Source organism: Companilactobacillus sp. FL22-1, from assembly GCF_043951805.1.
Classification (GTDB): Bacteria; Bacillota; Bacilli; order Lactobacillales; family Lactobacillaceae; genus Companilactobacillus.
In genome coordinates, this window is record NZ_JBINJY010000011.1 from 1 (window position 1) to 57,671 (window position 57,671).

A 57,671-nucleotide genomic window follows, 5' to 3' on the forward strand; every position below is an offset into this window, starting at 1 on the left:
TCATCTCAACAGACAACTTAATTATCATAACAAGTTTAACATATAATGTCAAGAGCTTATTGAAAATAATTATTGCAAACTTTCAATCGTTTTTTCAATTGAATGCTTGCCGTTGTTGACTCGTCGTGACAACAGATAATATCTTACCGTTAATGGCAAACCAATGCAAGTACTTTTTCATACTTTTTTTGAAAACAATTAATTTTCTTTGATTTTCTCGATATCTAAGACCTTATCGATCCAATCGCTACTATAGAAATCCTCTTCATGGGTAACTAGAATCATTGAACCATCGTAGTTTCTCAGACCCTTTCTCAAAGCCGCCTTTGATTCATCATCCAGATGATTAGTTGGCTCATCCATAAAGAGAAAGTTGGTGTTATCAAACATCAAGTCCGCAATCTTCACCTTAGTTTGTTCACCACCAGACAAAGACCGCATTTCTGACATGATCTGCTGATTAGTCAATCCTGTTCGAGCTAATACTCGTCTAACTTCTTTACCATCCCGATCGGGGTGCTCATCACTAATATACTTAAATGGAGACTCCAGATTATTCTTCCACACTAAGTCTTGCTTGAAATAGCCTACTTTGACCGTCTCTGAAAAGTCAAAATTACCTTCAATTGGTGGAATAATACCTAATAAAGTCTTGATCAAGGTTGACTTACCGATACCGTTGAATCCCTTAATGACCATTTTTTCACCACTAACAATCGAGAAATTCAAGGCCTTATCAAACAAAGCTTGGCCATCATAACCGACTTTTAAGTCATTTACTTCCAAAAGCATCCTCGAACTTGGCACTTCATTGTATGGAAAGCCAAAGCTCGCGGCAGTCTTATTCCCTGGAGGTGTCAAGACATCCATATGAGCTAACTGCTTTTCTCTACTCTTAGCACTCTTAGACCGAGAACCGGCTTTGAACTTTCTAATATAAGCCTTTGTCTTTGAGATCTGTTCTTGTTGCTTGACGTAAGCCTTCATATAAGTTTCCTGATTAGCGGCTTTTTGCTTGAGAGCTTGTTTCAGTGATCCTGTATATTTGGTGATCTTACCGAACTCAAAGTCAGCTACACAGTTGATGATACGGTCTAAGAAACCATAATCGTGAGAAATAACGATAAAGGCTCCGGCAAAGTTATTCAAATAATCAGCTAACCAGTCAATATGATTCGTATCCAAATAATTGGTGGGCTCATCTAAGAGGATCATATCTGGTTGTTCCAACAAAATCTTGGCTAAGATGATCTTTGAACGCTGCCCACCACTAAGTTTAGAAACATCGTGATCATAACCGATCGCATCTAGTCCTAAACCAGTAGCTACTTGTTGAATCTTCGTGTCCAATTCGTAGAAATCGTTGGCGTCTAAGATCTCCTGAAGTTTCCCCGCCTTTTCTAAGTCTTCGTCAGTCGGATCATTCATATAGATATCGTTGAGCTTGTCACTTGTTTCATATAACTTTGAAAAAGCGGTCTTCAAATATTCATAGATGGTTAAACCTGGGGCTAATTTTGCTTGTTGATCCAAGTAACCAATCGTCAGATGTTTCTTCCAAGAGATTTTACCCTCATCAGGTTCAATTTGTCCCGTCAAGATTTTGATAAAAGTCGACTTCCCGACTCCATTTTGACCGATGATCCCTAGGTGATCTTCCTTATTAACTTGTAAATTGGCTGAATCATACAATTTTTTATCTACAAATTGTTGCGTTAAGTCATGTACTTCTAAAACACTCATATTTATCTCCTTAAAAAAAGGCTGAAACTATTGTCTCAGCCTTTAGTTGAACTATTATTCTTATTCAGACGTTTCGTTACTGGTAAAAATTGTATAGTTTTGATTTTGGTTCTGACTGTCAAATGAGAAGCCACGTTCTTCATTCAATGTATTTAACTTAGTTTCTTCATTATTCAATTGTTCTTCTGGTAATCCTAGTTGCTTTCTTAACTTATTAGATGCCCGACGTAATTCTTTGGTAGGAATCACTTCATAAGAAGAACCATCGATCATGGAACCATATCCTTGAACATGATCTGAACCGATACTCTTAGCGGCACCACGATAATTCAAGAACATTGATTGCATATCGTTGAAACTCAAATTAGTTGTCATCGAACTCGAAATACTATCCAATACCTTTTGATAACGTGTAAATGTCTTGGCACTAGCAGCACTCTTAATAATGGCTGTAATAACCTGACGTTGTCGCAATTGTCGACCGTAATCACCTTGAGGGTCTTCATAACGCATTCTTGAATAATCAAGAGCTTGCTTACCATTTAAATGCATTTTACCCTTCTTGAAATGTGATTCCTTTTGACCAGTATCTCCGTATGAGAAACTAAATGGTACATCAACATCGACACCACCAACCGCATTAACGATTTGAGTCAATGAATTAAAGTCAACTTTAACATAATAATCGATCGGTATGTTCAAGAACTTCTCAGTGGTTGCCACAGCAGCTTCCTCATTACCGATATCATAAGCTGAGTTGATCTTTTGAATCTTCTTCGTATTATTAGTACTGCTCTTCCAAATTTGTGCCATCGAATCTCTAGGCACGGACATCATCGTTGTCTTATTCGTCTTAGGATTAACCGTTACAACGATCATTGTGTCGGAATTTCCATGATAATCTTTTTCATTATCACGAACACCATTATCGGTTGTATCAACACCCAGTAACAAAATTGAAACTGGCTTTTTATTGTTGATCTTCGTAGAGACACTTTTTCCGTCCAAAGCCTTATAAGTTTTGCCCAATGAATTTTGCGTTTGAGCATAAAGTCTAAAGCCATAGGCGCCCGTTACAAAAATCATAACTAGAAATACTAATCCTAAGATTTTTAAAAATGGGCGTTTGACATTGCCGCCATTATCAGAAGCTAAGGCACTATTACGTGTCCTCTTGCGTCCTTCACGCGACATATTATTTTTATTATTATCCATAAATAAACTCCGATTTATTTGCTATCTACAATTCAACCAAACTCTCTCTACATTATAGTAGATAGAATGCAATTATACAGCTTAATCTGTCTGATGAAAAATTTTTCGTCGATCAGCCGTATTATTAAAGTATAATTTTTTGTTGCCGTCTGTCAATTTGATTAAAAAACATTTATTAAAATATAAAGTTAGATATATTGAAAAATCTATCTCATTATTTGGAAGTTTTTGCTGACATTTTCCTGTATAATCATCTCCCGTAGGAGGATTTTATAATGTCAGATGCAAATAATGCAAAGACGTTTAGATGGTGGAACATTGCTCTCTTGGGCTTTACCACTGTTTGGGGTCTTAATAATGTTATCAATAACTTTGCCAACCAAGGTCTAGCAGTTGTAACATCTTGGATTTTGATCATGGTTCTATACTTCGTACCATACACTTTAATGGTCGGACAACTAGGATCAGCCTTTCAAGAAGCTGGCGGGGGAGTTAGTTCCTGGGTCAAAGCTTTATCTAACAACAAGTTGGCTTACTTTGCTGCTTGGACTTACTGGGTCGTGCATGTTCCTTATTTAGCTCAAAAGCCACAAATCATCATGGTCAGTTTGAGTTGGCTATTCAAGGGTAACGGATCTTTCATCAAGACTAGTTCACCATTAGTAGTTCAAGGTGCTAGTTTGATCATATTCTTAGCCTTTGTCTGGTTAGCCACTAAAGGAACTACAACCTTGAATAATCTTGGTAGTATTGCCGGGATCGCGATGTTCACGATGTCGATATTATTCATTATCTTAGGTATCAGTGCTCCTTTTATCACTCATGTCCAAATCGCTACACCAAACATGACTGATATTCATACATATATACCAAAATTTGATTTTCAATACTTTACAACAATTTCAATGTTAGTCTTCGCCGTTGGTGGTTCAGAAAAGATCTCGCCATACGTTAATAAAACTAAGAATGCTTCCAAGGAATTCCCACTAGGTATGATCATCTTAGCCGTCATGGTGGCCGTTTCTGCCGTGCTTGGTTCCTTTGCAATCGGTATGATCGTCAACTCGAACCATATTCCTGCCGACTTGATGGCCAATGGTGCTTACCAAGCTTTCCAATTCTTAGGTAACAGTTTCCATGTTGGTAATCTCTTCGTCTGGGCGTTCGCTATTACCAATACGATTGCCTCTGCTGCTGCATTAGCTATTTCGATCGATGCCCCATTGAGAATGCTTTTAGGTGATGCTGATAAGAAGTTCATCCCTAAGAGTCTCTTGAAGAAAAACAAACGTGGTGTAGCTATCAATGGTTACAAGATGACAGCTATCCTCGTTTCAATTTTGATCATTGTACCAGCTTTAGGTATCAATGGTATGAATGATTTGTACAATTGGCTATTGAATCTTAACTCAATCGTTATGCCAATGCGTTACCTCTGGGTCTTCTTAGCTTATATGATGCTTTCAAGACAATTAGATAAGTACAAGTCAGACTACATGTTCGTTAAGAACAAATATGTCGGCTTCGGTTTTGGTCTCTGGGCCTTTTTCCTAACTGCTTTTGCATGTATTCTAGGTATGGTGCCAAAGATGAACATGGCTCAAGATCCATCATCATGGTGGTTCCAATTAGCGCTTAATATCATTACCCCAATTGCTTTGATCTTACTTGGTTTGATCTTACCAGCAATTGCTAAACGTAATCAAAATGATACTGACGAAATTAGTCAATAATCTTTAAAAAAAGCCTCTGATTTTATAATCAGAAGCTTTTTTTGTCGTTATTAACATTTTTAATTGCTGCTGCTTGAACTAGTTGTGGAACTTGAAGTCGTGGAGTTACCATTGCTGTCGATCTTGACGTCTGGAACACTACCACCATAACTTCTAATTTCATTCATAATATCAACTAGCTTCTGCTTTTGATCTTCCTTATCAGAATCATCATTCTTGTAAGCATCTTTAACCTTTTCTAGCTGTGACTCGTACTGAGGCATCAATTTATCAACCATTGCCTGACGTTTTTGCGAACGTTGAGCTTCGATAGCTTCTTTTTCGGCTTCGTACTTGGCAATTTCCTTGTTATCCTTAGCTGCTTGGAACATTGCTTGACTCATATTTAAGGCTTTCTGAAGATCTAAGATCTGCTTATTGAAACTATTCTTAGCACTTTGACGTTTAACGTTAGCATTGAGATAACGAATCTTTTGTAATTCACTTAATTTCTTATTGTATTCGGATTCTTTCGTGATTGGAGACTCGTTATACTTGTCAATTGCCTTTCTAACTTTACCTTCACGCTTGAATTCTTCTTTCTTAGTTAAGTGATAGATGATCCGATAATCGAGATTATACAAGCGATTAGTATTCTTTTGTTCTTGGTCAGTATTGTACTTAGAAAAATCATTATCAATAATATCTTGAATGCTTGGTTTATCATTGCTCTTATTGACATATAAGTTACTGCCACTAACCTTGATCGTATTGGGCTTACTAAAGTTTTGGTCTTTTTGTTTCGTGTAATCGACTAGATATTGTCCTTCTGCCTTAAAGGCTTGCATTGTTAAATCATTTTCGCCTTGGGTCAAAGTTGAAGGGATGTCGTGACCAGTCCAATTGGCAATCGTAAAGTTAGGCGTCATACCAACAAAATATGAATCCTTCGTATCATCAGTCGTACCAGTTTTACCGGCCGTATATTTATAGTTATCTAAAGCCGCCGCCTTACCTAGACCATCAGTAATCACTGATTGCATGGTATTCAACATCATATAACTAGCATTCTTCGTGTAAACTTTAGTCCCCATATGAGTGTTTTGATAAATATAACGGTCGTTTTCGCTATCATAAATACTCGACAAATTACTTGGGTGAATAAACTTTCCGCCTCGAGCAAAAGAACTATAAGCCGAGGCCATTTCCGTAGTCGTTGTTCCGTAAGTAAAGGAACCAATAGCTAGACGTGGATCAGTCTTTTGAGCTGGTGAAAGTCGGGCAAATTCCATCTTAACTAAATCATCATAGTAAGTGTGTTTAGTATCTGACGCTGCTAACTTGTAAGCAATCGTATTGATTGAGTTCTCCAAAGCGTGTCGTAAAGTATTGCTGCCAGTATAACCACTGTACCAGTTATGAACCGTTGGGGTTCCGACTGCTGAATCAGTTACAGTACTTTGAGGTAGATATCCTCTTTCAAAAGCTGGTGCATAGGCAATTAAAGGCTTAGCCGTCGATCCAGGTTGACGGTATCCAGAAATTGCACGATTAACTTGGTCGCCTGTAGTAGTCCGTCCACCAACTATCGCTATAACGTCACCAGTCTTATTATCGATCACGGTACTGGAAACCTGCGGCGTTAACTTACCATGAGCGTCTCGTCCTGTATATGACTTATAAGTATTGTTGACCAATTCCTCAATTTTATTTTGGACGGTTTCATCGATGGTCGTATGAATCCGATAACCGCCATCCATCAACTGACCTCTTGCCCGTTCGAAGGCTTGTTGATATTGAGTGTTATAAGCGTTACGGTCTGCTTCATCCTTAAAGTCATAACGCATAGTGAAGCCAGCAGACTTCATCAATTCTTCAGTCGCATTATAAACTGCATAACTGAGTGCATAGTTATTGGAAACGTCATTATCATACTTCTTTTGATTGATTTTCAAGCCTAAAGGTTTAGTTCGGGCCGTCTGATAAACCTTTTTAGAAATCAAACCTTGCTGATAGAAAATATATAAAATCATGTTTCGGCGTTTTACAGCCCGTTGCGGGTTCGCTACCGGATCATAGTAAACTGGGTTGTTCGGTATCCCAACTAGCACAGCCAATTTATCAATTGATAAATCACTCTGCTTCTGGGAAAAATAATAATCTGAAGCCGCACTGAAACCATAAGAACCATGGCCCATGTAAACATCATTGATATAGAACTCCAGGATTTGATTCTTAGTAAACTTTTTCTCGAGTTGCTGAGCAATAACCATTTCCTTTAACTTACGAGTTAAATTCTGCGATTGATCTTGCAAAATAACATTCTTAACCAGCTGTTGGGTCAAAGTAGAACCACCCTCGGTTCGATGATGCAATAATGTGGAAACTGTCGAGCGCATAACTCCGTATAGATCGACTCCATGATGAGTATAAAAGCGTTGATCTTCAACAGCCACAAGGCCTTTCCGAATTTTAGGGTTAATTTCATTTATCGGTGTATAATTGGAACTCGATTGAGACAGCTTCTTCAACACTTTACCGTTACGGTCATATATAACGGTAGAATTCTTAGGATAAAAATCTGATTTCTTCAAACCTTGGCTATAAGAGTAGCCGTCAGCTATCGTATTCCGAATATCATAACCGTACTTCCACCAAAAACCACCGATACTTAATACAATCAAAACTACGATCGTTAATAATATCCACGGCCATTTTTTTCTTTTTTTAATTGCTCTGTGTTCCATATTTTTCTTACGCATAATTAGCCCCTAATTGACATAGAATGTTATTCCAGAAGATACTTGTGACATCAAATTAGACAAGTCTGATGAACTAATTTGCATACCATTGTTATAACTTGTTCCACCTGCATAAATGAAACCAATCGTTGAACTATCGCCAAAGTAGATCGAGGTACTCAAGTTCGCGTTGTTCTTGAACCAAAAGACTGGTGTAGCGGAATTGAAATCAGCTGTACTGTTCTCTGGATCAGAGACATTCATCGAATCTAAACTACTGTCACTGGCATTAGATACATACTCACCGAAATTGCTGTTGCTGCTATCCGTAATAATTGCATCTGAACCGCCAGCATTGACCAATTTTTTAACAGTATATTTGCCAGAACTGACTTGCGAACTTGTGACATTAAAAGTACCGTCTTCAGCCACGTATTTGCCGCTCACCCGTGTCATCAAGGCTAGAGTATTCTTGCTGGAGTTGTAGTACAAAACATATTTTCCAGTGATTCCTGCCTGTGTTAAGACATCAGAGGCTCCAGTTGTTGAATTTAAGCTGGAAACGATATCGACATTAGCGGGAGTATACTTTTCTGTTAATGGGGCATTTCGTAAGGCAGCTAACTCTTGCTTAATCGCCGTAACTTTCGAACTGTCGCCCTTGTGACTGGAGAAATAATCATCCATCTTCGTGACAGCCTCACTCCAACGATTCTTAATGGTTTTATTCTTGATCAGCTTGTAGTAAGTATTGACCATGGAAATTTTCTTAAAGCTTAAGCTACTGTTCTTTTCGTTAAAAGCTTGCCACGTTTTATCTAAATATTTATCCGCGTCTTGCGTCTGCTCGAACCAAATTTGAATCATATCCAAATCATTACGTAATTTTTGATAGACATCTTGATTCTTCTCTTTTAAAAGTGTTTTATCTAAGTCATTGATTTTTTGACTAGTAACGTCATCTCGATAATTGCTCTTGCCATCGTATAGCTTGCCAACAGCCTTAGAACGGTCCTTACGTGCTTGAATATAACCTTCCAATTCTTGATACTTTTGAACATTACTCTTAGTAATTACGTAACCATTGCTGACATCGATCAATTTGCCGATAAAGTCCAATGATTTGTAATTCAAGTCTGTCTTCAAAACTTCTAACTCTTTATCTTGATACTGACTAGATATTTTTGAAGTTACTACAGCATTGACCACGCCACGAGACAACATGATAAAAAAGATGACGGCAGTTATGATTGCAACTACGCCAGCACCATGCATCAAGTAGCGTTCTGATTTCGTCTTACTTTTTAAATCTTTCTTATCTTTCATGATTTTCCCCAAATATCTAGTTCATCTTGTTATTATAATAGTAAATTATCCTGCAAATAAAGGGTGGAAATTTTGAAAAAATTAAACAAAAAATATACTAAATGGATCATTATTCTGCTCTTATTGATAATGATCGTCTCCGCATATGCCCTTAATCTAGGTAAAATCAAAGATAAGACCGTTGATGGTATTGCCTCTATCACGATACCCTTTTCTTTGATCGTCAATCCAAATAATATCGATGAAGATATCGCACCTAAAGCTGTCAATATTGACGACGGCGATATGACCAAAGCTAAACAACAGGCTGTCAATCTCGTTTCGACTATCAATGATGACTATGATAATACGAAAGAGTTGTCATTTTTATCCAATGATCAAGAGAAAAGTTTACTTAAACAGGTCAATGCTAAGCCACACCGCTATATCGCCAAGATGACCTTACTGAATTTCGGTAAAGATATTACGGGAAAATATATCACGATCAGCTGCAACCGTTATGACGACACCAAAAATATCGTCAGTTATCGTTACCGGCTCTACTATAAAGACGATGCAATCACCTCAGCCAAATATCTCAACACCAAGTCGAATAAGTATCCACCTCAATTTGTCTTAGAAAATGTGGAACTAGGAAATACCGGTAATGATCAAGCGAAGGCCTTTTTACAACGTCTAAAAACAGCTATCATCAATTCTAACTTAACAGCTACCAGTGCTAATGAACCTGGCAATTTCAACCAAATTTCACTTAACTTGGGACTGAATCCTAATAGGAGCAACAATGGTTTGTACGAATTGGCTAAAAATTCTAATGCTCGAATCAGTAATTCCAGTATCGTGGGCTATCAAATCTCTGATGTACCACGCTATACCAGAGTCTATATTAAACAGTTGAATAAAAATAATACTTACTACTACACCATGACTTTTGATCGCAACCGTAGCCGCTTTATCAATTTTCAAAATGGCATCATTTCTAACGAAAAAAGCAATTAAAAAAGCACTATAATTTGGTTCCGGAAGGAAAATGGTTTTCTAGTTAAAATCTGCAGCTGAAAGTGTAAAAAAAGAATCATGTCAAAAAATATAGGGAAATTTTTTACATCTTTTATTTTGTTGCCACTTGCTCTTTTATTAGTTCCATCGTTAATTATTTGGGAACCAAAAAATTATCAAAAAATAACGTGCGATGTAATTGTTTTGATTCTATTTATTATTTTAAATAAGAGTTGGTTGCACGTTAATGTTAATTTCTTTTCATATAAAAGACCGGTGAGTCAATTTCTTAATGCTATTCCGGCAATTGTTTTAATTTTGTTAACAAAGAATCCTTTTACGCTTCATATTAAAGGTCCAATTCTTATAGGTTTCATGACTATCTTAATGATTGCAATTTGTGAGGAGTATATATATAGAGGAATTCTAATACCGTTGAGTTTGAAACTAACAAGGAACAAGCTATTTTTATCAGTTTTAATTAGTAGCATTGGTTTTGCTTTTGCTCATATAGTAAATTTTGAACATGGAGCATTCCTTTTGATTTTAACTCAAATCATTTTGGCCTTCGCAACTGGGATTCTCTATGGAACCTTATATTTAAAAACAAAAAATCTATCACTTGTAGTTATACTTCATTTAATTAGTGATTTGCCTATGTTGGCTTCCGGCAGGTCTTCCACAGAATTTACCAACTCTCAGATGACTATACTTTTAATGTTGGTAGTAATAATAAGTTTAATTGCTTGCCTTGTTTCAGTAATACAACTTCATAAATTCAGTAAATCAATGGCATAGTAATGCGTTTATATTTTCAATTATCCAATTTTTAGGGGGGTACAGTATAATGAGCAAAATCGATATAATAGCAGCTATTTTATTTTTGGTTATCGGCATCTGGCAAATATGTATAACAATTCTTTACTTTAAAAATTTAAAGAAAAACGCAAATAAGGACACATCTCCATTTGCTCCTCTGGCAATGTGGTCTTCAATTGTAGTAGGAGTGACTCTAACAGTCTTGGGACTTACTGCCTTTCTTTAAGCTCCTTTAATTTAGAAATAGTAATATAAAGGGGTTCTATACTTTCTGGTATTGATGAATAATCAATACCAGTTTTTTTGTCTCTAGAAAATAAAAAAGAACATCACTGTCCTCACGTTAAGATTTAAGCAACGAAACTTAATCAAACATGGAGAAAACAATAATGTCCCAAAACAATTCTATACTATGTACACTTAATCAATAACACGAGTAATGTTTCAGTTAAAGACGCTACGATTAAAGAGCTTGACCATTTTCTTAAGCGGATAAGACTCATTTGTGCAAAAAAAAGCATCCCACAAGAGGATGCTTTTTTATGCTTCCCAAACGTCATCGACTTCGATTGTTTGTTCTCTATCGGGGCCTACTGAAACAGTTGCATAAGAAACTCCTAATTGATCCTTGATGAAATCAAGATAATCTTTAGCTTCTTGTGGTAAGTCATTGATACTCTTACTTTGAGTAATATCAACTGTCCAACCTGGGAATGTCTTATAAACAGGCTTGCACTTGTCCAAAACATTCAAGTTAGCAGGATATTCATCAATTATCTTGCCATTCAAGTCATAACCAGTACAGATTTTAATTTCTTTAAGTCCAGTTAAAACGTCCAAACAGTTCAGTGAAAGATGCGTTACACCAGAAACGTTACATGAATGCTTCAAAACGACTAGATCCAACCAGCCCACACGACGAGGACGGTGAGTAACTGTACCATATTCGTGGCCTGCTTCACGTAAGAAATCTCCAGTTTCATTTGATAATTCTGTTGGGAATGGACCAGCACCGACACGTGATGTATAAGCTTTAACAACGCCAATCACATTGTCGATCAAAGGAGCACCAACTCCGGCACCAGTTGTGACACCACCAGCAGGATTCGATGAAGTTACATAAGGGTAAGTTCCGTGATCAATATCAAGCATGATTCCTTGAGCACCTTCGAATAGAACATTTTGACCGTTCTTTAATTCTCTATTCAAGTAAGCTGAAGTATCGATCACACGATCCTTTAATTCTTGTCCAAATTGATAGTACTTTTCAAAAATATCATCGAATTTCATTGGTTCAACACCATAGATCTTCGTGAATAGTTCATTCTTTTGTTTAAGGTTATCTGTTAACAGTTCTTTGAATAATTCTTTATCAAGAATATCGGCCATTCTAATACCCACACGTGAAGCTTTGTCAGTATAAGCAGGTCCAATACCTCTATTAGTTGTTCCGACCTTAGAATCGCCCTTAGCAGCTTCTTGGAGCTTATCTAATTCGATATGGTAAGGCAAAATCAACTGTGCACGGTTAGAAATTTTCAAATTAGTAGTATCTACACCTTGTTCATGCAAACGATGCAATTCTTCAAGCAATGATTCAAGATTTAAAACCACGCCGTTTCCAATAACACTAGTTTTATCCGAATACAAAATACCTGATGGAACAGATCTCAACTTGTAAACATTGTTATCGATATTTAAAGTGTGTCCAGCATTATCTCCACCTTGGTAACGTGCAATAATATTTGCTTCACCACTAAAATAATCGGTAATCTTACCTTTACCTTCGTCGCCCCATTGAGTACCTACTACAACAACTGTTGTCATATCTCTTCTACACCTACACTATTTAATTTTCTGGAATATTTGCGATCGATGAAAACTTATTATAAGATTTCACGAACAATAACTTAGCTGTTCCACGAGGACCTGAACGGTTCTTGCTGATAATTACTTCAACTTCACCAACATCTTGATCCTCTGGTTCCTCTTGATCACCATTATTGTCATCGCCGTCTTCGTCACGATAATAATCATCACGATAAAGGAAAGCAACGATATCAGCATCCTGTTCAATTGAACCAGATTCACGGATATCTGACAACATTGGTCTTTTATCTTGCCGCGCTTCAACACCACGAGAAAGCTGTGATAAAGCGATTATTGGAACATGCAATTCTTTTGCCAATTTCTTCAAACTACGAGAAATGGCTGAAACTTCTTGTTGTCTATTTTCTTGACCAGTACCTTCGATCAGTTGCAAATAATCGATGATAATTAAGTCTAAATGACCACTCTCTTTAAGCAATCTTCGACATTTTGAACGAATGGCTGCCATTTTGGTACCAGGAGTATCGTCAATATAGACATTCGTCCGTGACAAACTCCCCATCGCCACAACCAAGCTATTCCATTGGTTTTCATCCAACTTACCTGTTCTTAAGGAATTGGCATCAATACTACCTTCTGAACAAAGCATACGATTGACTAACGACTCCGCACCCATTTCCAAAGAGAAGATTGCTACGGTCGCATTAGACTTAGTGGCTGCATTTTGTGCCAGATTCAATGCAAAAGCAGTTTTACCAACACCTGGTCGAGCTGCTAAAATAATCAATTCATCTTTATGTAACCCAGTGGTCATATCATCAAGATCTTTGTAACCAGTTGAAAGCCCCGTCACATCACTGCCTTGATCATATAACTTATCGATCTCTTCAAAGGATGACTTTACAACATCAGAGATTTTACGGAAGCCTTGGTGATTTCTGTTTTCAGAAACATCCATAATCTCTTTTTCAGATTGATCGATGATACTGTCAACATCGTCATCTTCTTCAAAACTCCGTTGAACGATACCCGTAGCAGCATTGATCAAACGGCGTAAAATCGATTTGTCCTTGACGATTTTGGCATAGTAAGTCGTATTGGCAGCAGTCGGTACAGCACTGGCTAATTCAGCCAAGTAACTGACTCCACCAATGTCTTCAATTTGATTCAAACGATCTAATTCATTTTGAACCGTCACGACATCAACCGGTTCTTCACGATCGTTTAAATTCATCATCGCTTGAAAGATCAACTGATTAGCATGTTGATAAAAATCCTCTGCTTCAACATATTCCATTGCCTCGATCAAGGCATCTTGACTTAGAAAAACCGCTCCTAATACGGCTTGCTCAGCATCCTTATCATTGGGCGGTATTCTTGAAGTTATATCGTTATTCATTTATATCCTACTTCTTTTCAGCAACATGAACGCGAATGGTAGCTTCAACGCCATCGAATAACTTAACGGGGACGTTAATATATCCGAGTGACTTTACGCCATCATTCAAGGTCATCTTATGTTTATCAACTTTAAATCCATATTGATTATTCATTTCTTCAGCAATCTTTTTGGTCGTTACTGAGCCAAATAAGCGACCATCTGCTCCTGCTTTAGCTGAAATTTCAACGACTGTTTTATCGTCTTCGATTTTTGTCTTCAAAACTTTAGCTTCTGCCTTTTCAGCTTCGTAATCCTTGGCTTCACGATTTTGCTTAGCCTTTAATTCAGCCATATTAGCCTTAGTAGCCTCAATTGCCTTATTATTTTTGATTAAAAAGTTTTGAGCGTACCCATCAGCAACGTTCTTGAGTTCACCCTTCTTCCCTTTACCTCTAACATCTTCTAGGAAAATAACTTTCATTTTATATGATCCTCCTCTTAGCTCTTCTTATTAGAGTCCGTTAAAACTTCAACCAATTGATTTTTAACTTCCTCGACCGTTGAATCAGAAATTTGCGTTGCGGCATCAGACAAATGTCCACCACCGCCAAGCTTCTCCATAATTACTTGTACATTAATGTTTCCTAAACTACGAGCCGAAATTCCTACTCGACCGTCCGGACGTTTACTAATGACAAACGATGCTTCAACATTATCTAATGATAACAATGTATCCGCTGCTTGGGCAACAATAACTGGATCATAGGACTTATCCTCTTCACCAAAACAAACTGCCATATTGCCGCCGACCATCGTAATTGTTTCAATCAAATGACTCTTTTGAATAAATGAATCAATATTCTCTTTCAAGACATTTTGAATGATCGTTTCATCAGCACCCACTGAACGTAAATAACTAGCTGCATCGAAAGTTCTTGTACCAGTCCGCAAAGAAAATGACTTCGTGTCGACAGTAATTCCTGCCAAAAGGGCTGTAGCTTCGATCTTCTCGATGGCTTTTTTATTTTTAGGCTGATATTCCAGCATCTCGGTGATCAATTCACTAGTTGATGAAGCATAAGGTTCAATATAGATCAGCATAGGATTCTCTGGGAATTCCTCACCACGTCTGTGGTGATCGATAACGACGACTTTATTGTTATCGCCTTTGAACAGACCAGGATTGATCGAAATACTTTGTTTGGAATGATCGACCATGACGATCAATGTCTTTGGCGTCTTGATGGCTTCTGATTCCTCTGGTGAAATAATATCTTTTTTGATATCTGGATCTTCGTTGATCATCGCTAACAAGCGACTGACATCTGAATGCAACGTCTTAGGATTGATAACGACCTTACATGGCGTATTGTTCATCATAGAGATCCGTCTGATTCCAAGTGACGAACCTAGGACATCCATATCAGGATGGGAGTGTCCCATAACGATCACTTGATCACTGTCTTTAAGTAATTCTTGGAGTGCTTCACTGATCATTCTAGCACGAACACGAGTTCTCTTTTCCATTGGATCAGTGTTGCCGCCGTAAAAGCGAGCCTTTTCGCCAATTTCTTTTACAACAACTTGGTCCCCACCACGTCCTAGTGCTAGATTAAGATTTTTTTGTGCTTCGTCATTTAATTTATGTAAATCATCAATACCATATGAGAAGCCCATACTCAATGTTAAGGGAACGTTTTGTTGAGAAGTATATTCACGAATGACATCCAGAATTTTAAAACCATTCTTTTCCATATCGAAAATACGGCCAGTATAAGCCATGATGAAGAAATGATCGTCATCGATCCGTTTCAAAAACATTTGTTCCTCTGAGGACCAGTTTGACAATTCATTCGTAATATAATTATCCAAATTTGAAATATCACGATCGCTCATCGATTGAGTGATCTCTGCATAATTATCTAAGTACACTTGTCCAATCACTGAACGATTATCTTCATAACGTCGTTCGATTTTTGAATAGTGCGTGATATCCATCAAATAAATAACTTTCAATTCAGATTGGACTTGGACCAAATAATATTTATCATCTATTTGGATCGTTTTACTTCCGATAGGTTCTTCGCTATCAATCATACTCGATAGTTCCGAAGATATATCTCCAATTGCCATGCTATTGGCTGGATTAAAACCAGTTTCTTCGACGAAATATGGATTAACCCACTGAATCTGTTTATCAGCATCATAGAGTAAAATTCCCAACGGATACTCTACAAAACTGTTATCCGTTCCCCGGTCGATTCGATATTGTAAATTATTCGTATACTTACCTGCTTTTTCACCTAATAACAGGAATAAATAAACGAACAAGATTAATGAAATAATTACTAATATAGCTTGAATGTAACCGGCTACAGAACCGTGAATCAAGCCAACTATTAATATCGAGAATAGCATAACGATCAGAGAGACTCCCGTAAGTTGAGTCGAATGATCGACTCTGGACAGGAAGAACTTCAGATTAGCTTTTATCTTTTTCATAATAGTCCCCTCTTAGATATACCCTTTAATTTTATCACAGCCGTGATGTTCTTTCCGCAAAATATTAATGGAAAAATCTCGGTTCAATTTATGCGTTTTCAATCCTAATTAGGCTGATAAAACTTCACTTTTAAAACTGAAAGATTGGGACGTAACTAACTAATCATTTGTCAGATGATTTTGATACAGAATGAATCTAAATTAACGAAAATACCCTCTGATTCTAAATACGGAATCAGAGGGTATTCAACATAATACTTAAAAGCAGACGGAATTGTCTAGCTCTCTTTAAAATTTAGTCTTCAGCAACGAATGGAAGTAGAGCCATGATTCTTGCTCTCTTGATAGCTACAGTAAGCTTACGTTGGTTCTTAGCACTTGTACCTGTAACACGTCTTGGCAAAATCTTACCACGTTCTGAGATAAATCTCTTAAGTAATTCTGTATCTTTGTAATCGATGTATTCGATATGATTAGCAGCGATGAAGTCAACTTTACGTCTTCTACGTCCGCCTCTTCTTTGTTGGGCCATTATATATTGCTCCCTTCTATATTAAAATGGTAAATCGTCATCAGAAATGTCAATAGGTTTACTGTTGTCAGCAAAAGGATCGCCATTACTGCTATTGTTATTGTTAGATTGATTATTGTTATTATTATTGTTGTTACTGTTATAATTGCTACCACTATTAGGGTTGCTATTATTACTATTATTTCCGAATGGAGACTGATTTGATTGGTTAGAATTATTATAGCTAGGTGCTTGATTATTAGAATTTGAATAATTGCTATTACCAGAATCTCGTCTTTCACTTTCAGCACGTGATTCAAGCAAGGAGAAGTTTTCTACAACGACATCCGTTCTGAAAACTCTTTGACCTTGTTGATTATCATACGAACTTGTTTGAATACGTCCATCGATACCTACCAATGAACCCTTCTTAGTGAAGTTAACAAAATTCTCGGCAGCTTTTCTCCAAATAGTACAACCAATAAAATCGGCGTCACGTTCACCTTGTGAATTAGTAAATTGTCTGTTTACAGCAACTGTAAAACTGGCAACTGCAGCTCCACTTGAAGTGTATCTCAATTCAGGATCACGTGTCAGGCGTCCAACTAAAACTACTCGATTAATCATTTTATCTGCCTCCTTTAATGTTTCACGTGAAACAAATTAGTCTTCGCGTCTAACGATCATGTGACGAAGAATGTTATCTTCAATCTTTGAAAGACGGTCGAATTCGTTAATTGCTTCATCGTTGTCAGCATCTACGTTTACAATGTGGTAGATACCTTCTTTATAATTAGCAATTTCATATGCTAAACGTTTCTTTTCCCAGTCTTTTGAGTCGATTACTTTGGCGCCGTTGTCAGTAAGGATCTTATCGAAACGATCGATCAATACCTTCTTTGCGTCTTCTTCCATATCAGGTTTAATGATATATGTGATTTCGTAATGTGCTTCAGCCATGACTGTACACCTCCTTATGGTCTAATGGTTCTTTCATTAGGAAAGAACAAGGAGCATAAATTAACTACATTTTATACTCACGAAGTATAAGTTTATCATAAGTCCCGTTCAATTACTAGAATTTTTTACAATAAAAAAATCGCTTCTGCCTGACACGCAACCCTTCTTGGGCCACATATCCAAACTACGCAGAAACGATTATTTTTTACTCGTCATCTGATGTTGAATCATCATCATTTGTATCAGTAGAATCATCTGTCGATTCATCACTGACATCATTTGTTGGAACATCACTGTCATTGTCGTCGGAAGCTGCATCGTCTGCATCATCTTCGTGAGCAATTTTAGCCATAGTTGAAACGATCGAATCATCATCGACCTTAATCAATCTAACACCTAATGTTGCTCGGCCAGTTTGTGAAACGCTTTGGACATCAAAACGAATCATTACACCTTTGTCAGTGATCAGCATGATATCTTCATCACCGTTAACAACTGTTAAACCAGCAATTGGTCCATTCTTTTCAGTGACATTGGCAGTCTTGATACCTTTACCACCACGACCTTTAACTGGATATTCAGATGTCGCAGTCCGTTTTCCATAACCGTTCTCAGAGATCGTCAAAACTTCTTGATCTGCTGCAGCGATTGAAGAGCCAACTACGTAATCATCTTCACGTAACTTGATACCACGTACACCAGAAGCGGTTCTTCCCATTGGACGAACGTCACTTTCCTTAAAGGTTACGGCATATCCCTTGTGGGTTCCGATGATAATGACCTTGCTGCCATCAGTTAAGAAGGCGTTATTCAATTCATCTTCATCCCGCAAAGTAATGGCTCTCAAGCCAGAGTGTCTAATATTGGCGAAGTCATTGACTGGAGTCCGTTTAACCGTTCCATATTTCGTCACAAAGAACAAATATGAGTTATCAGGATCAACGTCTTTGTCAACATTGATCACAGTCTCGATCTTCTCACCTTTTTCGATGTTCAAAAGATTGATAACTGGGATTCCCTTGGCTGTTCGTCCATATTCAGGGACTTCATAGCCTTTGATCCGGTAAACTTTACCCGCATTAGTAAAGAACAAGAGACGATCATGAGTCGATGTATAGATCATCTGTTCGATGAAGTCATCATCATGAATGCCCATCCCTTGAATACCACGGCCACCACGATTTTGAACTCTAAATTCGTCGGCGGAGAGACGCTTGATATAGCCATTGTGGGTCAAAACGATCAAGACATTTTCTTCTTCGATCAAGTCTTCATCTTCGATATTGGCAACTTCACTAGCACGAATTTCAGTTCTTCGAGAATCGCCGAATTTATCTTGAATTTCAAGCAATTCGTCGTAAATGATCTTATCGACACGTTCAGGTTTAGCCAAAATATCTTCATAATCAGCAATTTTTACTAACAATTCTTGATATTCTGATTCAACTTTTTCACGTTCCAAACCAGTCAAACGAACTAAACGCATATCCAAGATAGCTTGTGATTGTTTGTCGGATAATTTAAATTTATCCATCAAAGTTTGTTTAGCGATTGCCGAAGTTTGTGAACCACGGATGATACTGATAATTTCATCAATATGGTCCAAAGCAATTCTCAATCCTTCCAGGATATGAGCACGAGCTTTGGCACGTTTCAATTCAAATTCAGTTCTTCTACGGATAACAACTTCTTGATGTTTCAAGTATTCGATCAAAATACCTTTGAGTGAGAATACTCTTGGCGTCTTCCCTACGATAGCAACCATGTTGATACCATAAGAAATCTGTAGTTGTGTTAACTTGTACAAATTATTCAAGACGACGGAAGCACTCATATCACGACGAATATCGATTACGATCCGCATACCTTCACGGTCTGATTCATCGTTAAGATCAGTAATTCCTTCAAGCTTTTTATCCCGAGCTAGTTCTGCAATTCTCTCAACTAACTTGGCTTTGTTGACCATATATGGCAACTCAGTCACGATAATTTGCTCAGCCCCACTCTTCTTCGTCACGACATCAACTTTTGCCCGAAGAATAATCGTTCCTTTACCAGTTTCATAAGCCTTTCTGATTCCAGAACGACCCATGATGATACCACCAGTTGGGAAATCAGGACCGGGAATAACTTTCATCAAGTCAGCTACTGTTGCCTCTTTATTACGCATCAAGATATGCAAAGCATCGATAACTTCTTTTAAGTTATGTGAAGGAATATTAGTAGTCATACCAACCGCAATACCAGTTGCACCGTTCACTAACAAGTTAGGGAAACGAGCTGGCAATACCATTGGCTCTTTTTCTTCACCATCGTAGTTAGGAACTAGATCAACAGTATCTTTGTTGATATCACGCAACATTTCAACTGCCATTTTACTCATACGAGCTTCGGTATAACGCATAGCAGCAGGTGGATCACCATCAATTGATCCAAAGTTTCCGTGTCCATCAACTAATGGATAACGGTAACTAAAATCTTGCGCCATTCTAACCATTGATTCATAAATTGCTGAATCCCCATGGGGGTGATATTTACCCATAATATCACCAACGAAACGGGCACTCTTCTTGTATGGTTTGTCAGGTGTAACACCTAACTCATTCATACCGTAAAGGATACGACGATGAACGGGTTTTAGGCCATCACGGACATCTGGTAACGCACGTGACACGATAACACTAGCAGCGTAATCAACGAAGGAATTCTTCATGACTTCTGTCAGGTTAACATTTTCTATTCTATGATCTGCCATTAAATTGTCATCCTCCCTAATAGTCTACTTCTGCATAACGTGCATTTTCTTCAATGAATTCTCGTCTAGGTTCAACTTTATCACCCATCAACATTGAGAAAATCTTGTTAGCCTCAATTGCATCATCAAGATTAACTCGATCTAATCTTCTCTTTTCAGGGTCCATTGTTGTCTCCCACAATTGATCTGCATCCATTTCACCAAGACCCTTGTAACGTTGGATCTTTGGTTCTGGTTTTGGTGGCAATTGTTCAACGAAGTCATCCTTTTCTTTATCGGTATCAAAGTATCTCATCATCTTACCTTGACGAACTTGATACAAAGGTGGCTTAGCGATATAGACATAGCCTGCATCAACGACCGGACGCATATATCTGTAAAGTAGCGTTAACAATAAAGTTCTGATATGGGCACCATCGACATCGGCATCGGTCATGATAATAACCTTGTGATAACGGGCTTTAGAAATATCAAAGTCTTCACCAAAGCCAGTTCCCATAGCAGTGAATAAAGTTCTAATTTCTTCATTTGCCAAGATCTTGTCCATTGAAGCTTTTTCAACGTTTAGGATCTTACCACGGATAGGCAAAATAGCCTGAGTTAAACGAGAACGACCAGTCTTAGCAGAACCACCGGCAGAATCACCCTCGACGATAAATAATTCAGAAATTTCAGGATCTTTGCTGGAGTTATCAGCTAACTTACCAGGCAAATTACTGATTTCCAAACCGTTTTGTTTTCTAGTTACTTCACGAGCTCTCTTAGCAGCTAAACGAGCTTTCGTAGCTAATGAACCTTTTTCAACGATCTTTTTAGCGACGTTAGGATTTTCCATCAAGAACTTCATAAAGTGTTCACTGAAGAGTCGATCAGTAATCGTTCTAGCATCACTATTACCAAGCTTAGTCTTGGTTTGACCTTCGAATTGTGGATCTGGATGCTTGACTGAAACGACTGCTGTCATCCCTTCACGGACATCCTCACCAGACAATTTTTCATTATCTTTTAGTAGTTTATTTTTATGAGCGTAATCATTGATCACACGTGTCAAAGCTGTCTTAAAACCAACTTCGTGTGTTCCACCTTCGTATGTATGGATATTATTAGCGAAAGTCATCAAATTCGTATGGTATTCGTCGGTATATTGCAAAGCAACTTCAACGGTAATTCCATCTTGAACGCCTTCGACATAAATTGGATCTTCGAAGAGGACTTCTTTTTCTTTATCCATGAACTCAACGTAGCTCTTGATTCCACCTTCATAGTGGAAGACGAGTTTTTCAGCTGTCTCAGCTCTCTTATCAGTAAAGGTTAGTTTCAAACCTTTGTTCAAGAAAGCCAATTCACGAATTCTAGTTGTCAAAACCTTGTCATCATAAACGGTTGTTTCAGTAAAGATGTCTGGATCTGGCACAAAGTGAACACGGGTTCCATGTTCAAATTCATCCGCATCGCCTAGCACGTGCATAGCATGGTTGACTTTACCACGTTTAAAATCAATGCCGTAACGTTTGCCGGCACGAACAACTTCAACATCCAATTCGCTACTCAAAGCGTTAACTACCGAGGCACCAACACCATGCAGACCACCGGAAACTTTGTATCCGCCACCGCCGAATTTACCACCAGCGTGCAAAATTGTATAAACCGTTTCAAGCGCAGGTTTACCAGTTTTCTTTTGAATATCAACTGGAATACCACGTCCATCATCGGTAACAGTAATGGAGTTATCTGGTTCAACAGTAACTTCGATTTTTGTAGCGAAACCAGCTAAAGCTTCATCAATACCATTATCAATAATTTCCCAAACTAGATGGTGTAAACCTTGTTTACTAGTTGAGCCGATATACATACCGGGACGTTTACGAACAGCCTCTAGTCCTTCAAGAACTTGAATTTGACTCGCGTCATATTCTTCGACTTTTTCTTCTTTCTTTTCCAGTTCAGCTTTTCTGTCTTCAGCCATTAAATCTCCTCCTGTTGAACTTTGCCATTTTTAATATTGAGAATATTAGGATCTTTTACCAATTCTGGATCAACATCATCAATCGAGGTTGTAGTTATGAAAGTTTGAATGCCCTCTTTGATCGAGGATAATAAATGCGTCTGACGCTTATGATCTAATTCTGATAAAACGTCATCTAGCAATAAGATGGGGTAATCCCCCACTTGATCCTTGATCAACTCAACTTCCGCCAACTTCAAACTCAAGGCCACTGAACGTTGCTGGCCTTGTGATCCAAAATCTTGAACATTCTTACCATTGACCATGAATTTAATGTCATCACGATGAGGTCCATAAAGCGTCACGCCCCGTTGGATCTCTTTTTGATAATTTTGCTTGAAATTTTCTTTGAAAATATCATAAATATTTTCAAGGCTTTTTCCTTCAGTTTTGAAAAAAGTATTGTAAACAATTTCTAGTTTTTCATGGTCTTCTGTAATATTGGCATGAATTTTTTCAATGTGGTCTTGCAATTTTTGTAAAAATTGTAAGCGTGAAAAAACTACTTCAGCACAAAAGGCCGCAAATTGGTCCGACAAAACGTCTAAATAGACCAAATCGTTGGCCTGATGATGTTGAAGTTTTTTTAAATAGGCATTTCGCTGTTTTAAAACTGAGCGAAATTGACTCATCGTCTTCAAATACTGCGACGACATTTGGCCAAATTCCATATCGATGAACTTGCGTCGAATGCCTGGATTGCCTTTAACAATTGATAAATCTTCTGGCGAAAAAAGAACAACATTTAAATTACCAATGTAACTGGATAATTTACGTTGTTCTAAATTATTCAATTTGGCTTTTTTACCAGATTTGCTAATGACTAAATCCAATTTTAGACGACTCGAATTATCTTTGATCACGGTACCGGAGATTCTGGCGAAATCACTACCCCATTTGATTAAATCCTTGTCATTCGATGTTCGATGGCTTCTCGTTAAAGCTAAGAAATACATAGCCTCTAATAAATTGGTCTTGCCTTGAGCATTTTCACCCAAAAATACGTTTATCGCTGGTGAGAAATTGACCTCTAAAGATTCATAGTTACGGTAATTCTGAAGTTTTAATTCTTTAACAAACATTTATTCAATTTCAAAAGTTTGTTCACCGACAACTACGACATCCCCAGAACGCAACTTTTTACCACGACGATCCTCGGGACTGCCATTAAGCAGCACTGAATTTTCACGTAAGAACCACTTGGCTTGACCGCCTGTTTCAATCACTCCAGTTTCCTTTAGCAATTGACCTAAAGTAATAAATTCAGTTTCTAGCTTAAATTTTTCAGACATTGTTAACACCCTATTTATTAGATTTATCCATTAATGACATACTAATATTATAGTTGTTTTAACATTAAAAGACAACTTAGAACTAAATATCAGCCGTTTAGAGCAATTTTTTAAATAATAAGTATCCACCCACTAAAATACCGTTAAAAAAGTTTCTACGCTAAATTACGGCTTTTAAACTGATATTGGCAAAAAAAATAGATTGAACCGAAAAGTTCAACCTATTCTGGAAATTTTTTCATTAAAATGTTCTAACCGGTGTGATGAGTTGGACAAAATTGTCACGATCTTCAACTGGTCTGAGCGTAAATGGATGCAATGGTGAAGTAAAACTCATTTCGATCGTCGTATTGCTGCCGAATGATCTTAAAGCATCTTTGAGATAATCCGGGTTGAAGGAAATTTCTAAGTCATCGCCTTCAAGATTATCAAAATCTAATACTTCCTCCACAGTTCCGACTTCTGGAGAATTGCCATATAAAGTAGCTTTTTTATCCACAGCCTTGATTTCCAATTTGATGAAATTGTTGCGACTTTCATGAGAAAGCAAGGAAGCACGTTCTACTGATGCCAAAAGATTAGATGAATCAAAGGTCAATTTTGTATTCGAATCGTCAGGGATCAAACGGTCTGTTTCTGGATAACGGCCGTCAAGCAAACGAGAATAAAAACGAATGTTGTCAAAACTGAATAGTACTTGGTTTTCAGAAATCGACATTGAAATTTCTTTAACCGTATCGCTGATTGTACGAACTAATTCAGTCAAACTCTTTCCGGGAATGATCAAGTTGTAATCTTCATCACTCGTAATATTGATCTTTCTTTGTGAAAGACGGTGACTATCAGTTGCCACAGCAGTTAGCCCTTCGTTACTGATCAAGAAGTTGACACCAGTTAGTACCGGACGACTTTCTTGAGTAGAGACGGCAATAACAGTTTGATTGACCACCTCTTTGAATACATCTGTGGGAAGACTTAATTGATTATCAGTCTCAACATCTGGTAAATGTGGGTAGTTTATTGCATCTAAACCATTGATAGTAAATTCTGAAACACCTGACTTGATTAAAGTCTGGTTATTGCTGAGAACTTCAAGTTCAAAATTGTCGCCAGGAAGTTTTTTAATGATTTCGTTAAAGAACCGTGCTGGTAAAACAATTGAACCGGTACTTTCGATCTTTAGGTCATTGTCAGAATCGTTTTTATCAATAAAGGCGGTAATTGAAATATCAGAATTACTACCTGTAATTGTCAAACCTGATTCTGAAAGATCTAATTTCATTCCGGTCAAAATAGGAATAGTTGTTTTGGTCGAAATTGCTCTTTGAACATTGCTTGTTTGGTTAATAAATTTAGTTCGATCAATAGAAAATTTCATAGGTAACTCCCTTTTTTAATTAATTAATATAAAGATAGAAGTAGTAGTAGGTACTGTTAAAACTGTGGAAAACTATTCCAAGTAAAGTCAGGACTTAAAAAATGCATGTTATTAACAGCTGTGGATAACTTTGGGAAAAGTCAAAATTTATCAACATGTTAATTTCTCAAGTCATCTTTCAGTTCGTTGACGGAACGTTTCAAATCGTCATCTTTAATGAGCAATTCAGATATTTTGTCGCAAGAATGCATCACCGTCGTATGATCTTTGCCGCCGAACTCCATCCCTATTTGTGGCAAGGACTTGTCAGTTAACTCCCGTGATAAGTACATGGCGATTTGCCTTGGTACCACGATGGTTTTGACACGTTTCTTCCCTTTTAGGTCTTGGATAGTGACATGATAATACTTAGCGACTTTGTTTTGGATCTTGGCGATGGAAATACCATTTTTATCATTGGAAAGTTTATAGATTTTTAACGCATCAGCGGCTACAGACTTAGTGATATCAGTATTTTTAGTCGTCGAATAAGCTTGAACGCGGATCAAAGCCCCTTCAAGTTCTCGAACATTAGTATCGATTTGGGCCGCAATATAAGACAGAGTGTCATCAGGAATTTCAAGGTGTTCAGCCTTAGCTTTATTGCGTAAGATGGCTATTCTAGTTTCCAAATCTGGTGCAGTAATATCTGCTGAAAGTCCTTGCGTAAAGCGAGAGACTAAGCGTTGCTGCAACTTGGGAATTTCGTTTGGCAACCGATCTGAAGTCATGACGATCTGTTTACCATTCTCATAAAGTTCATTAAATGTATGGAAGAACTCTTCTTGAGTTCCCTCTTTTTCGGCAAAAAATTGAATATCATCTATTAATAGTAGATCAACGTTTCGGTATTCTTGACGGAAGTCGTCTTGAGTACGCATTTGAATAGAATTGATAAAATCATTTGCGAAGGTTTCACTAGTGACATATTTTACTTTTGCCATCGGATCGAGCTTGATCATTTGATGACCGATTGCTTGCATCAAGTGAGTCTTACCTAAACCAACGCCACCGTAGATAAAGAGCGGATTGTATACTCCACCGGGATCTTCGGCTGCTGCTAAAGCTGCGGCGTGTGCCATTTGATTGCCGCTACCAACGATAAATGAAGAAAAAGTATATTTTGGATTTAAATGTGAATTATGAAAGACGTGTTTTGGTTGCGCCGTTTCATTAGTAGTTTCAACTTGAGGGGCAACAGTTTGCTCCTCTTTTTTTGCGCTGTCTTCATCATTTTCGATGATTGGATTCAATTCAGTTCCATTTAGTTCATATGAATAGATAGCAATTTTTTCAGTATAATTTCTTTCCCAGTAATCTTTGTGCAATTTCGTGGGAACAGAAATATAGATGTTATTGCCTTCAATGTATAAGGGATTGGCACTTTCAACCCAAGTTGAATAACTGACGGAGGTTAATTGAGAACGTAACTTATTAGTAAAGTAGTCCCAAAATTCAGTAAGTTTTGGATCCGTTGAATTATTTATATTTTGCAATTATTTCCCCCCAATCTATGGTTGTGGATAATTTTTTCCCTAAAATGACAGAGTATAGTCTATCATTATATAAAATAGTTTTCCACAGAACACACGTTTAAATTTAGAAGAAATAACAACAGGTATTTTAGATATTCACATCTTTGTGGAAAATAACCACCTCTTTTAATTATCAACATAGTTATCCACAATTATCGAGAGTTAAAAGTGCCTATTTACAGGTGTTACAAAGAAAAAACAAGAAATTAACAAACTCTGTGGAAAACTAAAACACAGCAAAATAATTTGTTGGAAAACTTTGTTTATAGTCTTGTGGAAAAAAATGTTTGTTAAAACCGTCCACAAATTATCCACAATGGAAATTGCGAAAAAAGTCAATAAAAAACTTCCCTTTATAGGAAATTAGTTATTTAAAAAATTGTCGGAACATGATATTATAGTTAAGCAATTGTCTGAAGAAGTGAATATTAATATAAAGATTCAGGAGGTTTACTGATGACTACAAAGAGAACATTTCAACCAAAGAAGCGTCACCGTGAACGCGTCCATGGTTTCATGAAACGAATGAGTACAAGTAATGGTCGCAAGGTTCTAGCAAGACGTCGCAAAAAGGGTCGTAAAGTATTATCAGCTTAGTTTTGAAGGATCACTGAATAATTGGTGGTCTTTTTTTATTACAAAACGAGAGTAGACTGGTGACATATGAGAAAAAGTTATCGCATAAAAAAAGAAAATGAATTTCAAAATGTCTATTCCAATGGAAAATCCGTTGCAAATAAAAATTTTGTCCTATATACGCTTCCTAAAGAAGGACAAAAACATTTTCGAGTCGGGATTTCAGTCGGGAAGAAAGTTTCACATACAGCAGTCGGACGTAATCGTATCAAACGTTATGTTCGGCAATCGCTCTTAGAGTTGAAGCCAGAAATTCCAACAGAATTGGATTTTTTGATTATTGCCAGAAAACCGGCAGTAGATTTAGATATGTTTGAATCTAAGAAAAATATTGTACATTTATTGAAATTAGGTAAAGTATTAAGTTAGGGTACAAAATATTAATTAACTAATAGGTGTAAAAGTGAATAAAAAAAGCTTAAAGAAATACGTAGGTATCGCACTGTTACTTAGTGTTGTCTTGGTTCTAGCTGGATGTTCCAACCTTAACGAACCGATCACAAGTAACAGTACAGGATTTTGGGATCACTATATTCTATATAGTTTTTCGCAATTCATCCTTTGGTTAGCTTCATTAGTTGGCAATAGTTATGGTTGGGCTATCATCATCTTCACACTGATCATTAGAGTCATTTTGTTGCCACTAAATTGGTATCAAATTAGAAGTATGAATAAACAGATGAAGATCCAGCCGCAAATGCAAGCTCTTCAAAAGAAATATTCGGCTAAAGATGTTGATACACAACAGAAATTACGTGAAGAAACGCAAAAGCTCTATAGTGAAGCAGGAGTCAATCCAGTAGCTGGTTGTTTGCCACTGGTTGTTCAATTGCCAGTTATGTTTGCTTTGTATCAGGCAATTTATAAGACCACACAATTGCGTGATGGTACATTCTTGTGGATGCAATTAGGTAAGGCTGATCCATACTACATTATGGCGATCTTAGCTGCTGTATTTACTTTCTTAAGTACATACATTTCCAGCTATTCGCAACCAACACAAAATGCGACAACTAAGATTATGACTTGGGTAATGCCAATCTTTATCTTCGTGCCAGCATTGACTTTCCCATCAGCTATTACAATTTACTGGGTAATTACAAATGCGTTCCAAGTACTTCAGACATTGGCTTTCCAAAACCCATTCAAGTATCGTCGTGAAAGACTTGAAGCCCAAGAGGCAGAGAAAGAAAAACAACGTCGTCTTAGAAAAGCTAAGAAACGTGTATATAAGAACCGTAAATAATTGACAATTTCTAAAAATGCCGTTAAGATGTTTTAGAAATTATTCATATATTTTATATAGAAAAGTAGTCAAGGTGCTTTTCCGTCATTTGCCGACGGATTATGCACTTTTTTTATGCTCAAAAAATAAGAAAGGATGCTTATTATGCCAAGTTCAGTGACTGAATATGATACTATCGCTGCTATCTCAACTCCTCCTGGGGAAGGAGCTATTTCGATCGTTCGTCTCTCTGGAGATCAAGCGCTAACGGTTGCGATGAAAATTTTTAAGGGTCGTGATTTGACAAAAGTTGCTAGTCACACGATCAATTATGGCCACATCATAGATCCCAGCACCAAGACCTTAGTTGATGAAGTAATGGTCTCAGTAATGCGGGCTCCAAAGACTTTTACCCGCGAAGATGTTGTTGAAATAAATACCCACGGGGGTATAGTTGCAACCAATAAAGTACTGCAATTGCTGCTTGGATACGGCGCAAGAATGGCCGAACCAGGTGAGTTCACTAAGAGAGCTTTTTTAAATGGTCGAATTGACTTAACGCAAGCAGAATCAGTGATGGATCTTATCAGAGCGAAGACTGATAAAGCCATGCAAGTGGCCGTTAATCAATTGGATGGTAATTTACATCATTTGATTGCTAATTTGCGTCAAGAGATCTTAGATTCGTTAGCCCAAGTGGAAGTTAACATTGATTATCCTGAGTATGATACGGACCAAATGACGACTAATTTATTGTTAGAAAAAGCTAAGATGGTTAGTTCTAAAATCGATAGTTTATTGAAAACAGCCGAAAGTGGCGAAATTTTGCAGCATGGTCTAGCAACGGCAATTGTCGGTAAGCCTAACGTAGGAAAATCAAGTTTATTGAATCGACTGTTAGACGAAGATAAGGCTATCGTGACTGATGTTGCAGGAACAACTCGGGATGTGGTTGAACAATATGTCAACATCGATGGCGTACCTTTGAAGTTGATCGATACGGCTGGTATTCGTGAGACCGATGATAAAGTTGAGAAAATCGGGGTTGAACGTTCAAAAAAGGCGTTGAATGGTGCCGATTTAGTAATTTTAGTTTTGGATTCTAGCCGTCAACTTGAAAGTGAAGACCTTGAACTATTAGATGCTACAGCGGATAAACGTCGAATCGTGATTTTCAATAAGAATGATTTGATGCCAGTTATTACGCCTAATTCAGTTGTACAACTGAAAGCTGACGATATTATTTTGCAAACTTCTGCAATAAATAACGCTGGGATCGAAACTATCAAACAGACGATCGGTAAGATCTTTAATGCTGGAATTGAAGATAACAGCAGCAATGTCATTATTACTTCTGCTCGTCAGGCGGGATTGCTCAGAAAGGCCAAAAATAGCTTGAATGACGTTATTTCTGGAATTGAAGCAGGAATGCCTATCGACCTAGTACAAATCGATATGACGGCTTGCTGGGACACTCTGGGAGAGATTACCGGTGAAAGTTATCCGGATGAACTGATTACACAATTATTCTCGCAATTTTGTTTAGGAAAATAGATTAGGTGAAAAAAATGGAAATTAAGGAATTTGATTCAGAAACTTATGACGTTATCGTCGTAGGTGCTGGCCATGCTGGTTCAGAAGCCGCTTTGGCCGCAGCCCGTATGGGTGAAAAGACTTTGCTTGTAACGATCAACTTGGATATGGTGGCTTTCATGCCATGTAATCCATCAGTTGGTGGTCCTGCTAAAGGTATCGTTGTTCGAGAGATCGATGCTTTAGGTGGCGAAATGGGCCGTAATATTGATAAGACTTATATTCAAATGAGAATGTTGAATACTGGTAAAGGTCCAGCTGTTCGGGCTTTGAGAGCTCAAGCTGATAAAAATATGTATCACCGCATGATGAAAGACGTTTTGGAAAATGAGCCTAATTTGACGCTTCGTCAAGGGATGGCAGAAAAATTGATCGTTGAAGATGGCGTCTGCAAAGGTATCGTTACAGCGACTGGAGCTAGATATCACGCTAAGTCAGTTGTTCTAACAGCTGGTACTTCTTCACGAGGTAAGATCATTATTGGTGAGTTGATGTATTCATCTGGTCCCAACAACAGTATTCCTTCAATCAAACTGTCCGAAGACTTGGAAAAGCACGGTTTTAAATTAACTCGCTTTAAGACTGGTACACCACCACGTGTGAATAAGAATACGATCAATTTTGATGAAACAATCGAACAACCTGGTGATAAAGAACCAAATCATTTCTCATTTGAGACCCCCGATTCAAGTTATCTTCAAAAGCAAATTTCTTGTTGGATGACATATACGAATGCCGATACTCACAAGATTATTCGTGAGAACCTTGACCGTGCACCAATGTTTTCTGGTGTGATCAAGGGTGTGGGACCAAGATATTGTCCTTCAATCGAAGATAAGATCGTTCGCTTCGCAGATAAGCCAAGACATCAGATCTTCCTCGAACCAGAAGGTCGTGACACTCAAGAGTATTATGTTGGTGACTTTTCAACTTCGATGCCAGAAGAGGTACAGTTGAAGATGTTGCACTCAGTGGCTGGTTTGGAAAATGCCAAATTGATGCGTCCTGGTTATGCCATTGAGTACGATGTAATCGAACCATGGCAATTGAAATTGAATTTGGAAACTAAAGTCGTTAAGAATCTCTTCACAGCCGGTCAGATGAATGGTACATCTGGTTATGAAGAAGCTGCTGGTCAAGGAATCATGGCGGGTATCAATGCAGCGCTACGTGCTCAAGGCAAAGATCCTTTCATTTTGCGTCGTGACGAAGCATATATCGGTGTTTTGATCGATGATTTAGTAACTAAAGGAACGAATGAACCATACCGTCTCTTGACAAGTCGAGCTGAATATCGTTTGATTTTGCGTCATGATAATGCTGATTTACGCTTGACTGATTACGGTTATCAGTTAGGATTGATCAACGACAAGCGTTATAACGCCTTTGAAATTAAACGCAGCACGATTGAAAAGGAACTTGACCGTCTTTCAAGAAAGATGATTACTCCTAAGATGGCCTTGCCATTCCTCAAGGAACATGACTTGAAGCCATTGAAAGATGGTATTTTGGCAGATCATTTCTTGAGAAGACCAGAAGTTCACTATCAAGATATTATCGACATGGTTGGGGAAGCTGATTATCCAGTTGATAATCGAGTCGCTGAACAAGTGGAAATTGCTACCAAGTATGATGGTTATATCAAGAAGGAACAGATGCGGATCGACCGTCTTAAGAAGATGGAATCCAAGAAGATCCCTGATCGAATCGACTATACTAAGATTGACAGTTTAGCTACCGAAGCAGTTCAAAAGTTAAGCAAGATCAATCCGCAGACAATTGCTCAAGCAAGCCGTATCAGTGGAGTTAATCCAGCTGACATCGGTATTTTGAGCGTTTATATTGAACAAGGTAAAATCGCTAAAGTACCTGCTAAATAATATTTTTAGAACTCAAATGACCTTACATTTGAGTTCTTTTTTTGACATTTTAATTATCGAATGATAAACAAAAGAACTATCGTCATGTTTTATCGTTATAGCGTTACAGACGATAAACCTTATTTTTCTAAGAAGTTAAGGACAATGTTATAATCAGTGCAACGGATGAAGGGAGCAATTATGACAATTAGACACAAGAATTATATTCCAGATAATATTGAGATTACTGGAGCCAATGCTAATAACTTGAAAGATCTTAACGTCAAAATCCCATTAAATTCTTTTGTAGCTATTACCGGTGTTTCCGGTTCAGGAAAGTCTTCCTTAGCAATGGATACGATTTATTCTGAAGGTGCCCGTAAATATCTCAATGCATTATCGACTTATACGAGACGACGGATCACTCAAGTTGGCCGTTCCGATGTGAAGGATATCAAGAATTTACCATCAACAATTGCATTACGGCAAAGACCAGTCGTTCCCAGTGTTCGTTCAACTGTTGGTACAATGACTGAAAGTTTGAATATTTTACGATTGATGTTTTCTCGTTTAGCCTCAGTCCTTTGTCCGAATGGACATCGACTTGATCCGACGCTGAAAATTTCCCAATTAATGGATCTGCCAACTTCTGATGAGGCTATGGGACAGCTAACTTGTCCGGTTTGTGGCGTCAAATTCAGGATTTTTGGGGCGGAGGATTTTGCCTTTAACTCTGACGGTGCTTGCCCAACTTGCCAAGGAACCGGTTTTCTCAAAGAAATTGAGTTAGATAAAATCATTCCTGACCGATCTTTAACAATTGATCAAGGAGCTGTTTTATCATGGAATTTACCTGGTCGAACCTTACAAAAAGAGGTCATTAAAGAACTAGGTGTTAGAACCGATGTGCCATTTCAAGATTTAACTAAGAAAGAGCAAGATATTGTTATCAATGGACCAGAACAACGCAAAGAGATTTTGGTACCAACGAAGACCGGTCGCTCTTTTAGATTAAATGCGCTCTATGAAAATGCCATCGCGGCTGTGAAGAATAGTCTTAAAAGCACTAAAAATGAGAATACTTTGACTAGATTGGAAAGATTTTATTCCGAAAAGATTTGTCCAGATTGCCATGGTAGCCGGTTTAATCCCAAATTGTTTACGAATCAGTTAGTCGGGAAAAATATTGCCGAAGTATCGAATTTTACGATTTCTCAATTACAAGATTTTTGCAAAGAAATTATGAAATGGCTCCCTCATGATATGCAAGCTTTAGGCAAAAATTTAACCAATGAATTATTGGAATTGTTAGCACCAATCGTTGATTTAGGTTTGAATTATTTAGCTATTTCACGAGCAGGTAATTCTTTATCAACTGGAGAATTGCAACGAATTCAATTAGCTAGAACGATTCGCAATCAGATGACTGGTGTCTTGTATGTGCTTGATGAACCAAGCGTGGGTTTACATCCTGCCAATGTCACTGGTCTGATCAAAATTTTGCGAGAATTGGTCCAATTAGGTAACTCGTTGATCGTGGTCGACCATGATACTAGTATTATTGCTGCCGCCGACTATGTAATTGAAATTGGTCCTGATTCAGGAAAAGATGGCGGTAGAGTCATCAGTCAAGGAACGGTCAAGGAGATTGAAGCAAATCAGCAATCGGTAATTCAGCCATATTTGACTGGGACGGCTCAAATAATCAAACATCCTGTCCAAAAACCATTTCAAAAGGGTACTCTCCAAGTCGAAATTGGAGACCGTTATAATATTCATGGGATGACAGCTAAGTTTAGTAAAGAGTCACTCAATGTCGTTTCGGGGATGTCTGGGTCTGGGAAAACCACTTTGATATTTGAAAGTTTGGTACCAGCGCTAAACAATCAGTTGACCGGTGATAAGTTACCAAGTTATGTCAAAAGCGTCGACCCAGCTGGAATCAAAAATATCGTCAAGGTCGATTCTGTACCGATTGGCAAGAATGTTCGTTCAACAGTCGGTACTTATACCAAGACTTTGGATCAATTAAGAAAGATTTTTGCCCAGACACCAGCAGCAAAAGCTAAAAAGTACACGGCTACTTACTTCTCATACAATAATAAACAAGGTGCTTGTCCTAATTGCGGTGGCACTGGTGTTATCACTTTGGATATTCAATATTTGCCCGACATGGTTCAAACATGTCCCGTCTGTCATGGCAATCGCTATAAACAAGATATTTTGAATATTACTTGGCATGGGAAAAATATTGCTGAAATTCTTGATATGTCGGTGCGCGAAGCTAGAGACTTTTTTGAAGATGTACCTAGCATTAAAAATACCTTAGATGTCTTGATCAATATTGGCTTAAGTTATCTCAAATTAGGCGAAAGCACTCCAACTTTATCTGGTGGGGAAGCACAACGTCTGAAATTAGTTACCTACATGAAGCGCAGTCAGAAGAATCAATTGTTCATTTTTGATGAGCCCAGCGTCGGATTACATCCGAAAGATGTTGGCGTATTACTAGGTGTCTTTAACAAACTTTTGAAAAAACATGCGACCATCATTGTGATTGAGCATGACTTAGATATTATTGCCAATGCCGACTATATTACTGATTTAGGTCCTGAGGGTGGAGTTAACGGTGGTAAAATCGTCGCTACTGGTTCACCCAAAGAGGTGGCTAATAATCCTGCTAGTTTGACTGGTAAATATCTAAAAGCACATTTACAACTATTTAATGAAGATTAATTTTGAGGTGAAAAAAATGGAAAAAATTGGTGTGATCGGTTTAGGAAATATTGCTCAAAAGGCATATTTACCCGTTATGGCAACGTTGCAAGATCAATTTGAATGGCATCTGACAACTCGTAACGAGGCTAAAGGTAAAATGCTCGAACAAAAATATGGATTCAAGCATTTTCATCAAACCTTAGATCAGCTGATTGCACAAAAGCCACTGGCGGTTTTTGTACATACTCCGACCGAAACACACTATCAAATCATCAAACGATTGCTTAGTTCAGGAATAAATGTGTACGTTGATAAGCCAATTTCAGAAGATCTACATGAAGTGGAAGCTCTGTACCAGTTAGCAGCTAAAAAACAACTCCTCTTAACTTGTGGGTTCAATCGTCGTTTTGCGCCTTTTAATCAGGAATTGAAAAAAATCACTGATAAAAGAACAATCGTCTCAGAAAAAATTCGAGAACAAGCAGTCCAATCGACGAAATTTGCTATTTTTGACTTGATGATTCACTCTATCGACACGGCGGTATATTTATTGGACGAAAAGATTCAGCACGTTAGTAATTTCTTAGTGACTAAAGATGGTAATTTGGAACAGGGCTATATCACTTTGCAAACGGCTAAGAGTCAGGCTCAAATAATCACTAATATGGCGGGTGGTAGCAATCTTGAACTATCGACGGTTCAGGGAGTTAATACCCGTCAAGTAGTTACTAACCTTAATTTATTACAGACTTATCAAACAGGGATGATTACACAAACAGCACGTCCTGATTGGGAAAATACTTTAGTAACTCGGGGATTTGATCCGATTATTCGGGCCTTTTTAACTGCTGTGACCACAGGAGCTGACAATCCAGTTAGTCCAGAATCAGCAATTTTGAGTCATAAACTATGCACAGAGTTGAGTGATTCAATTCAAAATGATTAACCCAGTCCTCCTACCATATCTTGGGGCGAACAAGTGTCTTTATACAAGATGTTCCATGTGAAACATCTTTTGCTAATACTTACAGCGACAAGGGCTTTGACACTTGAACATGTGAAAACGAATACGGAAATTAAAAAATATTGACTTATAAGTACCTCCATGCGATACTACGTGACGGTGCCAAACCGAGGTAAGGGTAAATGGTTGGCGTGTATGCGTTTGGAAAATCATTGCACCTTACCACGAGGATCTGCAGATGTGCAGGTCCTTTTTTTGTTCCCAAATTAAAGCCTAAGTTGATTTATTGTTGAGAAATTTCGCAAGTAACTAGATGTCTCTTAACAATCAGTTTATAATTTTTCAATATACAACTGAGAGGTGATACAAATTAAGAGATTGGCAATGTTTGGCTATGGCCTATACTTAAGTGCTGTTATCGGTGTTATAGCAGCAGCCTTTTTGATTTTAGAGGGCTTACTTTCGGATCTAATTTGGACAGATAGCAACCACATTTTCCAGACGATATTAATAATCATTGGCAGTGGATTTTTGTACTTTTTACTCAGCCATTGGCCAAATCTTCCTAAAACGGCTCATGATTCTTTAATAGAATTGAAACAGAGACGTACGATTGATTATCAGGATGTCTTTTTAAATTTATTAGTCACCTTGGTAGTCTTAGTATTTGGTGCTGGTGTCGGTCCAGAGGCGGCTTTATTGAGTGCCATAATCTCACTGTCGATTTGGCAAGCGGATAATTTACGTTATCTTTATTTTCAATATGATGAGTTGAAGGATTTGCCAAAGACAGATGTATTTAAACGACTCTTTAATCCTTTTAAGTATCGACAAAGCTATGATGAAAAATTAGCTCCGAAACAGCCGAAGTTGATCAAGCAAAAAAAGCTACTCTACGTTGTTTTTGCCATCAATGGAGTTTTAGCTTTTGGCTTATTGCTGCGGCAAACGGATCAGCCTTCCTTTATTACTAAGCTAGGTCAATCGCACTGGCAAATTGAACAATTATGGATCGTGCCGGTTTTGATGATTGTGATTGCAATTTTTGGCAAGCTGATCAAAGTGATATATCAAATATTGGTCAAGCAATTGCAGCGGTTAGAGATTTCTCTGACAGTCAAGATTTTTATCGGGATGCTCGGTATCATTCTTGTTTCATATCTTGCTCCTGACTTATTGTTCTCGGGCCAACACAGTCTGCATCTCTTGACAGGAGCTTGGTCAAAGGAAACGCCAGAATTTTTGTTAACAATGGCTTTATTGAAACTGATTTTTTTAGCCTGGTGCTTGAACTTAAACTGGCGTGGGGGAGACATCTTTCCGATTACTTTTGCAGCAATGACGTTGGGATTTGCGGTCGCTAAAATCGTACCCCAGTTTGATATGTTGTTGGTAACAGCAGTAGTGGCAACAACGTTGATGAGTGTTCTCTTATCGCCACTAGTCAGTGGAATCTTCTTGTTATTTTTCTTTCCCATTACTCTTAGTCCCATCATTATTGGTGTGGCCTTAATAATGTACTTTTTATCAAAATTAAAAAAATATCAAATAACCCGCTAAATTCTTCAACTAGGATTTAGCGGGTTATTTGGTATTTGAGTTCACTGATCAGTTCTTTCGATAGCCATAAGCAAAGTAAACTACTACGCCAATGGCGAACCAAGCGAGGAAAGTGATCCAAGAATTGATGCTGACTTGGGTCATTAAGATCAGACATAAAATGACGGAAATGACTGGTAAAACTGGATAAAAGGGAACTTTAAATTCACTTTTCGGAACGTCTAAACGATGACGTAGTTTGATGATACCAGCGGCAACGAAAGTGAAGGAGACTAAGGTACCGATGTTAACCAAACTAGTCAGTTCTTTTAACGAAACGAAGCCACCTAGTAAAACTGCTAAAAGAGTGATCATATTCAAGGAAATGATGGGCATTTTAGCTTTTTGATCAATTTTTCCAAAAGCTTCGGGAATCATTTTGTCCCGACCTAAGGCGTAGATCAGTCTTGAGCCACCGTAGACTGTGTTGAGCATCATGGTAAACATTCCTGCCAAGGCACCAATATTGATTAGGAAGGCAATTTTGCCTAATTTAACGTAATTTAAAGCAAAGACTACGGGGTCAGCTACGTTTAAATGCTTGTAATTGACCATTCCGGTCAAAACTGCTGAAAGGATCACGTATAAAATGGCACAGATCGCCAGGGAGATCATAATACTGATAGGAATGTTCTTCTGGGGATTTTTGACTTCAGGGGCTGAAGAGGGAATGACGTCAAAACCTAGATAAGCAAAGAAAACTAAAGCAGCTCCTTTGACGACACCAAATCTACCCATAGGAAAGTAGGGATGGTAGTTTGCAGGCTTGATGTAAAAAATACCCACGACAATAAAAGTTAACACGACGGCAATTTTCACGAAAACCATCACCGTATTCATTTTGGTAGAAGCTTGAATGCCTCGACGCAATAAAAGATAAATCAACACTAAAACGATAATAGCAGGAAGATTGATAAATGAACCGTTACTGGGTTCAAATGGGCCGATAATGGCCTTAGGAAGCACCAAGCCGAAGCTTTTCATCAGACTCACAAAGTAGGCCGAGAAACCAGAAGAGACGGCAGAAACGCCCAGAACGTATTCTAGACATAATGCCCAGCCAATCAACCAGCCAGGGAACTGGCCAAAAATAATGCTGCCATAAGAATAAGTACTACCAGCTACGGGAAAGGTTGATGACAATTCGGCGAAGCACATGGCAGTTAAGATACAGACAATAGCCGCTAGAATAAAGGAAATAGTAATCCCTGGTCCAGCAGTTCCATAAGAGACGATACCAGGTAAGATAAAGATACCCGTTCCGATAATGGCGCCGATTCCCATCGAAATGAGATTTCCACGGGTCAGAACTTTTTCAAAATGAGAATCGCCGGCCATAAATTCTTTATAGTCGGACTTTTTAAACAATTTTTCTTTCATAATTAAATTAACCACCTAAATACAACCTACTTAGATTACATGTCTTTAAAAGTTGTTGTCAACCAAAAATATTAACTAAGAAAAAGGCAGTCAATTTTGAAAAAATGATTCCAAAAATACCCCTGATTCCAAACTCGAATCAGGGGTATCTAATATTTGATCATGATAATTAGGAGACGAATGAGTCATTCAATCTCCCAAGAATTAAGTGCAATTATTTTAATTTTGAAGCAGCTGCATCATCTAAGATGATAGTTACGTCAGGATGGTTTTGCAAAGCACTGGCTGGACAATCTTCAGTCACAGGTCCGTCAACTGTAGCAGCAATGGCGTCAGCTTTATTTTCACCGTAAGCTAACAAGATAATCTTCTTAGCTTTCATGATTGAACCAATACCCATTGAGTAAGCAAAACGTGGAACGTCTTTTTCGTCTTCGAAGAAACGAGTATTTGCTTCGATAGTAGATTCTGTCAAACCAACTTTTCTAGTCTTACCATCAAATGGTGAGCCAGGTTCGTTGAAACCAATGTGACCATTTCTACCGATACCAAGAATTTGCAAGTCGATAGGATTTTCCTCAATGATCTTATCGTAAGCAGCTGTAGCAGCTTGAGCATCAGGATTTGAGCCATCAGGAACATATGAATTCTTGAAAGGCTTCTTGCTGAAGAGGTGTTCATTCATGAAGTAGTGGTAACTTTGTTCGTTGTCTGGTTGTAAGCCAACGTATTCATCCAAGTTAACTGATGTCATATTGGAGAAATCGAGGTCACTAGCAGTCATTTCGTTATAAAGAGTAATAGGGCTGCTTCCAGTTGCTAATCCTAAAACTTTGGCACCATTTTCGATGTCATTTTTAACAAGCTTAAAAGCTTCTTTACCGCCCATTTGGGTATCTTTAACTTTAATTATGTTCATTATATAAATCTCCCATCTCTATATTTCTGGTCTAGTCCAATCTAATGCATTTTAAGGAAATTGTCAATATAATACTGAGATTAAATAAAAATAGTTTAAAAATTGCCAGAATCAATGCAAAATCTTCACAAGTTAGGTATATTTTTAACTAAGAGTAAAAACTTAAAGAGGCAGAATAAATTTGGAAAAAATATTATCTACATCTGAAGGAAGCGTCAATACAAATATGATCGGACCATATGACAGCGACAGTATCATTGTGCTTGTCCCTGGTATCAATGGATCGATTGATTATTTTAATGAAATCATTCCCTTTTTAAAGAAAAAATATCAAACAATCGTCGCCTTGGATCTTTTGGGACAGGGCAAATCTTCCAATGCCAAAAACGACCATTATACGATCGATACCCAAGCTTGGAACTTGTTGGAGGCAATGGCACGTGCTAAAGTAGCTAACAAGTTAGTGATCTTTGGTTACGGAGTCGGTGGTCTGATTGCCGTAAATATGGCTGAAATGCGTGGCTTTACAGTCAATAAGTTGATTTTATTGAACACGCCCGCAACAGATAAATATGCTGACATGGATGCTCATTCGGCAGTAGCTAACATTCCACTCTTTGGTAAATTGGCTAAGTCCCCCGTTAAAGCAGGACTATACTTTGCCAAAGACTTTGATCGTTCAGCCTTGAAAGATCCTAAGATCGTGGACAAAGCAGCCAATGCCGTTGATCATAAAGTAGCTAAGAAATTGCAGAAGATGGCTTTGGATTATTTAGGTGAAAAGCCATTGAACAAACGCCTTAGAAGTTTCAACATTCCAACGCTTGCTTTGTTTGGCGAAGATGATCAGATTTTGACGGAAAAGGGTATCAAAGATGCCAAAGCAACAATTGGTCGAGTGCCTGATTTACAAATGGAAGATATTAAGGGCGCCGGTCATTTGGCAATGATTGAGAAACCAGCTGAAGTGGCTGAGAAAATAATTCATTTTGACGAAACTACAGAGAAGAAAACCGAAGCAATCAATTAAAATATGACAGCCGTCAGGCTGCCATATTTTTGTCTTGAATGATTTTTACAGGTTGAATTAAAAACTTGTTTTTTTGAGAACTAGCGATAGGGATGTATTTATCGCCATCTTTGTAGACGAATTGAATCACATCGTAATTATTGTGAAGCTTTTTAGCCTGATCGGAGATGATCTTTTGAATCGAGTAGATATAGAGTTTTTGGTCATCATTGGCTTGATTATTTTGGACAGCTTCATAAGTGGTTTTGAGATACTTCTGCGTCTGAGTATCGGTTAATTTGACTATGATGACGGTGTGAGGATATTTACTAGTTTTATCGTTGATATTATGTTCTTCTTTGATGGTTACGATGGAACCATTTTGATTAAATTTTTGGTCAAGATTCTTTTTGATATTCTTGTATTCAACTTTAGGATGGCTAGTTGCTTGATTATTCTGGACTACTTTACTAGGTGTTCTAAGAGTAAAAAATGATAATAGCCCAGCAAAAATAACTACGATGATAAGTGCAATACTTAGATAGACTTTATTGATCGAATTACGCTGTTTTTTGTGCATTAGTAAGAACTCCTAACCAGCCAAATATGCCTTGATTATAACATGGTGAAATGTGATACAGCTTAGACTACAGGATAAATAGGTAGTCGATTCGTCTCTACGTATAAATTACGATATAAAAATTAAAATAAATTCAATATGCAGATTGATTGACTAAAACTGTCATTCTCGGAATACTTTCATTATAACCAAATAACTAGAAGAAAGTGGGAAATGCTATGTCTTCACATCAAGCGTTATTGATTATCGACTATACGAATGATTTTGTGGCCGACCAGGGAGCCTTAACTTGCGGGAAGCCAGGTCAAGCTATCGAAAAAAGTATTTTAGATTTAGCTGCCAAAATGTATCAAGATGGAGATCGAGTTTGGTTTCCGACTGACGTCCACAAGGCGAATGATCCATATCATCCCGAGACGAAATTATTTCCGATCCATAACGTGCGGGGAACTTGGGGAAGAGAACTGTTTGGAGGTCTGAAGGATTGGTACGACGGTCATAATGATGGTGAGCAAGTCAAACTATTCGATAAGACTAGATACAGTGCTTTTGCTGGAACTGATCTCGATTTACGCTTACGGGAACGAAAAGTTGATACTTTGCATTTAGTTGGTGTCTGTACGGATATTTGTGTACTTCATACGGCTGTCGATGCGTACAATCTAAATTATCAATTAGTTATCCATGAATCGGGCGTAGCGTCATTTAATCAGGCAGGGCATGAATGGGCATTGGATCATTTCAAAAATTGTTTAGGAGCCAAAATAGTCGACTAGGAGATGTTTTTCATGGAAGATGAAAATGATTGGATCATGAGACAGATCAATTCCTTTGCCAGAGGACTAGGGGCCACTTTATCTAAAGGCAAAGCTGAGGAAATTGAAGTTGTCTTTCCCCAAAAAGAAGCAGAAAAATTACCTCATCAGACTGAGATTGAAAAGTTGTTAGATGAAAAACAGTACGCTAAAGCGGCTCACCGAATATTGCAATTACAATATGGATTATCCGAGACAAACTTTGTAAAATTAGGTACGTGGTTCTATTCAAAATTGAGTGGAAAAGAGCTGCGGGGTAATAGTCAAATAACGGCTGAGAGTTTGACTGTTGGTTTAAAAAAGATTGAGAAATTCGATGAAAATATCTACTAAGAATAATTCTATTAACAAAAGCTTTATTGATTTTTAAAACACCACCATAAATGTTAGATTGTCTAACATTCATGGTGGTGTTTTCTTTATAAGAATCAATATAAACCCGTGAGGAATGATCCAGAAGTAGAGGAGTGTTTTACTTTAGCGGTGAATTTTTGGGCGAGTATTACAAATCTCTTTTTCCGTTAAATATTGATCGAAGTGACTTCCTAAGAACAAAGGAACTTTTTCTTCAACAACGTCGCTAAATTCCAAACCGAACCAAAGGGCAGGAGAAATAGTGAGGTTTTGTAGCAAGAGACGTCCACCAATCAAGAAACGGTCGAGTCCCCGCATGTATTCTTGGGCGCCTAAATCCTGGAACTGTTGATTTTGAATGACGAACTTGAAAGAGCCTACGTGTCGATCTTTGACCATTGAGTAAGTAGGTGTTTGGTCATCAATAATATGTTGATCTAATAAGCTAGTGATGATCTGTCTAATGTAAATATTCACATGTTGTGATTTTTTGAAACCGAGATTCAAGGTAACGTCAACGACGTTTCTTGTTCCCATCATATCAACGCTGTAGTTGCATTCGTAAGGGGCACTAGTTTGATTGACAGTGATGAACCAGTAAACTTTAGCCCGTTTCGGATCTTGATCCAAAATCGAATAAATGATCGATCTTTTCAAGGTATGATTAGGGCCCATCTTCAACATGTAGACTAAATTGGTCGAGTAAGTGGGGATATTTTCATCTTGACTGAGTTTTTCTAGTTGAGGGATGAAATCAGTCAAATGAACATTTTCACTCTCAGCCATATAAGCATCACGGCGCTTGTTTCCAAAGTACCAGACGACCATAATCAATAGAATTGCGGCTGTGATGATGATCGTTACGTAACCGCCATGAACAAATTTTATGATGCTGGAGACGAAGAAGAGGCCTTCCAAAGCAAAAAAGAGGACCAAGAAAAAGTTGGCAAACAAACGATGCTTCTTCATGATCAAGAACTGATGCAGAAGAATGGTTGTCATTAGCATTGTCATCGTGATGGCCAAACCATAGGCTGCCTCCATGTGTTCGGATGTACCAAAGCCCCAGACGATACTGACCGTGATCAGACAAAGAATCCAATTCACTGCCTCAATATAAAGTTGACTCTGTAGTTTGCCGGGGAATTTAACTTTAAGCATTGGCAAGATCTTTAGACCGATTGCTTCTTGAACTAAAGTAAACGAGCCAGTTATTAGAGCTTGTGAGGCAATAATTGCTGCTAAAGTTGCGATGATAATGGCAAAAATTTTAAACTGCTCTGGTAACATTTGATAAAACGGATTGATACCCGTAACGTTATAACGACTGTCTTGATAATTAGAAATCACCCAGGCGGCCTGACCGAGATAATTAAGCATCAGCATTAAGTAGACGAAAGGCCAGGTAGCATAAATATTATGCTTTCCAACTTGTCCCATATCTGAATATAAAGCTTCAGCACCAGTAGTGGCTAGAAAAACACTGCCAAGGATGAAGATTCCAACCTTATTAACTGGACTGAATAAGACTTGGATAGCGTAAATTGGCGATAAGGCCTTGAGAACACTGAGATCGTTAGTCATATTAAGTAACCCAGCAATCCCAATAAAACTGAACCAGATGAACATGATTGGACCAAAGGAACGTCCAATTCGCTCTGTTCCAAACTTTTGAATAATAAAGATCGTTAACAAAATTATCGTGACAATGATCAAGACGATGTGTTGACTGTTAGAAAAAGTAAGATGACCAAAACTTTGGCCTTTGATACCTTCAATAGCAGAAGTTACCGTAACAGCAGGGGTCAAAGTTCCGTCGGCTAAAATGGCAGACCCACCGATTAAAGCGGGGATGATCAACCATTTTCCTTGTGAACGGACTAGAGCATAGAGGGCAAAGATACCACCCTCTTTTTTGTTATCAGCTTTCATAGCAATCAAAACATATTTGATCGTAGTGATAAGCATTAGAGTCCAGAAAATTAAAGAAACGCTGCCGATGATATACTCAGGTTTTGCGTCGGCCATCGTTCCAGCATCGTTTAAGATGGCGTTCATAACGTATAAAGGTGATGTACCGATATCACCATAGACGATACCCAGTGTTATCAGCATACCTAGAGCCGATAATGATGAATTTCTCTTTTTCATGCTTATCTCCTTTTTACCAATTCCTGGTGCTGTTTACACAGTTCTAATTATAGTTTTTTTGTTAAAATTTAAAAATTTATATGATTGGCATCCAAAACACATATTGGTATACATGAAAATGATTTAGTTATACAATACTGAAATTAAATAAAAAGACTATAAAAGAAAAGAATGTGATTGGTATGAATGTGGTATTTATGCTTCTTTCAGCAATATTGGTCTGGTTAATGGTTCCAGGAATTGCCGTGTTTTACAGCGGTTTTGTACCCCAAAGAGATGTCACGAGAATTTTATTTGATAGTTTTTTAATGTTCGGTCTGGCCGGTCTTTTATGGATCGTGATCGGTTTTCCAGTTTCATTTGAAGGTAACAGTTTAGGATTGATCGGCAATTTTAACCATTTATTTTTGTCAGGGATAGACTTATCGTCTGTCTATGGCACGACAAAATTGCCGACTTCTGTATATTTAATATTTCAGATGATGTTTGCTATCTTGACCCCAGCTCTTTTTTTAGGGGCAGTCGCTAGTCGAGTTAAAATCAAGTTTATCTTGTTGTTTGTTACCTTGTGGTCTTTGTTCATTTATTATCCACTAGCTCATATCGTTTGGTCTGCCAATGGTTTTTTAGCTCAATTGGGTGTCTTAGACTTCGCTGGTGGAACTGTTATTCATATTAATGCTGGCATCACAGCGATGATCTTGGCGATTACTTTGCGAGAACCTTACAAGTATCACAATGAACAGGTGCAAGGTAATCCTTTATGGATTTTAATGGGAACGGCTCTTTTGTGGGTCGGTTGGTATGGTTTCAATGCTGGTAGTGCTTTGAATATTGGCTTTCCAGCAATCAATGCTTTCTTCACCACCACGGTAGCAGCTTGCACAGCTTTGATGACTTGGATGGCTTTGGAACAAATTTTTAAAGGTCATGTCACACTCAGCGGTATTTGTACAGGTAGTATTTGTGGATTAGTAGGAATCACGCCTGGTACTGGATATGTAACGGTCTTCGGTTCAATTATCATTGGAATTATTTCAGCAGCCGGTAGTTTTTATTTCATGAATTATTTGAAATATCGGCTACATCTCAACGATTATTTAGATATTTTTGGTTGTCATGGTATCAGCGGAATTATCGGTTCGCTAGCAGTAGGATTATTTGCCACCAAGTCGGTTAATAACGCCGTTACAACTAATGGTTTATTTTATGGTGGTGGTTTAAAACAATTGGGAATGCAAACTTTCGGCGTTATATTTACTATTATCTATGTCTCAGTAATTAGCGTTGTCATCGTGCAAGTTTTGAAACGACTATTTAGAGAAGATGTCGGACTGCCCAATCTTAAAATAGCTTAAAAAAAGCTCTTTAATTTAAACTAGAGATTTTTTTGTTCACGTGTTGGGTGGCGAGTATTACGTTCACGTTTCTTTTCATCGCTAGCCTTGAGTGATTGGATTTCATTTTCGATCTCGCTGAGGACTTCAATTTGCATCTTCTGAATATCTAAGATGTGAGGCCATTTGACTTCATTCAGCTGATCCAATTTTTCGTGTAAGATCCGGATCTCCATTTCTGATTTCATATTGGTCTTGTAATCATTTTCTGAATCAAAACGGTCACGCTCGGCCTGTCGGTTCTGACTCATCATAATGATAGGAGCCTGTATTGCGGCCACACAGCTCAAGAATAAGTTCAGTAGTATAAATGGATACGGATCAAAATTAACGCCTAAGAAGTGTACGACATTGATCGTCATCCAAACTATTAGGATAATTAGAAAGGCGATAATAAATCCCCAACTACCACCAAATTTGGCTACTGCATCAGCTAGTCTTTGTCCAGTTGACCTTTTACCATAGACGGTATCATTGAGATTGGTGATGACATAAGTATCTTTGGCCATTTCTTTTTTGAGTTTGTCGCTCGTTGCTTGATCAGTTTTACGTTCTTGATCGATAACTGCCTGCATTTGATCGATTCTTAACTTCTGTAAATCCTTTAAGCAAATAAACGAGGACTGTTTCGCAAAACTATTAGTTTTGAGAATTTGTTCTCGCAATTGTCCACTGAGGTCTCTTAAGAAAAGCCCCTCCATGATCGTAAAATGTTTTCCGCAAATAATACAAATTTGATTCTTTTGGATTGCCATAATGCACCCCCTTGAATAAATACAGACTCAGTATAAAGGGGGGAAAAAATTAAAGCAAAAAAACCAACTTAAAGAATTTTCGATAATAGCAAGTGAGGTATGACTTTTTTAAATCTACCTCACCAACATGACTTAGATTTAAAATTTCCATAAAAAAAGTTCCAGTAGCTCAACCATTTTACAGGTTAAAGTCACTGGAACTTTTTTATGTGAAAAATAGGCATTTTAGCCTAGATTCAAGCTTATTAAATAGATTAAATTGTACCTTTTCTAATTGCTGTCTTGATACCAGCGATTTCCATAATTCCACGATCAGCGGAAAGATGTTTCAACAATGAAGCCATAGTTCCCTTGAACTTCAAGTTCTTGTCGGTAATTTCGGCAATACCATGATTTTGTCCAAGTGAAGCGACTGTACCTAGTGAGTGATAAGAGAATGGTTTGAGATCTTTACCATTCAAGGCAGCAGCGATATTAAAGGCTGCTCCAGCACCCTCAGCAGTAGCTAATTGGCCAGTTGTTGGGTAAGGACGTTCTTGACCCTTAGGAATAATTGCTGAATCATCACCGATAAAGTATGCTTCGGGGTGTTCTTCTAAGTTGAGGAATTCAGTTGTCATAACACGGTTTCTTCTAGCCTCAATGCCAGAATCGGAGATAACATCAGAACCGCTGACACCAACTGTCCAAAGAATCGTACTACCGGCAACACTCTTTTCCGTGTCGCCATCCATATAGACAACAGCCTTTGGTTCGATCTTTTTGATCTTAGCGCCAGTTAACAAGTTGATGCCATTCTTTTCTAGATAATCTACCGCATAGCTTGCCAAGTTTTCATCGAACATTGGTAAGATACGTGTGGCCATTTCTAGACAAGTAACCTTAATTTCAGGGACATCATACTTGGCCTTGAGGATTTTAACAGTGTCAACTAGTTCACCTAAGATTTCAACACCGGTGAAACCAGCACCACAGACGATGATCGACAGGTCGGCAGGATCTTGAGAATTCTTGTAGTTAGCGATATTTTCATTTATCTTTTTATAAATATTTTGAGCTGTTTCCATATCTTGAAGGATCAAGGCATTCTCGCTGGCACCTTCAAGTCCAAAGTCTTCTGAACGGAATCCTAAAGCGACGACGATATAATCATATGAAATGTCATCGTGATCAGAGAACTCAACTGTTTTGTTATCCAAATCTAACTTAGAAACAGTTGCTTTAATAAAGTTAACATTTGAAGGAAGAACTGAACGAACGTCAAAGCTTACTGCATCGGCGCGGTTAGTTCCTGCTGCAATAGTATGTAAAGCTATTTTTTCAACATGCTTTTCGTGTTGATCGATTAAATCGATTTGTGTGCCTGCTGGGGTTTCTTTAGCTAAATCACGAGCAGCTCTTAAACCGCCATAGCCAGCGCCTAATACTAATATATGTGCCATAATTAACCTTCTCCTTCTGTCTTAAAAATAGATGTTTACGGTACCATTATATATCGTTACTGCGTTTTGGAAAAATTATATGCTATAAAGGATTTCGAGAGATCGAATGCTTCAAGAAAAAAGGTGCAATGATCGTGATTAAAATGATACTGATAATGACAGCTGAGTAATATTCTTCTGATAACAACTTGACGCCATAGCCTACTTGGGCAACGATTAGTGCCATTTCACCTCGAGAGATCATTCCTGAACCGATAACGTAAGCGTCTTTAAAATTGAAACCTGAGATTCTGGCACCAAAACCAGCCCCAATTAGTTTACCGATGATACCTGTGATCGTGAATAAGGCAATCAGCCAAAAGTCATGTAAGAAACTGTTAAATTCCAAATTCAATCCGATACTGATGAAGAAAATGGGGATAAAGACTGCATAACCGATCAATTCGATATTGCGGCTGACTTGAGGGTCGTAATCGGCCGCGTTAGAAACGGCAATTCCAGCCACAAAAGCTCCAAGCACTGAATCCAGTTGAACTTTGTCGGCAAAAAATGCCAAAGCTAAACAGATCACTAAAGCAAAGATGGTTTTGGCGTGAGTAGCATCGATATAGTCAGCTAATTTCATTAATTCGGGAATGACCCATTTGTGTAGAATAACGATAATAATTCCAAAACCGACCCACATTGCTAGTAGTAACAGGATTTTTTTGAGCGAAAAGTCACCAGTCAAAGTCCCTGACATAACGCTTAGAATGGAGATAGCTAAGATATCGTCTGCGACCGCGGCTCCTAGGATCACTGTGCCAGAGGTACTGGATAGGTAGTTCAAACTTTTTAAGACCTCGACGGAAATGGATACCGAAGTGGCCGCAAAGACGACTGACATAAAGATACTTTCTTTCAAGTTGATACCAAAAATCAGCGCCGTTCCCAAGGTCAAAGCAACGGGTAAAATAACGCCACAGATGGCTACATTGATACTAGGGAGGAGATGTTTGCGTAAAAGCTTCAGGTCGCTCTCTAGTCCAGCCAAGAACATTAATAAGATGACGCCAATGTCCGCAAATAATTCCACTTCATGCGTTGGTTTAATGATATTGAGTACACCTTTGCCCAAAATAACCCCTAGAATTAGCTGACCGACAACCGCTGGTAAATTTAGGCGATTGAAGAGGTGACTGACGATTAGAGTCAAAAAAAGCATTAATGCTAAAAGGGTTAAAAATTCCATGGCAAAGTCCTATTCTTTCTTAATGCCATTGATAAAAATATTGATAATCGTTGTGAGATTGGCAATATTACGCTTCCTTTTGGCATCATTGTATTCAATGTAAGGGAGTAACATCGTTAAAAAAGTTCCGACTTGAACGGGAATGGCAAGGTCAGATCGGAGTTCTGATTTGTGAGATTGAAAAATATTAAAAAGTACTTTGTAATATCCACCATCCCAATTTTGGCCAATATCTTTACGTTCCTCGTCAGTAAAGAAGGTGGCAATGTCGTTTCGCATAACAAAGTAATTGATCCGAAAATTTTCAATCATGAACTGTGACATATATAGTAAAAGTTCTTCAAATGGTAATTCTTTATGGCTTTTGTATTCAGCTAACAAGTTATCACTAAAACCACTCATCGCATACTCAAGCGATTTTACGTAAAGAACTTTTTTATTTTTATAGTAGTGATACATATTTGGCTGTGTAATGTTCAATTCTTGAGCAATTTTTCTCGTTGAAGTTGCTTGATATCCTTGAGATAAAAACATTTCAGCAGCAACCTTCAGAATCGCATTCTTGGTATTCTCAGCTTGTTGATCTCGTGTATTCATTTTTATATAACCCACCCTTAGTCTATTCGTATACATTATATATTAATGCAAGTGGCTTATCACATGATAATTTTCACTTGGAAATGAAAAAAGCAGAGACTCTATCAATTACGACAAAGTACTCTGCAATTATTTCTTGTCTTTAACGATATAGATTGGACGTTTTTTAACTTCCAAGAAAATTTTACCGATATATTCACCCAAGATACCAATACTCAAAAGTTGGATTCCACCGATTAGTAAGACGATTGAGACAATTGATGCCCAACCATTGACACTACTCAAAGGATAGATGAACTTGCGAATGATAATACCAATGATTGCGATTATCGAAGTGATCGAAAAGATTGTTCCCATCCAAGTTGCAAACATCAATGGTCCTTCAGAGAAATCGACGATACCGGTGATCGCATATTTGAATAACTTCCAGAAATTCCAAGAAGTTGATCCGGCTGAACGTTCACGGTTCTTATAAGGTAAGTACTTAGTCTTGAAGCCGACCCAACTAAAAATTCCCTTAGAGAAACGATTGTATTCGGTCATAGATTTGATGGCTTCAACCATTTGCCGAGTCATCAAACGATAGTCTCTGGCTCCAGGGATAATCTTGGTTTGAGACATCTTATTGATAACTTTGTAGAAACCTTCTGAGAAGAAGGAGATGATTTTATTTTCACCCTCACGATCCATTCGAGCAGTTCCTACGCAGTCATACTCGCCTTGTTCGAGAATGTCGAACATTTCGGGTAACATTTCAGGAGGATCTTGCAAGTCCACATCCATAACGGCGATATAGTCACCGGTAACTTCATTGAGACCAGCGTATAGGGCAGATTCTTTACCGAAATTACGTGAAAAGGAAATGAAGTGAACTTCGTCACTGTGGGCCTTTTGTAAATCTTTTAAAATTGTATAAGTACTATCTTTGGAGCCATCATCTACAAACCAATATTCTAAATTGAACTTATTAGTTTGTTCTTTCAACTTCGTCATAGCGTCGTAATAAATTTGAATAGTTTCTTGTTCATTGAAACACGGCACAATAATTGAGATTGTTTTCATTTAATTGTTCACTTTCGTAATAGTTAGAAAAAAACACTCACGAATGAGCGTTTTAAAAAATTAAACTTTTAATGATTCTGGAAGAGCTAGTTTACCATCACTTGTCGTATTAATAACACTAACACTTATATCACGATTTGTCTTATTTTCAATTTCATGTAGGTCATCATCAGTTTGGACAAAAATATCTTTAATATCATTATTTTTATCAATCAAATCGATAACGGCAGAAATATTTTTGACAACATCTTGGAAGAGACGGATTGTATTTTCGCTGTCAATACTATTCACATTCAAGATCAATTGGTAAAGCAGGTCAGAATTATTACCGACAAAGACGACATCTTCCGTATTTGGTGAGATACTCTTTAGCCACCAAGTAATTAATTCAGATTTTTCATTAAAGTCATGTTCCAACAAGCCATTCTTATCGAAGAGTTGATAGCTGTTAGCATGACCCTTGTCAAAAATCACGGTTAATACGATTGAACCATCGGTGCGGTAGAAGTGTTGTTCAGCGATATCTTTGTTCTTATTGAAAGTTTGAGTTGATGATAATTGTCCCTTACTGTTGTAAATATTAGTCTTAACAATCTGGTCATTCTTGTAATAGTTGATACGATCGATTATTTTATCGAAATATTCGACAGTCATAAGTAATGTCTGTTGTTGGTCATAGATAAAGGTATCTTGCGATTCAACATCAGTTCGAGTTACCCAGCTGTCATTTTCAGGGATGGCAACTTTTTTATCGGTAGGATTGTCGCTTGCTTGCAATTGGTCAAATAAGTTAATCACGTTAGGAATAGGCAAGTGGTTAGCTTTGGCTTTAGCATCAATAATTTCATGAATATGATTGTTGTAAAAAGTTGAAACCACTGTGACAGGACTTTGAAGTTTTGTCTCCAAATAGTTGATCATGCCAAAGAAGTCATTCTTAGCGGCATCGGAATCAAAATTATCGGCGGCTACGTAATAAGCTTTGTCTTTGTCTAAGTAAACATCACGAACCAAATAAGCTGAATGGAAAACATCTTTGATGTAATTACTGATGTAATCGATATTGTCGTTAACTTCTTTGAGTTCACCGTCGATCTTCTCGTGTTCTTCACCAAGACTTTGAATATGGCGTTCGAGTCCAGCGATTGTTTCGACACGATAATTGTGATCGCTTGTCATCTTGTCATTGATCTCATTAGCTTTTTGTTTCAAATCGTTAATCTTAGTATTAACTTTACTGATATCTTTATTTAATCCGTCAGCTTGGCTGTTAAGTTTCGTAATATCTTCTTGAGAGCGATTGATTTGGCTCTTCAATTCTTTTCTTTCAGCATAAAGTTTATTGATGGCAGTTTTTTGTTCTTCCATCGAAACCATCATTTTTTGTAAATCAGTTTCTTCTTTTAGTGAAGTTGATAAATCAGCTTCAGATTGCTCGTTTTTAGCCAAATCATTTTGTAATGATTCAAGATGAGCAGTCTGGGAGTTGATTTCGGAATTCAAGTCGCTTAATTCTGACTGTAAACTTGCTAGTTTTTCTTCTTGTTCTTTACGATCAGCGTTGACACTAGCTAGATGTTCTTTAGCAGCATCATCGTTTTGCGCCTTAGTATCAGCTAACTTATCGTTTGATTCTTTCTCATCACGCTTCAAAGTTGCCAAATATTTGTCTAAAGTTTCTTTTTTGGCTTCGAAGTCATCCTTTTCGGTAAAAAGGTTTGTCTTGAGATTATTTCTCAATTGAGCATACTGATGAGATAGGTCATTCATTTGCTCTTCAATCTTGATACGCTTATCATGAACTGAAACAGGTAAATTTTCTTCTTTATCTTCAGCTTGAGTAGCAACTGCTGGTTTATCAGTTGTTGAAGCGGTATCTGGTTTAGGATTTTCGTCCTTCGTAGGAGAAGTTTGAGCAGGTGCTGAAGGTTGCTCAGGTTTCTCATCGATTTTGCGTAGTATGTCTAAAAATTTCACGAATGAATTCCCCCATAAAAAGACTTATAATAGTTTAAAGAGTAGCATTTTTTTATATTAGTGTAAAGTTGATATGAAGCTATTTGAAGATAGTACCTAGACCAAAAAAAGGAGAGTTTTTTGTATGAAGATTATGGCTATAAATGCAGGTAGCTCCACCTTGAAGTGGAAACTTTTTGAAATGCCTGAAAAAACAACAATTGCTTCGGGAATGATCGACCGTTTGGGTAGTCCCAAATCAGTTTTTAAATTGAAATACAAAGGCGAAAAAATCGAGCGCGAAGAAGCAATCAAGTCAAATGATGTTGCGGTTCTAGCAGTTTTAGACGCACTCAAGGATATGAAGATCATTGATAGATTCGAAGATATCGTCGCTTTTGGTCATCGAGTCGTTGCCGGTGGAGAAGATTTCAAAAAGTCTGCAATCATTAATGATTCTAATTTACATAAAATTGAAGATTTATCTGAATATGCACCACTACATAATAAGGTTCAAGCCTATTTCATCGATGTTTTCAAAAAACTAGTTCCTAAGGCCATTCAAGTAGCTGTTTTTGATACTTCATTCTTTGTTGATATTCCTAAGGAAAATTATATTTATAGTGTTGATTTAGATGACTATAAAAAATACCATGTTCGCCGTTATGGCGCCCATGGTACGAGTCATCGTTATATTGCTCAAAGACTTGAAAAAATCGTTGATGGCGGTATTCAAGATAAGAACGTTATCGTTTTGCATTTAGGAAGTGGTGCTTCGATCAGTGCTATCAAGCATGGTAAAGCCTTTGACATTTCGATGGGCTTCACACCGCTGACCGGTATTATGATGAGTTCCAGAAGTGGAGACATTGACTTTTCACTAGTTCCATACCTAATGAAAAAATTAGGAATCAGTGATGTCAATGATATGATCGATATTTTGAATCATAAATCTGGCTTACTCGGAATTTCTGGAGTATCGCCTGATATGCGTGATATTGAAGCGGTTGAAGATAACAATACTCGGGCTAAATTAGCTTTAGAGATGTATCGTAACCGCATCATCAAATATATCGGCTCATACATGGCGGAAATGGGTGGTGTCGACATCTTAGCCTTTACCGCTGGTGTTGGTGAAAATTCAGCTGAAGTGCGTGAAGACATTCTCAGTGGCTTTGAATTCATGGGCTTGAAGATCGACCAAACGAACAACCAAGTTCGTGGCAAGGAAATTAAGATTACGACTGATGATTCAACTATTGACGCTTATACGATTCCAACCAATGAAGAATTAATGATTGCTCAAGATACATATGATTTTGCGAAATTGCTTGACGGAGTTAAAAATTAAAAATAACTCCTAAAATAAATGTCACCGTCTCTGTCAAAGTGATCAGTAAGAGATTCTTGATTATCAAAGGGAAAGTCTTCTTTTTGATAGGATTCTTGCTGAAAGCTTTGGCATTTTTATAGACTACAGGCGCGATTAAGAATGTTAAAAGCATCATTTTAGGTAAAATTCCCAGAATGACTGAGCAGACTAGAGCTAAGTAACCTAAAACATATAGTGATTTTAAAATAAAAATTGAATTATCTTTACCCAAGTAGTAGAGGATAGTCTTACGTCCTAAATCCAGATCTTCTTGTTGATCGGCGATATTATTTGCTAGCAATAAGTTGGAAATGGCAAAGACGGTCAGCAAAGATGACAATAAGGCATCGCCGTAGAAGTTGAAAGTTAATATTACGGTCGGATTGTTGACCACATTAATATAAATCGCAATTAAATAAATGACAAAACCCATGGTGAAACCTGAAAAGAATTCACCGAAGGGACCACGGTTGATAGGCCAAGGACCGCCAGCGTAACAAAAACCAACTGCAAAAGAGAATAAACCCATCACTAAAAGAGGCCAACCGGTTCGAGAAACAATGAATAGTCCAATAATTGCAGCGATAGCTGTGAATGAAAAATCCAGCCAACCGATCAAGTGAATATTTAGGTGATTTACACCAATGACATTGGTATTACGACGGAAACTTTCGACACCAGTGGCATTTTTGTAATCCCAATAGTTATCGTTAATATCTACAGCCATGTTGAATAAGAACATGGCGATAAAGAAGAGAATCAAATCTAAAGCGTTTATTGAATGCCAGTGATAATATGAGTACAGGGTTCCCATGAGAAATGGGAAGATACTGGCAGTTTTAGCTTTGATCTCAACAAGCTCGAAAAAAACAGATGGTTTCAATAGAATCAGTCCTTTGGATTTGATAATTTCTATTATAGAATTATTTGCAGAATACACAAAGGTATACAGGGGAAAGAGATACTTTTTATGGCTAATACGATATGGAAAAGTTATCCGCAACTGGCGGGTAAACTAGATCAAACAACAGATTTTATTCACCAGCAAGTGAATATTAATAACCTTGAGATAACTTCAATGATTAAAGATTTAACTTCTGGCGGCAAGATGTTGCGTCCAGCCTTTTTCTTGTTGTTTAGTGATTTTGGTCCCCAGAAAAGAACAACCCAAGAACTAATTCCTTTAGCCGCTTCGCTGGAAATCTTGCATGTGGCTACTTTGATTCATGATGATGTAATCGATGATTCACCGTTACGCCGTTCGCAACCGACGATTCATACAAAATACGGACGTCGGAATGCAATTTATGCTGGAGATTACTTATTCACCCTTTACTTTGAACTTATTTCGAGAAATTTAAGTGATAATAATGATATTTTGAGAAATGCTTTAAGTATGAAAAAGATTTTAGTCGGTGAGTTAGATCAGATGCTGATCAATTTCAACGTTAAGGCAACCACTAAGATGTATCTAAATGAAATTTCTGGAAAAACGGCAGAATTATTCAGTTTGAGTGGTGCGATGGGAGCAATAGTCAGCGGCGGTGATCAAGAATTGATCGATTGGTGCAAAGGAATTGGCTATGACATTGGCATGGCCTTTCAAATTATTGATGACATTCTCGATTTCAGCAATACTTCACAGATCGGTAAACCTTCCCACGAAGATTTAAAAAATGGCGTTTATTCTTTACCTTATATTTTGGGCTTAGAGGCTGGTAATGAAAAATTGATTAGAATCTTATCGCAAGAAGCATTACAACAAAATGATGTCATGACAGCTACTAATATTGTGGTTGACGATGGATATTTAAATCAGGCCAAGGATATTGCCCGCAGTTATACTCGTCGGGCAATCGATGAAATTGCAAAATTACCTAAAAATAATAGTCAAAAAGCCCTTCAGGCCGTGGTTAAGAGACTGATCAATCGGATTAAATAATAATAAAAGAGTCGCCATTAATTTTGGCTCTTTGTCAAATAATAGTTTTTGTATGAAAAGCATCCTCTTGTAGGGTGCTTTTTTCTTACCAATTCTTCAAGAGAAACATTGGAGCAAGGCATTATATGCTACTCTGATTTTGCCGCAGATTATAGTACTGCCAGTTCCAAATTTATACATTGCAATTGTTCAGAGTTTTAATTTTTAGCCACAGAAAAACACCCTTCGTATTGTCTATACAGAGGGTGCACTTCAAAAACTTCTATTAAGGAGTCCTTTTTTCCTTTTGAAGAAAAGCATCAAACTATCTCATATAACGTTATAACGGTTAAATTCCTTGATCCATTTGATACAGTTCTTTGAAATGTTCATTAGTCTGATAAAGCTCTTTCGGTGAACCTTGCATTTCAATTTGGTCACTATTCATAAAAATGACGTGATCTACATGTTTAATACCTTGTAAATGATGGGTTACCCAGATGATTGTCTTATCTTGTAAAACGCTGAAGAAGGTCTCCAAAAGGTCGTTTTCAGTGATAGGGTCCAAACCAACTGTCGGCTCATCTAAGAGGACGATCGGAGCATCCTGTAAGAGAATTCTTGCTAAAGCGATTCTTTCTTGTTCACCACCGGAGAAACGTGAACCGTTCTCGCCGACAATCGTATTATATTTATCTGGTAGTGACTCGACTAGATCTTTTAGACCAACTCTTTCAATAGCCTTCTTGACCTCAGCATCAGAACGGCTTTCATTACCTAGTCGAACATTATTCATCAATGTGGTATTGAAAAGAAATGGTTTTTGATTTAGGACGGAAAAGAGTTGTTCACGGCTAGCTTGAACTTGGGAGATGTCGAAATCATTTATCCGAATTTGTCCTTGTTGCGGTGATAAATCGCCTAAGATCAATTGCAGGATAGTAGTTTTACCAATCCCACTAGGACCTAAGAGCGCCAATTTTTCACCTTTTTTAATCTTCTGTGAGAAGTTTTTGATGAGGATTGGAGAATCAGCATCGTATTCAAAAGTGATATTATCCAGTGTTAAGGAAGTGAAGTCTTTGGGATTAAGAGAGACTTGTTTAGGTAAGGAATTTTTTACTGGTTTGATCGTATTCAAACGTAGGATCGAATCTTTATATGTAGGCCATTCCTCGAAACCTTGGCTGACGGGAATAATAGTATCTGATAGTGGGAAGATAGCTAGAACAACTGCCGCTACGAAGTTAGCCTGTTCTTGATTATGGGTCATAGTTAAGTTAGTGAAAATCAAGAAACAAATCGCAATGGCAGCGAAAATAAGTTGTAAGAAGAAGTCACGGTTACGTCTAAACGACTTAGACTTGTTTTTTGAAGTATCTAAGTCTTGAAT

Annotated in this window: 47 protein-coding genes (1 of these 47 running past the window's edge); 18 read left to right on the forward strand and 29 right to left on the reverse strand. The window is 37.7% G+C overall.

All coding sequences use genetic code 11. The annotated features are described in order from the left end of the window. Window positions 1–198 precede the first annotated feature (198 nt). Together ACG72T_RS09775 and ACG72T_RS09780 are read right to left on the reverse strand one after the other, a co-directional pair. Entirely contained in the window at window positions 199–1,743 is a 1,545-nt protein-coding gene (locus ACG72T_RS09775) for an ABC-F family ATP-binding cassette domain-containing protein (RefSeq protein WP_395266024.1), read from the reverse strand. A gap of 60 nt (window positions 1,744–1,803) precedes the next feature. After that, window positions 1,804–2,958, reverse strand: coding sequence for an LCP family protein (locus tag ACG72T_RS09780; RefSeq protein ID WP_395266025.1), 1,155 nt, complete (start codon window positions 2,956–2,958; stop codon window positions 1,804–1,806). A 275-nt stretch (window positions 2,959–3,233) separates the two neighbouring features. Between ACG72T_RS09780 and ACG72T_RS09785 the strand changes: the two genes are divergently transcribed. Next, entirely contained in the window at window positions 3,234–4,691 is a 1,458-nt protein-coding gene (locus ACG72T_RS09785) for an amino acid permease (protein WP_395266026.1), read from the forward strand. A 59-nt stretch (window positions 4,692–4,750) separates the two neighbouring features. Here the strand turns inward: ACG72T_RS09785 and ACG72T_RS09790 are convergent, their stop codons facing one another. Further along, window positions 4,751–7,432 carry a transglycosylase domain-containing protein gene (locus ACG72T_RS09790; RefSeq protein ID WP_395266027.1) on the reverse strand — a complete coding sequence of 894 codons (2,682 nt, stop codon included), beginning with the start codon at window positions 7,430–7,432 and terminating at the stop codon, window positions 4,751–4,753. A 9-nt stretch (window positions 7,433–7,441) separates the two neighbouring features. Continuing rightward, on the reverse strand, window positions 7,442–8,737 hold the full coding sequence (locus tag ACG72T_RS09795; RefSeq protein WP_395266028.1) for a hypothetical protein: 1,296 nt from the start codon (window positions 8,735–8,737) through the stop codon (window positions 7,442–7,444). A 72-nt stretch (window positions 8,738–8,809) separates the two neighbouring features. On the opposite strand from ACG72T_RS09795, the gene ACG72T_RS09800 reads away from it, so the two are divergent. From ACG72T_RS09800 to ACG72T_RS09810, 3 genes are all read left to right on the forward strand, one after another. Next, window positions 8,810–9,736: a hypothetical protein gene (locus ACG72T_RS09800; RefSeq protein WP_395266029.1), complete on the forward strand. Its 927-nt coding sequence runs from the start codon at window positions 8,810–8,812 to the stop codon at window positions 9,734–9,736. 78 nt (window positions 9,737–9,814) lie between these two features. Then, on the forward strand, window positions 9,815–10,534 hold the full coding sequence (locus ACG72T_RS09805; RefSeq protein WP_395266030.1) for a CPBP family intramembrane glutamic endopeptidase: 720 nt from the start codon (window positions 9,815–9,817) through the stop codon (window positions 10,532–10,534). A gap of 49 nt (window positions 10,535–10,583) precedes the next feature. Continuing rightward, window positions 10,584–10,781, forward strand: a complete 198-nt coding sequence (locus ACG72T_RS09810) for a hypothetical protein (RefSeq protein ID WP_395266031.1) — start codon at window positions 10,584–10,586, stop codon at window positions 10,779–10,781. 314 nt (window positions 10,782–11,095) lie between these two features. Here ACG72T_RS09810 and ACG72T_RS09815 read toward each other — a convergent pair whose 3' ends face one another. From ACG72T_RS09815 to dnaA, 13 genes are all read right to left on the reverse strand, one after another. Next, window positions 11,096–12,382: an adenylosuccinate synthase gene (locus tag ACG72T_RS09815; RefSeq protein ID WP_395266032.1), complete on the reverse strand. Its 1,287-nt coding sequence runs from the start codon at window positions 12,380–12,382 to the stop codon at window positions 11,096–11,098. 22 nt (window positions 12,383–12,404) lie between these two features. Further along, window positions 12,405–13,784, reverse strand: a complete 1,380-nt coding sequence (gene dnaB / locus ACG72T_RS09820; protein ID WP_395266033.1) for a replicative DNA helicase — start codon at window positions 13,782–13,784, stop codon at window positions 12,405–12,407. A 7-nt stretch (window positions 13,785–13,791) separates the two neighbouring features. Continuing rightward, window positions 13,792–14,247 (reverse strand): 50S ribosomal protein L9, encoded by a 456-nt coding sequence (rplI, locus tag ACG72T_RS09825; RefSeq protein ID WP_395266034.1) that lies wholly within the window; start codon window positions 14,245–14,247, stop codon window positions 13,792–13,794. 17 nt (window positions 14,248–14,264) lie between these two features. Continuing rightward, window positions 14,265–16,268 carry a DHH family phosphoesterase gene (locus ACG72T_RS09830; RefSeq protein WP_395266035.1) on the reverse strand — a complete coding sequence of 668 codons (2,004 nt, stop codon included), beginning with the start codon at window positions 16,266–16,268 and terminating at the stop codon, window positions 14,265–14,267. A 295-nt stretch (window positions 16,269–16,563) separates the two neighbouring features. Next, entirely contained in the window at window positions 16,564–16,800 is a 237-nt protein-coding gene (gene rpsR, locus ACG72T_RS09835; protein ID WP_010017915.1) for a 30S ribosomal protein S18, read from the reverse strand. A 21-nt stretch (window positions 16,801–16,821) separates the two neighbouring features. Then, window positions 16,822–17,406: a single-stranded DNA-binding protein gene (ssb, locus tag ACG72T_RS09840; RefSeq protein ID WP_395266036.1), complete on the reverse strand. Its 585-nt coding sequence runs from the start codon at window positions 17,404–17,406 to the stop codon at window positions 16,822–16,824. A 36-nt stretch (window positions 17,407–17,442) separates the two neighbouring features. Continuing rightward, on the reverse strand, window positions 17,443–17,739 hold the full coding sequence (rpsF, locus tag ACG72T_RS09845; protein ID WP_395266037.1) for a 30S ribosomal protein S6: 297 nt from the start codon (window positions 17,737–17,739) through the stop codon (window positions 17,443–17,445). Window positions 17,740–17,944: 205 nt separating this feature from the next. Further along, a complete protein-coding gene (gene gyrA / locus ACG72T_RS09850) occupies window positions 17,945–20,494 on the reverse strand; it encodes a DNA gyrase subunit A (RefSeq protein ID WP_395266038.1) in 2,550 nt (849 codons plus the stop codon). Between the two features lie 16 nt (window positions 20,495–20,510). Further along, the gene (gyrB, locus tag ACG72T_RS09855; RefSeq protein WP_395266039.1) at window positions 20,511–22,460 is read right to left on the reverse strand and encodes a DNA topoisomerase (ATP-hydrolyzing) subunit B; all 1,950 of its coding nucleotides are present in this window, start codon (window positions 22,458–22,460) and stop codon (window positions 20,511–20,513) included. Next, the gene (gene recF / locus ACG72T_RS09860; RefSeq protein ID WP_395266040.1) at window positions 22,460–23,581 is read right to left on the reverse strand and encodes a DNA replication/repair protein RecF; all 1,122 of its coding nucleotides are present in this window, start codon (window positions 23,579–23,581) and stop codon (window positions 22,460–22,462) included. The genes gyrB and recF overlap by 1 nt, the downstream gene beginning before the upstream one ends. Continuing rightward, window positions 23,582–23,791, reverse strand: coding sequence for a S4 domain-containing protein YaaA (yaaA, locus tag ACG72T_RS09865; protein WP_395266041.1), 210 nt, complete (start codon window positions 23,789–23,791; stop codon window positions 23,582–23,584). Between the two features lie 241 nt (window positions 23,792–24,032). Continuing rightward, window positions 24,033–25,169, reverse strand: a complete 1,137-nt coding sequence (dnaN, locus tag ACG72T_RS09870; protein WP_395266042.1) for a DNA polymerase III subunit beta — start codon at window positions 25,167–25,169, stop codon at window positions 24,033–24,035. A gap of 158 nt (window positions 25,170–25,327) precedes the next feature. Beyond that, window positions 25,328–26,704, reverse strand: coding sequence for a chromosomal replication initiator protein DnaA (dnaA, locus tag ACG72T_RS09875; RefSeq protein ID WP_395266043.1), 1,377 nt, complete (start codon window positions 26,702–26,704; stop codon window positions 25,328–25,330). A 495-nt stretch (window positions 26,705–27,199) separates the two neighbouring features. On the opposite strand from dnaA, the gene rpmH reads away from it, so the two are divergent. The 8 genes from rpmH to ACG72T_RS09915 all read left to right on the forward strand — a co-directional run bounded on the left by rpmH (window position 27,200) and on the right by ACG72T_RS09915 (window position 37,298). Further along, window positions 27,200–27,340, forward strand: a complete 141-nt coding sequence (rpmH, locus tag ACG72T_RS09880) for a 50S ribosomal protein L34 (RefSeq protein ID WP_010625561.1) — start codon at window positions 27,200–27,202, stop codon at window positions 27,338–27,340. A 66-nt stretch (window positions 27,341–27,406) separates the two neighbouring features. After that, a complete protein-coding gene (gene rnpA, locus ACG72T_RS09885; protein ID WP_395266044.1) occupies window positions 27,407–27,748 on the forward strand; it encodes a ribonuclease P protein component in 342 nt (113 codons plus the stop codon). Window positions 27,749–27,782: 34 nt separating this feature from the next. Further along, complete coding sequence (gene yidC, locus ACG72T_RS09890) at window positions 27,783–28,625, forward strand: membrane protein insertase YidC (RefSeq protein WP_395266045.1); 843 nt, start codon at window positions 27,783–27,785, stop codon at window positions 28,623–28,625. Between the two features lie 144 nt (window positions 28,626–28,769). Beyond that, a complete protein-coding gene (gene mnmE / locus ACG72T_RS09895; RefSeq protein WP_395266046.1) occupies window positions 28,770–30,158 on the forward strand; it encodes a tRNA uridine-5-carboxymethylaminomethyl(34) synthesis GTPase MnmE in 1,389 nt (462 codons plus the stop codon). Between the two features lie 14 nt (window positions 30,159–30,172). Further along, window positions 30,173–32,077 (forward strand): tRNA uridine-5-carboxymethylaminomethyl(34) synthesis enzyme MnmG, encoded by a 1,905-nt coding sequence (mnmG, locus tag ACG72T_RS09900; RefSeq protein WP_395266047.1) that lies wholly within the window; start codon window positions 30,173–30,175, stop codon window positions 32,075–32,077. A gap of 180 nt (window positions 32,078–32,257) precedes the next feature. Continuing rightward, on the forward strand, window positions 32,258–34,792 hold the full coding sequence (locus tag ACG72T_RS09905; RefSeq protein WP_395266048.1) for an excinuclease ABC subunit UvrA: 2,535 nt from the start codon (window positions 32,258–32,260) through the stop codon (window positions 34,790–34,792). 16 nt (window positions 34,793–34,808) lie between these two features. After that, window positions 34,809–35,720, forward strand: a complete 912-nt coding sequence (locus ACG72T_RS09910; RefSeq protein ID WP_395266049.1) for a Gfo/Idh/MocA family protein — start codon at window positions 34,809–34,811, stop codon at window positions 35,718–35,720. A gap of 378 nt (window positions 35,721–36,098) precedes the next feature. Beyond that, window positions 36,099–37,298 (forward strand): chloride channel protein, encoded by a 1,200-nt coding sequence (locus ACG72T_RS09915; RefSeq protein WP_395266050.1) that lies wholly within the window; start codon window positions 36,099–36,101, stop codon window positions 37,296–37,298. Between the two features lie 48 nt (window positions 37,299–37,346). Here the strand turns inward: ACG72T_RS09915 and ACG72T_RS09920 are convergent, their stop codons facing one another. After that, a complete protein-coding gene (locus tag ACG72T_RS09920; RefSeq protein WP_395266051.1) occupies window positions 37,347–38,717 on the reverse strand; it encodes an amino acid permease in 1,371 nt (456 codons plus the stop codon). A 214-nt stretch (window positions 38,718–38,931) separates the two neighbouring features. Next, window positions 38,932–39,636 carry a glucosamine-6-phosphate deaminase gene (locus tag ACG72T_RS09925; protein ID WP_395266052.1) on the reverse strand — a complete coding sequence of 235 codons (705 nt, stop codon included), beginning with the start codon at window positions 39,634–39,636 and terminating at the stop codon, window positions 38,932–38,934. A 181-nt stretch (window positions 39,637–39,817) separates the two neighbouring features. On the opposite strand from ACG72T_RS09925, the gene ACG72T_RS09930 reads away from it, so the two are divergent. Then, window positions 39,818–40,666, forward strand: coding sequence for an alpha/beta fold hydrolase (locus ACG72T_RS09930; protein WP_395266053.1), 849 nt, complete (start codon window positions 39,818–39,820; stop codon window positions 40,664–40,666). 13 nt (window positions 40,667–40,679) lie between these two features. Here ACG72T_RS09930 and ACG72T_RS09935 read toward each other — a convergent pair whose 3' ends face one another. Further along, window positions 40,680–41,225, reverse strand: coding sequence for a hypothetical protein (locus tag ACG72T_RS09935; protein WP_395266054.1), 546 nt, complete (start codon window positions 41,223–41,225; stop codon window positions 40,680–40,682). Window positions 41,226–41,443: 218 nt separating this feature from the next. On the opposite strand from ACG72T_RS09935, the gene ACG72T_RS09940 reads away from it, so the two are divergent. Together ACG72T_RS09940 and ACG72T_RS09945 are read left to right on the forward strand one after the other, a co-directional pair. Then, the gene (locus ACG72T_RS09940) at window positions 41,444–42,001 is read left to right on the forward strand and encodes a cysteine hydrolase family protein (RefSeq protein ID WP_395266055.1); all 558 of its coding nucleotides are present in this window, start codon (window positions 41,444–41,446) and stop codon (window positions 41,999–42,001) included. A gap of 12 nt (window positions 42,002–42,013) precedes the next feature. Beyond that, entirely contained in the window at window positions 42,014–42,373 is a 360-nt protein-coding gene (locus tag ACG72T_RS09945; protein WP_395266056.1) for a DUF6483 family protein, read from the forward strand. 144 nt (window positions 42,374–42,517) lie between these two features. Here ACG72T_RS09945 and ACG72T_RS09950 read toward each other — a convergent pair whose 3' ends face one another. Then, on the reverse strand, window positions 42,518–44,545 hold the full coding sequence (locus ACG72T_RS09950; protein WP_395266058.1) for a KUP/HAK/KT family potassium transporter: 2,028 nt from the start codon (window positions 44,543–44,545) through the stop codon (window positions 42,518–42,520). Window positions 44,546–44,727: 182 nt separating this feature from the next. On the opposite strand from ACG72T_RS09950, the gene ACG72T_RS09955 reads away from it, so the two are divergent. Continuing rightward, complete coding sequence (locus ACG72T_RS09955) at window positions 44,728–45,903, forward strand: ammonium transporter (protein ID WP_395266059.1); 1,176 nt, start codon at window positions 44,728–44,730, stop codon at window positions 45,901–45,903. A 20-nt stretch (window positions 45,904–45,923) separates the two neighbouring features. Here ACG72T_RS09955 and ACG72T_RS09960 read toward each other — a convergent pair whose 3' ends face one another. The 6 genes from ACG72T_RS09960 to ACG72T_RS09985 form a co-directional block, all read right to left on the reverse strand. Further along, window positions 45,924–46,697, reverse strand: a complete 774-nt coding sequence (locus ACG72T_RS09960) for a DUF1003 domain-containing protein (protein ID WP_395266060.1) — start codon at window positions 46,695–46,697, stop codon at window positions 45,924–45,926. A 254-nt stretch (window positions 46,698–46,951) separates the two neighbouring features. Beyond that, window positions 46,952–48,139 carry an NAD(P)/FAD-dependent oxidoreductase gene (locus tag ACG72T_RS09965; RefSeq protein ID WP_395266061.1) on the reverse strand — a complete coding sequence of 396 codons (1,188 nt, stop codon included), beginning with the start codon at window positions 48,137–48,139 and terminating at the stop codon, window positions 46,952–46,954. Window positions 48,140–48,221: 82 nt separating this feature from the next. Continuing rightward, a complete protein-coding gene (locus tag ACG72T_RS09970; RefSeq protein WP_395266062.1) occupies window positions 48,222–49,370 on the reverse strand; it encodes a cation:proton antiporter in 1,149 nt (382 codons plus the stop codon). Between the two features lie 9 nt (window positions 49,371–49,379). Beyond that, window positions 49,380–49,967 (reverse strand): TetR/AcrR family transcriptional regulator, encoded by a 588-nt coding sequence (locus ACG72T_RS09975; protein ID WP_395266063.1) that lies wholly within the window; start codon window positions 49,965–49,967, stop codon window positions 49,380–49,382. A gap of 129 nt (window positions 49,968–50,096) precedes the next feature. After that, complete coding sequence (locus ACG72T_RS09980) at window positions 50,097–51,029, reverse strand: glycosyltransferase family 2 protein (protein WP_395266065.1); 933 nt, start codon at window positions 51,027–51,029, stop codon at window positions 50,097–50,099. 60 nt (window positions 51,030–51,089) lie between these two features. Beyond that, complete coding sequence (locus ACG72T_RS09985) at window positions 51,090–53,006, reverse strand: hypothetical protein (RefSeq protein WP_395266066.1); 1,917 nt, start codon at window positions 53,004–53,006, stop codon at window positions 51,090–51,092. A 124-nt stretch (window positions 53,007–53,130) separates the two neighbouring features. Between ACG72T_RS09985 and ACG72T_RS09990 the strand changes: the two genes are divergently transcribed. Next, complete coding sequence (locus tag ACG72T_RS09990; RefSeq protein WP_395266067.1) at window positions 53,131–54,336, forward strand: acetate/propionate family kinase; 1,206 nt, start codon at window positions 53,131–53,133, stop codon at window positions 54,334–54,336. Here ACG72T_RS09990 and ACG72T_RS09995 read toward each other — a convergent pair. Next, a complete protein-coding gene (locus ACG72T_RS09995; RefSeq protein WP_395266068.1) occupies window positions 54,326–55,240 on the reverse strand; it encodes a 1,4-dihydroxy-2-naphthoate polyprenyltransferase in 915 nt (304 codons plus the stop codon). The genes ACG72T_RS09990 and ACG72T_RS09995 overlap by 11 nt on opposite strands. An 87-nt stretch (window positions 55,241–55,327) precedes the next feature. Here ACG72T_RS09995 and ACG72T_RS10000 point away from each other — a divergent pair, with 87 nt between their 5' ends. After that, window positions 55,328–56,299: a polyprenyl synthetase family protein gene (locus ACG72T_RS10000; protein ID WP_395266069.1), complete on the forward strand. Its 972-nt coding sequence runs from the start codon at window positions 55,328–55,330 to the stop codon at window positions 56,297–56,299. Window positions 56,300–56,627: 328 nt separating this feature from the next. Here the strand turns inward: ACG72T_RS10000 and cydC are convergent, their stop codons facing one another. Further along, a protein-coding gene (gene cydC, locus ACG72T_RS10005) for a thiol reductant ABC exporter subunit CydC (RefSeq protein WP_395266070.1) crosses the window boundary here: on the reverse strand, window positions 56,628–57,671 show its 3' portion. It continues 696 nt past the right edge of the window; the window shows 1,044 of its 1,740 coding nt (coding positions 697–1,740); the start codon falls outside the window, past its right edge — the gene reads right to left on this strand; it ends in the stop codon at window positions 56,628–56,630.

Coding starts and splice junctions, on each gene's coding strand:
- ACG72T_RS10000 (WP_395266069.1), top strand. CDS start 55,328: ATGGCTAATACGATATGGAAAAGTTATCCGCAACTGGCGGGTAAACTA.
- ACG72T_RS09795 (WP_395266028.1), bottom strand. CDS start 8,737: ATGAAAGATAAGAAAGATTTAAAAAGTAAGACGAAATCAGAACGCTAC.
- gyrB (WP_395266039.1), bottom strand. CDS start 22,460: ATGGCTGAAGACAGAAAAGCTGAACTGGAAAAGAAAGAAGAAAAAGTC.
- gyrA (WP_395266038.1), bottom strand. CDS start 20,494: ATGGCAGATCATAGAATAGAAAATGTTAACCTGACAGAAGTCATGAAG.
- ACG72T_RS09910 (WP_395266049.1), top strand. CDS start 34,809: ATGGAAAAAATTGGTGTGATCGGTTTAGGAAATATTGCTCAAAAGGCA.
- ACG72T_RS09980 (WP_395266065.1), bottom strand. CDS start 51,029: ATGAAAACAATCTCAATTATTGTGCCGTGTTTCAATGAACAAGAAACT.
- mnmG (WP_395266047.1), top strand. CDS start 30,173: ATGGAAATTAAGGAATTTGATTCAGAAACTTATGACGTTATCGTCGTA.
- ACG72T_RS09785 (WP_395266026.1), top strand. CDS start 3,234: ATGTCAGATGCAAATAATGCAAAGACGTTTAGATGGTGGAACATTGCT.
- yaaA (WP_395266041.1), bottom strand. CDS start 23,791: ATGTCTGAAAAATTTAAGCTAGAAACTGAATTTATTACTTTAGGTCAA.
- ACG72T_RS09815 (WP_395266032.1), bottom strand. CDS start 12,382: ATGACAACAGTTGTTGTAGTAGGTACTCAATGGGGCGACGAAGGTAAA.
- ACG72T_RS09970 (WP_395266062.1), bottom strand. CDS start 49,370: ATGGAATTTTTAACCCTTTTAGCATTAATGCTTTTTTTGACTCTAATC.
- ACG72T_RS09975 (WP_395266063.1), bottom strand. CDS start 49,967: ATGAATACACGAGATCAACAAGCTGAGAATACCAAGAATGCGATTCTG.
- rpmH (WP_010625561.1), top strand. CDS start 27,200: ATGACTACAAAGAGAACATTTCAACCAAAGAAGCGTCACCGTGAACGC.
- rpsF (WP_395266037.1), bottom strand. CDS start 17,739: ATGGCTGAAGCACATTACGAAATCACATATATCATTAAACCTGATATG.
- ACG72T_RS09945 (WP_395266056.1), top strand. CDS start 42,014: ATGGAAGATGAAAATGATTGGATCATGAGACAGATCAATTCCTTTGCC.
- ACG72T_RS09960 (WP_395266060.1), bottom strand. CDS start 46,697: ATGGCAATCCAAAAGAATCAAATTTGTATTATTTGCGGAAAACATTTT.
- ssb (WP_395266036.1), bottom strand. CDS start 17,406: ATGATTAATCGAGTAGTTTTAGTTGGACGCCTGACACGTGATCCTGAA.
- ACG72T_RS09955 (WP_395266059.1), top strand. CDS start 44,728: ATGAATGTGGTATTTATGCTTCTTTCAGCAATATTGGTCTGGTTAATG.
- ACG72T_RS09810 (WP_395266031.1), top strand. CDS start 10,584: ATGAGCAAAATCGATATAATAGCAGCTATTTTATTTTTGGTTATCGGC.
- mnmE (WP_395266046.1), top strand. CDS start 28,770: ATGCCAAGTTCAGTGACTGAATATGATACTATCGCTGCTATCTCAACT.
- ACG72T_RS09940 (WP_395266055.1), top strand. CDS start 41,444: ATGTCTTCACATCAAGCGTTATTGATTATCGACTATACGAATGATTTT.
- ACG72T_RS09935 (WP_395266054.1), bottom strand. CDS start 41,225: ATGCACAAAAAACAGCGTAATTCGATCAATAAAGTCTATCTAAGTATT.
- rplI (WP_395266034.1), bottom strand. CDS start 14,247: ATGAAAGTTATTTTCCTAGAAGATGTTAGAGGTAAAGGGAAGAAGGGT.
- dnaN (WP_395266042.1), bottom strand. CDS start 25,169: ATGAAATTTTCTATTGATCGAACTAAATTTATTAACCAAACAAGCAAT.
- ACG72T_RS09805 (WP_395266030.1), top strand. CDS start 9,815: ATGTCAAAAAATATAGGGAAATTTTTTACATCTTTTATTTTGTTGCCA.
- ACG72T_RS09925 (WP_395266052.1), bottom strand. CDS start 39,636: ATGAACATAATTAAAGTTAAAGATACCCAAATGGGCGGTAAAGAAGCT.
- ACG72T_RS09780 (WP_395266025.1), bottom strand. CDS start 2,958: ATGGATAATAATAAAAATAATATGTCGCGTGAAGGACGCAAGAGGACA.
- ACG72T_RS09920 (WP_395266051.1), bottom strand. CDS start 38,717: ATGAAAGAAAAATTGTTTAAAAAGTCCGACTATAAAGAATTTATGGCC.
- rpsR (WP_010017915.1), bottom strand. CDS start 16,800: ATGGCCCAACAAAGAAGAGGCGGACGTAGAAGACGTAAAGTTGACTTC.
- ACG72T_RS09775 (WP_395266024.1), bottom strand. CDS start 1,743: ATGAGTGTTTTAGAAGTACATGACTTAACGCAACAATTTGTAGATAAA.
- rnpA (WP_395266044.1), top strand. CDS start 27,407: ATGAGAAAAAGTTATCGCATAAAAAAAGAAAATGAATTTCAAAATGTC.
- ACG72T_RS09905 (WP_395266048.1), top strand. CDS start 32,258: ATGACAATTAGACACAAGAATTATATTCCAGATAATATTGAGATTACT.
- ACG72T_RS09965 (WP_395266061.1), bottom strand. CDS start 48,139: ATGGCACATATATTAGTATTAGGCGCTGGCTATGGCGGTTTAAGAGCT.
- recF (WP_395266040.1), bottom strand. CDS start 23,581: ATGTTTGTTAAAGAATTAAAACTTCAGAATTACCGTAACTATGAATCT.
- dnaB (WP_395266033.1), bottom strand. CDS start 13,784: ATGAATAACGATATAACTTCAAGAATACCGCCCAATGATAAGGATGCT.
- ACG72T_RS09990 (WP_395266067.1), top strand. CDS start 53,131: ATGAAGATTATGGCTATAAATGCAGGTAGCTCCACCTTGAAGTGGAAA.
- ACG72T_RS09950 (WP_395266058.1), bottom strand. CDS start 44,545: ATGAAAAAGAGAAATTCATCATTATCGGCTCTAGGTATGCTGATAACA.
- ACG72T_RS09790 (WP_395266027.1), bottom strand. CDS start 7,432: ATGCGTAAGAAAAATATGGAACACAGAGCAATTAAAAAAAGAAAAAAA.
- ACG72T_RS09830 (WP_395266035.1), bottom strand. CDS start 16,268: ATGAAAAAGATAAAAGCTAATCTGAAGTTCTTCCTGTCCAGAGTCGAT.